This is a genomic window from Streptosporangium sp. NPDC020072, from assembly GCF_040631445.1.
Lineage (GTDB): Bacteria > Actinomycetota > Actinomycetes > Streptosporangiales > Streptosporangiaceae > Streptosporangium.
In genome coordinates, this window is record NZ_JBEYAB010000014.1 from 225688 (window position 1) to 282559 (window position 56872).

General features: G+C 70.8%; 52 protein-coding genes. 15 read left to right on the forward strand and 37 right to left on the reverse strand.

Going from position 1 to position 56872, the window contains the following annotated elements:
* Window positions 1–365: 365 nt before the first annotated feature.
* The 5 genes from ABZ470_RS31305 to ABZ470_RS31325 are packed head-to-tail and all read right to left on the reverse strand — an operon-like array spanning window position 366 to window position 5137.
* Entirely contained in the window at window positions 366–1367 is a 1002-nt protein-coding gene (locus ABZ470_RS31305) for a proline racemase family protein (RefSeq protein ID WP_362915918.1), read from the reverse strand.
* Entirely contained in the window at window positions 1364–2299 is a 936-nt protein-coding gene (locus ABZ470_RS31310) for a dihydrodipicolinate synthase family protein (protein ID WP_362915920.1), read from the reverse strand. Before ABZ470_RS31310 ends, ABZ470_RS31305 begins: the two co-directional genes overlap by 4 nt.
* An 8-nt stretch (window positions 2300–2307) precedes the next feature.
* On the reverse strand, window positions 2308–3675 hold the full coding sequence (locus tag ABZ470_RS31315) for an FAD/NAD(P)-binding oxidoreductase (RefSeq protein ID WP_362915922.1): 1368 nt from the start codon (window positions 3673–3675) through the stop codon (window positions 2308–2310).
* Window positions 3672–3980, reverse strand: a complete 309-nt coding sequence (locus ABZ470_RS31320; RefSeq protein WP_362915924.1) for a (2Fe-2S)-binding protein — start codon at window positions 3978–3980, stop codon at window positions 3672–3674. Before ABZ470_RS31320 ends, ABZ470_RS31315 begins: the two co-directional genes overlap by 4 nt.
* Complete coding sequence (locus ABZ470_RS31325) at window positions 3977–5137, reverse strand: FAD-binding oxidoreductase (RefSeq protein WP_362915926.1); 1161 nt, start codon at window positions 5135–5137, stop codon at window positions 3977–3979. Before ABZ470_RS31325 ends, ABZ470_RS31320 begins: the two co-directional genes overlap by 4 nt.
* A gap of 182 nt (window positions 5138–5319) precedes the next feature.
* Between ABZ470_RS31325 and ABZ470_RS31330 the strand changes: the two genes are divergently transcribed.
* Together ABZ470_RS31330 and ABZ470_RS31335 are read left to right on the forward strand one after the other, a co-directional pair.
* Window positions 5320–6288: a COX15/CtaA family protein gene (locus ABZ470_RS31330; protein WP_362915928.1), complete on the forward strand. Its 969-nt coding sequence runs from the start codon at window positions 5320–5322 to the stop codon at window positions 6286–6288.
* Between the two features lie 49 nt (window positions 6289–6337).
* Window positions 6338–7051: an ElyC/SanA/YdcF family protein gene (locus ABZ470_RS31335; RefSeq protein ID WP_362915930.1), complete on the forward strand. Its 714-nt coding sequence runs from the start codon at window positions 6338–6340 to the stop codon at window positions 7049–7051.
* On the opposite strand, the gene ABZ470_RS31340 is transcribed toward ABZ470_RS31335, so the two are convergent.
* Complete coding sequence (locus tag ABZ470_RS31340) at window positions 7033–8259, reverse strand: PrsW family intramembrane metalloprotease (RefSeq protein ID WP_362915932.1); 1227 nt, start codon at window positions 8257–8259, stop codon at window positions 7033–7035. The two genes, ABZ470_RS31335 and ABZ470_RS31340, sit on opposite strands and share 19 nt — an antisense overlap.
* 126 nt (window positions 8260–8385) lie before the next feature.
* A complete protein-coding gene (locus ABZ470_RS31345) occupies window positions 8386–9339 on the reverse strand; it encodes a heme o synthase (protein ID WP_352013184.1) in 954 nt (317 codons plus the stop codon).
* A 384-nt stretch (window positions 9340–9723) separates the two neighbouring features.
* Between ABZ470_RS31345 and tkt the strand changes: the two genes are divergently transcribed.
* The 6 genes from tkt (at window position 9724) to pgl (ending at window position 17960) form a co-directional block, all read left to right on the forward strand.
* Window positions 9724–11757, forward strand: a complete 2034-nt coding sequence (gene tkt, locus ABZ470_RS31350) for a transketolase (RefSeq protein ID WP_362915980.1) — start codon at window positions 9724–9726, stop codon at window positions 11755–11757.
* A gap of 2 nt (window positions 11758–11759) precedes the next feature.
* Window positions 11760–12863, forward strand: coding sequence for a transaldolase (tal, locus tag ABZ470_RS31355; protein ID WP_352013186.1), 1104 nt, complete (start codon window positions 11760–11762; stop codon window positions 12861–12863).
* 5 nt (window positions 12864–12868) lie between these two features.
* On the forward strand, window positions 12869–14497 hold the full coding sequence (locus ABZ470_RS31360; RefSeq protein WP_362777322.1) for a glucose-6-phosphate isomerase: 1629 nt from the start codon (window positions 12869–12871) through the stop codon (window positions 14495–14497).
* Window positions 14498–16165, forward strand: a complete 1668-nt coding sequence (gene zwf / locus ABZ470_RS31365) for a glucose-6-phosphate dehydrogenase (RefSeq protein ID WP_352013188.1) — start codon at window positions 14498–14500, stop codon at window positions 16163–16165. It begins immediately after the preceding gene.
* Window positions 16166–17077, forward strand: a complete 912-nt coding sequence (locus ABZ470_RS31370; protein ID WP_362915934.1) for a glucose-6-phosphate dehydrogenase assembly protein OpcA — start codon at window positions 16166–16168, stop codon at window positions 17075–17077. It begins immediately after the preceding gene.
* Window positions 17078–17186: 109 nt separating this feature from the next.
* Entirely contained in the window at window positions 17187–17960 is a 774-nt protein-coding gene (gene pgl, locus ABZ470_RS31375; protein WP_352013190.1) for a 6-phosphogluconolactonase, read from the forward strand.
* Between the two features lie 57 nt (window positions 17961–18017).
* On the opposite strand, the gene ABZ470_RS31380 is transcribed toward pgl, so the two are convergent.
* Complete coding sequence (locus ABZ470_RS31380) at window positions 18018–19052, reverse strand: GNAT family N-acetyltransferase (RefSeq protein WP_362915936.1); 1035 nt, start codon at window positions 19050–19052, stop codon at window positions 18018–18020.
* A gap of 166 nt (window positions 19053–19218) precedes the next feature.
* On the opposite strand from ABZ470_RS31380, the gene ABZ470_RS31385 reads away from it, so the two are divergent.
* Both ABZ470_RS31385 and ABZ470_RS31390 read left to right on the forward strand, forming a co-directional pair.
* Window positions 19219–20619, forward strand: coding sequence for an FAD-binding oxidoreductase (locus tag ABZ470_RS31385; RefSeq protein ID WP_362915938.1), 1401 nt, complete (start codon window positions 19219–19221; stop codon window positions 20617–20619).
* A gap of 67 nt (window positions 20620–20686) precedes the next feature.
* Entirely contained in the window at window positions 20687–22300 is a 1614-nt protein-coding gene (locus tag ABZ470_RS31390) for an amidohydrolase (RefSeq protein WP_362915940.1), read from the forward strand.
* 153 nt (window positions 22301–22453) lie between these two features.
* On the opposite strand, the gene ABZ470_RS31395 is transcribed toward ABZ470_RS31390, so the two are convergent.
* On the reverse strand, window positions 22454–23518 hold the full coding sequence (locus ABZ470_RS31395) for a M4 family metallopeptidase (RefSeq protein ID WP_362915942.1): 1065 nt from the start codon (window positions 23516–23518) through the stop codon (window positions 22454–22456).
* A gap of 327 nt (window positions 23519–23845) precedes the next feature.
* Between ABZ470_RS31395 and ABZ470_RS31400 the strand changes: the two genes are divergently transcribed.
* Window positions 23846–24205, forward strand: a complete 360-nt coding sequence (locus tag ABZ470_RS31400) for a transposase (RefSeq protein WP_352013195.1) — start codon at window positions 23846–23848, stop codon at window positions 24203–24205.
* Window positions 24206–24389: 184 nt separating this feature from the next.
* Here ABZ470_RS31400 and ABZ470_RS31405 read toward each other — a convergent pair whose 3' ends face one another.
* Together ABZ470_RS31405 and ABZ470_RS31410 are read right to left on the reverse strand one after the other, a co-directional pair.
* Window positions 24390–25550 carry a UDP-N-acetylglucosamine--N-acetylmuramyl-(pentapeptide) pyrophosphoryl-undecaprenol N-acetylglucosamine transferase gene (locus ABZ470_RS31405; protein ID WP_362915944.1) on the reverse strand — a complete coding sequence of 387 codons (1161 nt, stop codon included), beginning with the start codon at window positions 25548–25550 and terminating at the stop codon, window positions 24390–24392.
* A gap of 245 nt (window positions 25551–25795) precedes the next feature.
* The gene (locus ABZ470_RS31410) at window positions 25796–26275 is read right to left on the reverse strand and encodes a GNAT family N-acetyltransferase (protein WP_362915946.1); all 480 of its coding nucleotides are present in this window, start codon (window positions 26273–26275) and stop codon (window positions 25796–25798) included.
* A 224-nt stretch (window positions 26276–26499) separates the two neighbouring features.
* Between ABZ470_RS31410 and ABZ470_RS31415 the strand changes: the two genes are divergently transcribed.
* Window positions 26500–27180: a TetR/AcrR family transcriptional regulator gene (locus ABZ470_RS31415; RefSeq protein ID WP_352013198.1), complete on the forward strand. Its 681-nt coding sequence runs from the start codon at window positions 26500–26502 to the stop codon at window positions 27178–27180.
* 98 nt (window positions 27181–27278) lie between these two features.
* Here ABZ470_RS31415 and ABZ470_RS31420 read toward each other — a convergent pair whose 3' ends face one another.
* The 12 genes from ABZ470_RS31420 to uvrA all read right to left on the reverse strand — a co-directional run bounded on the left by ABZ470_RS31420 (window position 27279) and on the right by uvrA (window position 40402).
* On the reverse strand, window positions 27279–27626 hold the full coding sequence (locus ABZ470_RS31420; RefSeq protein ID WP_012892502.1) for an RNA polymerase-binding protein RbpA: 348 nt from the start codon (window positions 27624–27626) through the stop codon (window positions 27279–27281).
* Window positions 27627–27705: 79 nt separating this feature from the next.
* Window positions 27706–27936 (reverse strand): preprotein translocase subunit SecG, encoded by a 231-nt coding sequence (gene secG, locus ABZ470_RS31425; RefSeq protein ID WP_352013199.1) that lies wholly within the window; start codon window positions 27934–27936, stop codon window positions 27706–27708.
* 126 nt (window positions 27937–28062) lie between these two features.
* On the reverse strand, window positions 28063–28848 hold the full coding sequence (gene tpiA, locus ABZ470_RS31430; RefSeq protein WP_352013200.1) for a triose-phosphate isomerase: 786 nt from the start codon (window positions 28846–28848) through the stop codon (window positions 28063–28065).
* Window positions 28849–28957: 109 nt separating this feature from the next.
* Window positions 28958–30145, reverse strand: coding sequence for a phosphoglycerate kinase (locus ABZ470_RS31435; protein ID WP_362915948.1), 1188 nt, complete (start codon window positions 30143–30145; stop codon window positions 28958–28960).
* Window positions 30145–31149, reverse strand: coding sequence for a type I glyceraldehyde-3-phosphate dehydrogenase (gap, locus tag ABZ470_RS31440; RefSeq protein ID WP_352013202.1), 1005 nt, complete (start codon window positions 31147–31149; stop codon window positions 30145–30147). Before gap ends, ABZ470_RS31435 begins: the two co-directional genes overlap by 1 nt.
* 293 nt (window positions 31150–31442) lie before the next feature.
* Window positions 31443–32423, reverse strand: coding sequence for a DNA-binding protein WhiA (whiA, locus tag ABZ470_RS31445; protein WP_012892507.1), 981 nt, complete (start codon window positions 32421–32423; stop codon window positions 31443–31445).
* A gap of 90 nt (window positions 32424–32513) precedes the next feature.
* Window positions 32514–33449 carry a uridine diphosphate-N-acetylglucosamine-binding protein YvcK gene (gene yvcK, locus ABZ470_RS31450; protein WP_352013203.1) on the reverse strand — a complete coding sequence of 312 codons (936 nt, stop codon included), beginning with the start codon at window positions 33447–33449 and terminating at the stop codon, window positions 32514–32516.
* Window positions 33446–34318: an RNase adapter RapZ gene (gene rapZ, locus ABZ470_RS31455; protein ID WP_352013204.1), complete on the reverse strand. Its 873-nt coding sequence runs from the start codon at window positions 34316–34318 to the stop codon at window positions 33446–33448. Before rapZ ends, yvcK begins: the two co-directional genes overlap by 4 nt.
* Complete coding sequence (gene uvrC, locus ABZ470_RS31460) at window positions 34315–36255, reverse strand: excinuclease ABC subunit UvrC (protein WP_362915982.1); 1941 nt, start codon at window positions 36253–36255, stop codon at window positions 34315–34317. The genes rapZ and uvrC overlap by 4 nt, the downstream gene beginning before the upstream one ends.
* 130 nt (window positions 36256–36385) lie before the next feature.
* Window positions 36386–36835, reverse strand: a complete 450-nt coding sequence (locus ABZ470_RS31465; RefSeq protein WP_352013205.1) for a Rieske (2Fe-2S) protein — start codon at window positions 36833–36835, stop codon at window positions 36386–36388.
* Between the two features lie 148 nt (window positions 36836–36983).
* Window positions 36984–37409, reverse strand: a complete 426-nt coding sequence (locus ABZ470_RS31470) for a Rieske (2Fe-2S) protein (RefSeq protein ID WP_362915951.1) — start codon at window positions 37407–37409, stop codon at window positions 36984–36986.
* Between the two features lie 152 nt (window positions 37410–37561).
* Complete coding sequence (gene uvrA / locus ABZ470_RS31475; RefSeq protein WP_362915953.1) at window positions 37562–40402, reverse strand: excinuclease ABC subunit UvrA; 2841 nt, start codon at window positions 40400–40402, stop codon at window positions 37562–37564.
* A 223-nt stretch (window positions 40403–40625) separates the two neighbouring features.
* Between uvrA and ABZ470_RS31480 the strand changes: the two genes are divergently transcribed.
* Complete coding sequence (locus tag ABZ470_RS31480) at window positions 40626–41429, forward strand: maleylpyruvate isomerase family mycothiol-dependent enzyme (protein ID WP_362915955.1); 804 nt, start codon at window positions 40626–40628, stop codon at window positions 41427–41429.
* Entirely contained in the window at window positions 41426–42067 is a 642-nt protein-coding gene (locus tag ABZ470_RS31485; protein ID WP_362915957.1) for an MBL fold metallo-hydrolase, read from the forward strand. Before ABZ470_RS31480 ends, ABZ470_RS31485 begins: the two co-directional genes overlap by 4 nt.
* Window positions 42068–42139: 72 nt before the next feature.
* Here ABZ470_RS31485 and pssA read toward each other — a convergent pair whose 3' ends face one another.
* From pssA to ABZ470_RS31545, 12 genes are all read right to left on the reverse strand, one after another.
* Window positions 42140–42976 (reverse strand): CDP-diacylglycerol--serine O-phosphatidyltransferase, encoded by an 837-nt coding sequence (gene pssA / locus ABZ470_RS31490; protein ID WP_352013210.1) that lies wholly within the window; start codon window positions 42974–42976, stop codon window positions 42140–42142.
* The gene (locus ABZ470_RS31495) at window positions 42963–43637 is read right to left on the reverse strand and encodes a phosphatidylserine decarboxylase (protein ID WP_352013211.1); all 675 of its coding nucleotides are present in this window, start codon (window positions 43635–43637) and stop codon (window positions 42963–42965) included. Before ABZ470_RS31495 ends, pssA begins: the two co-directional genes overlap by 14 nt.
* Window positions 43638–43737: 100 nt before the next feature.
* Window positions 43738–44757: a TerC family protein gene (locus ABZ470_RS31500; protein ID WP_352013212.1), complete on the reverse strand. Its 1020-nt coding sequence runs from the start codon at window positions 44755–44757 to the stop codon at window positions 43738–43740.
* A gap of 222 nt (window positions 44758–44979) precedes the next feature.
* Complete coding sequence (locus ABZ470_RS31505) at window positions 44980–46086, reverse strand: glycosyltransferase family 4 protein (protein ID WP_362915959.1); 1107 nt, start codon at window positions 46084–46086, stop codon at window positions 44980–44982.
* A complete protein-coding gene (locus ABZ470_RS31510; protein ID WP_362915961.1) occupies window positions 46079–47782 on the reverse strand; it encodes a lipid II flippase MurJ in 1704 nt (567 codons plus the stop codon). The genes ABZ470_RS31505 and ABZ470_RS31510 overlap by 8 nt, the downstream gene beginning before the upstream one ends.
* Window positions 47782–48645, reverse strand: coding sequence for a hypothetical protein (locus ABZ470_RS31515; protein WP_352013215.1), 864 nt, complete (start codon window positions 48643–48645; stop codon window positions 47782–47784). The genes ABZ470_RS31510 and ABZ470_RS31515 overlap by 1 nt, the downstream gene beginning before the upstream one ends.
* A 5-nt stretch (window positions 48646–48650) precedes the next feature.
* On the reverse strand, window positions 48651–49616 hold the full coding sequence (locus ABZ470_RS31520) for a copper transporter (protein ID WP_362777285.1): 966 nt from the start codon (window positions 49614–49616) through the stop codon (window positions 48651–48653).
* Window positions 49613–50824, reverse strand: a complete 1212-nt coding sequence (gene steA / locus ABZ470_RS31525) for a putative cytokinetic ring protein SteA (protein WP_352013217.1) — start codon at window positions 50822–50824, stop codon at window positions 49613–49615. The genes ABZ470_RS31520 and steA overlap by 4 nt, the downstream gene beginning before the upstream one ends.
* Window positions 50825–50989: 165 nt before the next feature.
* Entirely contained in the window at window positions 50990–52702 is a 1713-nt protein-coding gene (recN, locus tag ABZ470_RS31530) for a DNA repair protein RecN (RefSeq protein WP_352013218.1), read from the reverse strand.
* 90 nt (window positions 52703–52792) lie between these two features.
* Entirely contained in the window at window positions 52793–53698 is a 906-nt protein-coding gene (locus tag ABZ470_RS31535) for an NAD kinase (protein ID WP_352013219.1), read from the reverse strand.
* 25 nt (window positions 53699–53723) lie between these two features.
* Window positions 53724–54542 (reverse strand): TlyA family RNA methyltransferase, encoded by an 819-nt coding sequence (locus tag ABZ470_RS31540; protein ID WP_352013220.1) that lies wholly within the window; start codon window positions 54540–54542, stop codon window positions 53724–53726.
* Entirely contained in the window at window positions 54539–54712 is a 174-nt protein-coding gene (locus tag ABZ470_RS31545; RefSeq protein ID WP_352013221.1) for a hypothetical protein, read from the reverse strand. The genes ABZ470_RS31540 and ABZ470_RS31545 overlap by 4 nt, the downstream gene beginning before the upstream one ends.
* Before the next feature lie 351 nt (window positions 54713–55063).
* Here ABZ470_RS31545 and ABZ470_RS31550 point away from each other — a divergent pair, with 351 nt between their 5' ends.
* Window positions 55064–55411, forward strand: a complete 348-nt coding sequence (locus ABZ470_RS31550; protein WP_352013222.1) for an SCP2 sterol-binding domain-containing protein — start codon at window positions 55064–55066, stop codon at window positions 55409–55411.
* A gap of 29 nt (window positions 55412–55440) precedes the next feature.
* On the opposite strand, the gene ABZ470_RS31555 is transcribed toward ABZ470_RS31550, so the two are convergent.
* Both ABZ470_RS31555 and ABZ470_RS31560 read right to left on the reverse strand, forming a co-directional pair.
* Window positions 55441–56460, reverse strand: a complete 1020-nt coding sequence (locus tag ABZ470_RS31555) for an HAD-IIA family hydrolase (protein WP_362915964.1) — start codon at window positions 56458–56460, stop codon at window positions 55441–55443.
* Window positions 56461–56485: 25 nt separating this feature from the next.
* Window positions 56486–56827: a tetratricopeptide repeat protein gene (locus ABZ470_RS31560; RefSeq protein ID WP_352013224.1), complete on the reverse strand. Its 342-nt coding sequence runs from the start codon at window positions 56825–56827 to the stop codon at window positions 56486–56488.
* Window positions 56828–56872: the final 45 nt, after the last annotated feature.

Below are 56872 nucleotides of genomic sequence, written 5' to 3' on the forward strand. Positions count from 1 at the left end.
TGCCTCTCGTCTCGCACTCGTCGACTCTTGCAGGCGGCGGACGCCGTCGAGGCCTCCCCGCTCCGTGCCCACTTTCTCGAACGCCCGGGTCCCGTGCCGTGAGGCACCGGCGACAGGTTCCCGGGTTCCCGGCCGGATGACCGGTGGTGATCATAGCGCTCCGCAGAGGGGATGGGCCGATCCTCCGCACTCGGGGGACAACTCCGCGGGCTCCGACGGCTTCCGACGCCCGGTGCGCGCCGCCGTACCCGGCGGACAGCTCGGGAGGGGGCGGCCGTGACCACGGTAGGCCGTCGCGGGTCAGCCTACTCCCGTGGAGGGGAATCCCGGGGGCGTACGGCGTGCTCGCCGGGACGTCCCCGGGTTCACAGCAGGAACCCCTCGGGGAAGGGGTCGCGGGGGTCGAGGAAGTACTGCGCGGTCCCGGTGATCCACGCCCTGCCGGTGATGGCCGGGATCACCGCGGGCAGCCCGGCGACGCTCGTCTCCCCGGCGATCCTGCCGACGAAGCGGGTGCCGATGAACGACTCGTTCACGAAGTCGGCGCCGGGGGCGAGCTCACCCCTGGCGTGCAGCTGGGCCATCCTGGCGCTGGTGCCCGTGCCGCACGGCGAGCGGTCGAACCAGCCGGGGTGGATGGCCATCGCGTGCCGCGAGTGGCGGGCGTCCGAGCCGGGGGCGGTGAACTGCACGTGGTGGCAGCCTCTGATCGCGGGGTCGAGGGGGTGCGCCGGCTCGTCCTGTTCGTTGATCGCCTCCATGATCGCCAGGCCCGCGTCGAGGATGCGCCGCCCGTGCGAACGTTCGAACGGCAGGCCGACGGACTCGATCGGCAGGATCGCGTAGTGGTTGCCGCCGTAGGCCAGGTCGTAGACGACCTCGCCCAGCCCGTCGACCCGGACCGTACGGTCGAGGCCGACCACGAAGGAGGGCACGTTGGTGATGGTCACCGAGGTCGCCGCGCCGTCCTCGACCCGCACCTCGGCGACGACCAGCCCGGCGGGGGTGTCCAGGCGCACGACCGTCACCGGTTCGGTGACCTCGACCATCCCGGTCTCGACCAGGACGGTCGCCACGCCGATGGTGCCGTGCCCGCACATGGGCAGGCAGCCGGAGACCTCGATGTAGAGGACCCCGAAGTCGGCGTCGGGACGGGCCGGCGGCTGCAGGATCGCCCCGCTCATCGCCGAGTGGCCGCGTGGCTCGTACATGAGCAGGGTCCTGACGTGGTCCATCTCCGCCATGAAGCGCAGGCGGCGCTCGGCCATGGTCGCGCCGGGAACGACGCCGACTCCCCCGGTGATCACGCGGGTCGGCATGCCCTCGGTGTGGGAGTCGACCGCGTGAAAGACCCGTCTCGTCCTCATCGGCCCTCCTTCTCGGTTCCCTCCCCCGTAACCGTAAGGGCCCCCGTGACCGTAAGGGCCCGCAGCGTCGCCTCGCGCACGGCGGTCTCCTGCTCCGGCGACAGCGGCAGCCTCGGCGGACGGCACGGCCCGCCCCGCAGCCCGGCCAGGTCCATGGACAGCTTGACGGCCTGGACGAACACGGTCGCCGAGTCCCAGCGGAGCAGCGGGTGCAGAGCGCGGTACAGCGGCAGCGCCGTGACCAGGTCTCCCGCGACGGCCGCCCGGTACAGGGCGGCGCAGGGGCCGGGAAGCGCGTTGGGGAATCCGGCGACCCAGCCCACCGCGCCCGCGACGGCCAGTTCGAGCATCACATCGTCGGCGCCCGCGAGCAGGTCGAGGCCGGGGGCGAGTTCGGCGATCCGGTAGGCCCTGCGGACGTCGCCGCTGAACTCCTTGACCGCGACGATCAGGCCCTCGCCGTACAGCCTGGCCAGCAGGTCCGGGGTGAGGTCCACCCTGGTGTCGTGGGGGTTGTTGTAGGCCACGACGGGCAGGCCCGCCGCGGCGACCTCGCGGTAGTGCTCGACCACGGCCCGTTCGTCGGCCCGGTAGGCGGTCGGCGGCAGCAGCATCACCGCGCCGCATCCGGCCTCGCGTGCCTGCTCGGCCCAGCGGCGCGCCTCGGTCGCCCCGTAGGCGGCCACTCCCGGCATGACCCGGTCTCCGCCGACGGCCGCGACCGCCGTCTCGACCACCCGGGCCCGTTCCTGCGGGGTCAGCGTCTGGTACTCGCCCAGTGAGCCGTTCGGCACCACACCGTCGCAACCTCCGTCGAGCAGCCCCCGGCAGTGAGCGGCGTAGCCGTCCAGATCGATGGAAAGGTCGTCCGTCAGGGGAAGCGCGGTGGCCACCGTCACGCCGTGCCAGGGCCTGTCCCGGTCCGTCGTCATCAGACTCCTCAGGGGGTCTCGGGGGGAGGGTTCGCCAGGTCGCCGAGCCGTACCGGCTGGGCGATCGGGCGCCGGGGCGGCTCGGGGCCGTCGCCGGCGAGGGCGGCGACGGCGTGTCCGCACATCCGGCCCTGGCACCAGCCCATGCCGGGCCGGGCCAGGAGTTTCACGGCGCGGGCGTCGCGGGCGCCCAGGGAACGCGCCTCGCGCACGGCGGAGAGGGGCACCTCCTCGCACCGGCAGATCAGGGTGTCCTCGCGCAGCCAGCCCTGCCAGCCGGGCCGTACGGGGTAGGCCCGGGCCAGCGCGCGGGCGAAGGCGGACAGGCGGGCCACGCGTCGGGAGAGGGCGGGCAGCGGCGGGACACGGCGGCCCAGGTCCGCGGCGGCCGCCCGGCCCGCCACCCGCCCCTCGGCCTCGGCGAGCAACGCCCCGCCCACCCCGGTCGTCTCCCCGGCCGCGTAGACGCCGGACACGCTCGTGCGCATGCCCGCGTCGACCGCCACGACGGGGGTGCCGTCGGCCTCCTGGCGGGTCAGGCAACCGAGCTGGACGGGCAGCTCGATCTGGGGGACGAAGCCGTATCCGCAGGCCAGGGTGTCGCACTCGACGGTTCTGGTGGCCAGGGGGCGCCAGCGTGCGTCCAGTCTCGCCACCGTGACGTGGGTCAGGGCGTCGCGGCCGTGCGCCTCGATCACCGCGTGACGGCCGAGGTAGGGAACGCGGTGCCCGGCCAGGCTCACGCCGTACCCGAGGGCCTCGGCGGCCCTGCCCGCGGCGAGCAGCGGGTGCCTGGCGAGGCCGAGGCGGCCGTTGGCCTCGTAGACGCCGCGCACGTCCGCTCCCGCCCTGGCCAGGCCGGCGGCCACCGGCAGCAGGAACGGCCCGGTCCCGGCGACCACGACCCTGTCCCCCGCGACGACGAGGTCGCCTTTGAGCAGGGCCTGCGCCCCGCCCGCCGTGAGCACGCCGGGCAGGTCCCAGCCGGGGAAGGGCAGCGGCCTGTCGTGGGCGCCGGTGGCCAACAGCAGCCTCCTGGCGGTGACCGTGCGGGGCCGTTCCTCACGGTCGCCTTCGAGGCAGCGCACGGCGAACCCGTCGCCGGTGTCCTCAACCGCCCAGACGCGGTGCCCGAGCAGTACGGCCGCGCGGGAGGTGAGCGTCTCCCACTGCCTGGCGAACCTGCCGAGCCCGTGGTGAAGCGTCTCCTGACGGGTGGCGTGGAACCCCTCGGGCAGATGGCGGAAGTACTGGCCGCCGGGACGCGGGGCGCCGTCGATCAGCACGACGTCCAGCCCGGCCAGGCAGGCGCTGAGCGCACCGGCGACCCCGGCCGGGCCCGCTCCGACGACGGCGAGGTCGTATCCGCCGCTCACCGGTCGCCCTCCCCGGTGGTGATCCGGTCGCCGGGCCGCGCCTCGGTCAGGCAGGCCCGCAGGGACGGGACGCCGTTGACCGTGACCAGGCAGTCGAAGCAGACGCCGATGCCGCAGAACAGCCCGCGTGGCCTGCCCTCCCGGCGGGTGAGCCGCCAGGAGCGCACGCCCGCGCCGTGCAGGGCCGCGCCGACGGTCTGCCCGGGGACGACGGGGACGGGAACGCCGTCCACGCTGATCTCGAACTCCGCCTCGGGACGGGCCCGCACCAGGTCGTACGGCCGTCCGCGGTCCTCGGGTCTCATCGGCGTGCCTCCTCGAAGCGTCCTGGCCGGAAGGGGCTCAGATCCAGGTCGGGGGTGACGCCGGCCAGGGTCTGGGCGAGCAGGTGACCGGTCGCGGGGGCCAGGCCGATGCCTGCGCCCTCGTGGCCGCAGGCGTGGTGCAGTCCCGGAGCCGCGGGGTCCTCCCCGATCACGGGCAGGTGGTCGGGGCTGTAGGGGCGGAAGCCGCAGTAGGCCCGGATCACCCTGCGCCCGGCCAGCACGGGGAACAACTCGACGGCCTGGCAAGCCAGGCGTTCCAGCACCGGGATCGAGGTCGTGCGGTCGAAGCCGACGCGTTCCCGGCTTGCGCCGACGAGCACGGGCCCCGAGGGGGTCGCCTCGACGACGGCCGAGGTCTCCAGGTCCTCCGAGTCGCTGGCCACGTCGGTGACGTAGGCGGCGGTGTAGACCTTGTGCCTGATCAGCGGCTCCGGGATCGGCTCCGTGACCAGCACGAACCCCCTCCTGGGCAGGATCGGCAGGCCGGTGCCCGCCATGGCGGCGATCTCACCGCTCCAGGTGCCCGCGGCGTTGACGACGGCTCCGGCGAGAATGTCGCCGTGGTCGGTCGCGACGCCGGTGACCCGGCTCCCGGCGCGCAGCAGGCCGGTGACGGTGACGCCGGTACGCAGCATCAGGGTGCCCCCGCCGAAGCGTTCGGCGCCGCGCCGGATCAGCCCGGCCGCCGCCAGCGCGGGCTGGACCTGGGCGTCCTGCGGGTAGAGCACGCCTCCGGCCATGCCGTCCGCCAGGTGGGGTTCGTGGTCTCCGAGCGCGTCCGGGGGGACGACGACGTGCTCGGCTCCCTGCCCCGCCTGCGCCGTGGCCAGGGCGGTGAGGGCGGTGAGCTCCCGGGAGGTCCTGGCGACCACCAGGCCGCCCTTCGGCTCGTACTCGAACCCCCCGCCACCGCCTTCGGCGGCCAGGCCGAGCCAGAGGTCGCGGGAGAGCAGGGCCAGGGCGAGCTCGGGTCCCGGCGCCTTGTCCGAGACGAGGACGTTTCCCTCTCCGGCCCCCGTGGTGCCCGCCGCGACCGATCCCCGGTCGACGACGAGGGTGTCCAGGCCCGCGCGCGCCGCGTAGTAGGCGCAGGCGGCCCCGACGGCTCCCGCGCCGATCACCACGACGTCCGGCATGATCCACCTCGTTCCCGGATCGGCCCACCAGTAACATGTCACATGCTTTTCGGGGGATCAATCGGCCGCCACCCTCCAGTTCAGCCGATCTCCGCCGCGCGGTCCACCCGCCCTGCCGTGTCCCGGCCCGAGCGCGTGGGGCAGCGGCGGGACCACCGCCCACGCCACCTAGCATGTGAGCCGTGAACCACCTCCTCGACCAGGCACGTCCACGTGCCCTTGGCTTCCTGCCCGGGGTGTTGTCCCCCACGCCCGCGATCCTGCGCCGTTGGGCACTGGCGACCGTCGTCGTCAACGTGGGCATCGTGGTGACCGGCGCCGTCGTACGGGTCACCGGCTCCGGCCTCGGCTGCCCCACCTGGCCCCGGTGCACCGCCGACAGCTTCATCCCGGTCGCCCACGCCGACATCTCCCCGATCAACATGGCCGTGGAGTTCGGCAACCGGCTGCTGAGCTTCGTGGTCCTGATCGTGGGGCTGGCCTGCCTGGTCTCGGCCGCGCGGCTGCGTCCCCGGCGCCGCGACCTGACGACGCTGGCCTGGATCCAGCCGGCCGGGGTGGCCGCGCAGGCGCTGTGGGGCGGCCTGGTCGTGCGCACCATGCTCAACCCGGTGACCGTGAGCGTGCACTTCCTGCTCTCCATCGGCATGCTCGCCGCCGCCGTCGTCTTCCTCGCCCGCGCCCAGGAGGGAGACGCGGCGCCCGAACCGCTGGTCCATCCGGCCATCCGCACGCTCGGTCTCGCGCTCGTGCCCGCGGTGGCCGTCCTGCTCGTCGCGGGTGTCGTGGTGACCGGCACCGGGCCGCACTCGGGGGACGAGGCCGCCTCCCGCTTCGCCTTCGACATCGAGACCGTGGCCAGGATCCACGCCGACGTGGTCTACGTCGTGGTCGGGCTCACCTTCGCCCTGCTGTTCGCGCTGTACGTCACCGGGGCGCCCGCCGCGGCCCGGCGCGCGGCGCTGACGCTGCTGGGCGTGGAGCTGGCCCAGGGCGTCATCGGGTACGTCCAGTACTTCCTGGCCCTGCCCGCCTTCCTGGTCGGCCTGCACGTCTTCGGCTCGACGCTGGTGTGGATCTACGCGCTGCGGGTGGGGTTCACGCTGCGTTCGCGGGGGCCGCTCGGGGCCGAGCGCCTCGCGTCCTCCTGATCCACCCAAAGATCGCAAATAGCCCGGAAATATCGGCAAAAATGGCCGTATGACCGGCTTATTGGCACTGTCACGCCCCACCATGCGACGCCTCTACCAGGGGCTCGTCCTGCTGAGCGTGCTGGCGCTCGCCCCGCCGACCTGGGCCCGGCTGTCCAGCTCCGGGCACACAGCGGTCGCCGACTCCTCCCCCACCTGGACCACGGGCGTCCCCCCGGCCCCCACGGCGCTGGTCCTCGGCGCCGCCGCCCCCGGTGGCCGTCCCTCCCCGATGCTGGCCAGGCGGCTGGACGTCTCCGCCGAGCTGTACCGGTCGGGCAGGGTGCGGACCCTGCTGCTGTCCGGCGACAACAGCAGGAAGGACTACGACGAGCCGACCGCCATGCGCGACTACCTGATCGCCCGCGGCGTCCCCCCACGCGCCCTCGTGCTCGACTACGCGGGCTTCGACACCTGGGACTCGTGTGTACGGGCTCGCCAGGTGTTCGGGGCGACGAAGGTCACCGTGGTGACGCAGCTCTTCCACCTGCCCAGGGCCGTGACGCTGTGCCGCGCCGCGGGCCTGGAGACGTTCGGCGTCGGCGACGACTCGGCCACCCGATGGGCCGCGACCACCTACGCCGGCGCCGTCCGCGAGTTCGGCGCCGCCGCGAAGGGCTTCCTGGACGCGGTCGTGCTGCGCTCCTCCCCCGTCTTCCCGGGGCCGCGCGAGACCACCCTGGACACCGCGCTCCACACGGCGGCTCAGTCGGGACGCGGGTAGGGGGCCTGCCGGGGGTGCGGTGAGTACGGCGTGGGCCCCCAGGGCTGCGCCTGCGCGCCGTACGGCCCGGCACCGCCGGGGGCGCTCGGCGGCGGGAACGCCGAGCGGGCGTCGGCCATGCACTGCAGCAGGGCCTGCTGCTCCTCGTTGAACGTGTGCTCGTCGATCACGTGTCGTCTGGCCCGCTCGTGCAGCAGGCCCAGCTCGGTGGCGGCGAGCTGGTAGTCGCGCATCGCCCGCAGCCCCGCGCCGCCACCGTTCTCCTTCGCCCACTGCCTGGCGTTGCGGCGCCCGGGCAGTGAGGAGAGCATGACCACGTCATACGGCCCGACCAGGCCCGTCGCCCCGTAGGCGGGCAGGTAGGTGGTGATCAGCCCGACGATCCGCTTGCGGTCCCTGAAGACGATCCAGATCAGCACCACCAGCACGACCAGCAGCAGCAGGTAGGCGGCGGCCAGGCCGCCCACGCCCACGTAGGAGGCCAGGCCGTTCCAGATGCCGTGCAGCAGCATGGCGCCGGCCCAGCCCGCCGCGACCACCCAGGTGCGTCCCGGCCCCCGGCGCTGGGCGGCGTAGGCGACCGCGACACCGATCATCGAGGTGAACAGCGGGTGGGCGAACGGCGACAGGATGCCCCGCAGCACGACCGTCACGGCCAGCCCCCTGGCCCCCATCTCGTGCAGGGCGGCCACGTAGTAGCTGACGTTCTCGCTCATCGCGAAGCCGAGGCCGACCATGCTGGCGTAGATGACGCCGTCGGTCGGCCCGTCGAGCTCGGCCCGCCTGAACCTGAGCAGGCCCAGCAGGACCAGGCCCTTCATCGTCTCCTCGACCACCGGGGCGCCGAAGGTGGCGGCGATGTTGCGCGCGCTGTCGTAGCCGAGCTGGACGGTGCTCTCGATGTAGATCAGGCCGAGGGAGTTGACCACACCGGCCACCAGGACCGCGACCCCGGCGCCCCAGGCGAAGGCGAAGATCAGGTTGCTGCGGGGCTCGGGCTCCATCCGGTCCAGCGCCAGCACCGCCGCCAGCAGCACGGGGACCGGCGCGAGCGCCAGGGCCAGGGCGATGAAGAAGTAGACCGGATCTCCGTTGAGCAGGTCGAAGGAGAAGGAGGCCAGCGCGCACAGACCGGCCACGACGAGCCCCGCGATCAGCGCGACGGACGGGCGGTCCCTCAAGACCCAGCGGGGATCACGGCTCGCCATGCGGCAACCGTAACCGATCAGCCACGACGTGTCCCCTCTCGCCTCATGGTGGTCCGTAACCGGCCACGAAGAGGTATTGCCGGACAGGGCGGCACGAAACGGTGGGACCCCTCGGAACGGGCGGGCTCAGACGAGCAGGGAGTCGACGGCGACCGCGAGGAAGAGCAACGCCAGATAGGCGTTCGACCAGTGGAAGAAGCGCATCGGCCGCAGGTCCACACCGGTCTTGCCCGCGTTGACCCGGCCGAGGAGGCGGTAGACCTCCCACAGGCAGGCCGCGCCGAGGACGGTGGCCACGACGGGGTACAGGAGCGTCGTCCCCGCGATCGGCCACAGCAGCAGCGAGCACAGCACCGTGGCCCAGGTGTAGGCCAGGCTCTCCAGCACCACCCGGCGCTCGGTGGCGACCACGGGAAGCATGGGGACCTTCGCCGCGGCGTAGTCCTCCTTGTAGCGCATGGCCAGGGTCCAGGTGTGCGGCGGCGTCCAGAAGAACACCACGCCGAAGAGCACGACGGGGGCCCAGGAGAGGCTCCCGGTGACGCCCGCCCAGCCGATCAGCACCGGCATGCAGCCCGCGATGCCGCCCCACACCACGTTCTGCGGGGTCCTGCGCTTGAGGATCATCGAGTAGACGAGCACGTAGAAGAGGTTGGCCGCCAGCGAGAGCAGCGCGGCGAGCCAATTCACCGTCAAACCCAGGCCAAGAGTCGACAGCACGCCGAGGACGACGCCGAAGATCAGCGCGTTCGTCGGCGGCACCTGGTCACGGGCCAGCGGGCGGCGCCGGGTGCGGCGCATCGCCGCGTCGATGTCGCGGTCGATGTAGCAGTTCAGCGCGTTGGCGCTGCCCGCGGAAAGGGTGCCGAAGACCAGCGTGCAGACGGCGATCCACAGCGGGGGCAGGCCCTTGGCCGCCAGGAACATCACCGGCAGCGTCGTGATCAGCAGCAGCTCGATGATCCGCGGCTTGGTGAGGGCGACATAGGCCTTCACGACGTCGCCGAACGAGCGCGGCGCGTCGGACGCGGCCGCCTCCGTCGCGGGCGGGGTCGTCGATTGCTTGTCGGTCAGCACCATTTACGGCGCTTCCAGCACGTGCGGGGTCAACGCGTAACCTCTGATTGAGAGCGAATCCGTGGATGCGGGCACCAGCCAGCCTGAGCAATCAACTGTAGTTGTTGGGGTGGCCGGTTCCGGCATGGGGTGGGGAAGCGGCACGATGTGATGCCTTGGGGGGCTGTGTCCACATCTGTTGAAGCTCCTGCGGACTCGCCCCGGCTCAGCCTACGCAACGGTAGCGATGCCGAACCGTTAGGGTCCGGTGTGGGCGGGAAAAGCCAAACCGGCGCCACCATCACACGAATAGATCCGGAGATCGAGCAGTTGAGCAGCGAACTCGTGCCAGCCCTTGAATGGAGCGACCTTGACCGCCGGGCGGTCGACGTCGTACGGGCCCTGGCGATGGACGCGGTAGAGAAGGCGGGATCCGGTCACCCGGGCACCGCGATGAGCCTGGCGCCCGCCGCCTACCTGCTTTTCCAGCGGTTGATGCGCCATGACCCCTCCGATCCCACGTGGGTGGGCCGGGACCGTTTCGTGCTCTCCGCCGGGCACTCAAGCCTGACCCTCTACATCCAGCTCTTCCTGTCCGGCTACGGACTGTCCCTCGACGACCTGAAGAGCCTCCGCCAGTGGGGCAGCCTCACCCCGGGGCACCCCGAGCACGGCCACACCGTCGGCGTCGAGACGACCACGGGCCCGCTGGGCCAGGGCATCGGCAACGCCGTCGGCATGGCCATGGCCGCCCGCCGTGAGCGCGGCCTGTTCGACCCGGCCGCCGCCGAGGGCACCAGCCCCTTCGACCACACCATCTGGTGCATCGCCTCCGAGGGCGACATCGAGGAGGGCATCAGCCACGAGGTCAGCGCCCTGGCCGGTCACCAGAAGCTCGGCAACCTGGTCGTCGTCTTCGACAGCAACCACATCTCCATCGAGGACGACACCCAGATCGCGCTGAGCGAGGACATCGTCAAGCGCTACGAGGCGTACGGCTGGCACGTCCAGACCGTCGACTGGACGGCGGGCGACACCTACTCGGAGAACGTCGCGGAGCTGTACCAGGCCCTTGAGGCCGCCCGCGCCGAGACCGGGAAGCCCTCCTTCATCAGGCTGCGCACCGTCATCGGCTGGCCCGCCCCCAACAAGCAGAACACCGGCAAGGTCCACGGCTCGGCCCTGGGCGCCGACGAGGTCGCCGCCACCAAGGAGATCCTGGGGCTCGACCCGGCCAAGAGCTTCGACGTTCCCGGCGAGGTGCTGGAGCACGCCCGCGAGGTGGTCGCGCGAGGCCGCGCCGCCCACGCCGAGTGGGAAAAGGGCTACATCGCCTGGCGGGAGGCCAACCCCGAGCGGGCCGCGGAGTTCGACCGCATCTCCGCCAGGCTGCTGCCCGCCGGCTGGACCGAGGCGCTGCCGGCCTTCGAGCCCGGCGCCTCCGTGGCGACCCGCAAGGCCTCCGGCGAGGTGCTGGGCAGCCTGGCACGGGTGCTGCCCGAGCTGTGGGGCGGCTCGGCCGACCTCGCCGAGTCGAACAACACCACGATGAAGGGCGAGCCGTCCTTCATCCCCGACGAGTACCAGACCAAGGAGTTCCCCGGGAACCGCTACGGCAGGACGCTGCACTTCGGCATCCGCGAGCACGGCATGGGGGCCATCCTCAACGGCATCGCGCTGCACGGCGGCACCCGGCCCTACGGTGGCACGTTCCTGGTCTTCAGCGACTACATGCGCCCCGCCGTACGGCTGGCTGCGCTGATGCAGCTGCCGGTCGTCTACGTGTGGACGCACGACTCCATCGGCCTCGGCGAGGACGGCCCGACCCACCAGCCGATCGAGCACCTGTGGTCGCTGCGCGCCATTCCCGGCCTCGACGTGGTGCGGCCCGCCGACGCCAACGAGACCGTCGCCGCCTGGCGGACCGTGATCGAGCACACCGACCGCCCGGCCGCGCTGGCGCTGACCCGGCAGAACCTGCCGGTCTACGAGGGCACCGCCGACGCGGAGAAGGTCGCCAAGGGCGCCTACGTGCTCCAGGACGCCTCCGACGGGCAGCCCGACGTCATCCTGATCGGCACCGGCTCGGAGGTCGAACTGGCCGTCGGGGCCCGTGAGCTCCTTGAGGCCCAGGGCATCTCCGCCCGGGTCGTCTCGATGCCGTGCGTCGAGTGGTTCAACGCCCAGGACGCCGCCTACCGGCAGACGGTGCTGCCGCCGGCGGTCCGCGCGAGGGTCGCCGTCGAGGCGGGAATCGGGCTGGGCTGGCGGGAGTTCGTGGGAGATGAGGGGGAAGTGGTCAGCCTGGAGCACTTCGGAGCCTCGGCTCCCTACAGGACCCTTTACGAGCAGTTCGGTCTCACCGCCGAGCGCGTGGCCGCCGCAGCCAAGGCAAGCCTCGCCAGGACCGGGGCCGACAAGGGCGAGACGACGGGAAATTGATCATGAGTGAGATTCTCAAGAGCCTATCCGACCAGGGCGTCTCCATCTGGCTTGACGACATCAGCCGGGAGCGCCTGCGCACCGGCAACCTGGAGGCGCTGATCCGCGACAAGCACGTGGTCGGCGTCACCTCCAACCCGACGATCTTCGCCTCGGCGCTGAGCAAGGGCGACGCCTACGACACCCAGCTGCACGACCTCGCCGTGCGGAGGGTGGAGGTCGAGGAGGCGGTGCGCGCCATCACCACCTACGACATCCGCTGGGCCGCCGACGTGCTCAGGCCCGTCTACGACGCCACCGGCGGCGTCGACGGCAGGGTCTCCATCGAGGTCGACCCCCGCCTGGCCAGGAAGACGGACGAGACCGTCGCCGAGGCGCGGGCGCTGTGGTGGATGGTGGACCGTCCCAACCTGTTCATCAAGATCCCCGCGACGGCCGAGGGCCTGCCCGCGATCACGCAGGCGATCTCGGAGGGCATCAGCGTCAACGTCACGCTGATCTTCTCCCTCGAACGCTACCGCGCGGTCCTGGACGCCTGGCTGACCGGCCTCGAACGGGCCAAGGCCAACGGCCTGAACCTGGCGGGCATCGAGTCGGTCGCCTCCTTCTTCGTCAGCCGGGTCGACACCGAGATCGACAAGCGCCTGGACAAGGTCGGCACCCCCGAGGCCGGGGCCCTCAAGGGCAAGGCCGCGGTCGCCAACGCCCGCCTGGCCCACGCCGCCTACGAGGACGTGGTCAACTCTCCGCGCTGGCAGGCGCTGAGCGCCGCGGGGGCCCGCCCGCAGCGCCCGCTGTGGGCCTCGACCGGCACCAAGGACCCCAGCTACCCCGACACCCTCTACGTCGACGAGCTGGTCACCCGGAACACGGTCAACACCATGCCGGAGAAGACCCTCAACGCCGTCGCCGACCACGGCCGCGTCACCGGCGACACCGTTCGCCCCCACTACGAGGACGCCTGGAACACCATGGCCGCCCTCAAGGAGGCCGGCATCGACTACGACGACGTCGTGCGGGTGCTGGAGGAGGAGGGCGTCGAGAAGTTCGAGGCCTCCTGGAACGAACTGCTGGCCACCGTCGCCGCCGAACTCCGGAAGGCGTGAAACACATGTCGGTTTCCGTGACGTTCGCCGAGGAGAAGCTCGCCGAGCAGGCCGCCGAGGCGGCCGCCCGGCTCGCCTCAGAGGGCGTTCCCGAGGCCCTCTCCAACGGAGACCCCGCCCTGTGGGGCCCGGACGCCGCGGCCGAGGCCGCGATCCGTCTCGGCTGGCTCGACCTTCCGCTGAGCAGCAGGCAGCTGCTGCCGCAGATCGGCGAGCTGGTCGAGCGGGCCCGCGAGCGGGGCCTCGACCACGTGGTCCTGGCCGGCATGGGCGGCTCCTCACTGGCCCCCGAGGTCATCACCACGACCGCCGACGTGCCGCTGACCGTGCTCGACACGACCGACCCCGGCCAGGTGCTGCGCGCGCTGCGCGACAGGCTCGACCGCACGGTCCTGGTCGTCGCCAGCAAGAGCGGTGGCACCGTCGAGACCGACAGCCACCGGCGCATCTACGAGAAGGCCTTCCGTGAGGCGGGCATCGACCCGGCCGAGCGGATCGTCGTGGTCACCGACCCCGGCTCACCGCTTGAGCGGATCGCCGTCGAGGCCGGTTACCCGGTCGTCCTGGCCGACCCGAACGTCGGTGGCCGCTACAGCGCCCTGACGGCCTTCGGCCTGGTGCCCAGCGCACTGGCCGGCGCCGACGTCGAGCGGCTGCTCGACGAGGCCGCCGAGGTGCGGCCGCTGCTCGCGCGGTCCGAGGGCAACCCCGGCCTGGAGCTGGGCGCCGCCCTCGGCGCCGCCGCGCTCGCCGGGCGCGACAAGCTCGTGCTTGAGGACGGCCTGTCCGAGATCAACGGCCTGCCCGACTGGATCGAGCAGCTGATCGCCGAGTCGACCGGCAAGTCCGGCAGGGGCATCCTGCCGGTCGTCGGCGCCGACCCCGGTGAGGCTCCGGACGAGCTGGTCGCCGGGATCGACTCCGACGGGGTGGTCACGGTCGGCGGCCCGCTGGGAGCCCAGTTCCTGGTGTGGGAGTACGCCACGGCCGTCGCGGGCCGCCTGCTGGGCATCGACCCCTTCAACCAGCCGAACGTGGCCGAGTCGAAGGAGAACACCGGCAGGCTGCTCGACCGGGAGGAGCTGCCCACGGGCACGCCGATCCTGGTCGACGGCCCGGTCGAGGTGTACGGCGAGCTGCCCGGCGGCGAGGTCCCCAAGGACCTGCCCGAGGTGCTCACCCGCCTGCTGGAGGCCGTCCCCGAGGACGGCTATCTGGCGATCATGGCCTACCTCGACAGGGAGGCGGCCTTCGACGCCCCGCACGCCGAGGACGCCTCCTTCGAGGAGATGACCGACGCCTGGAGCGCCGCCGACCCGGCGACGCTGCGCGGCCGCCTGGCGGTGCGCACCGAGCGGCCGGTCACCTTCGGGTGGGGCCCCCGTTTCCTGCACTCGACCGGCCAGTACCACAAGGGCGGCCCGCAGAACGGTGTGTTCCTGCAGATCACCGGGGCCGTCGAGGAGGACGTCGAGGTGCCCGGCAAGCCGTACACGCTGGGCAGGCTGCAGCTGGCGCAGGCTCTGGGAGACCAGGACGCGCTGGCCGGGCGGGGACGGCCCGCGGTACGACTCCACCTGACCGACCGCACCGCCGGTGTCGCACGCCTCCTTGAGGCTGCGCGGGAGGCCTGAATGAGTGACAAGCAGTCCGGAGCCCGCCCGGCAGAGGCGGAGCCGGAGGACGTGCGCGGCGAGGACGCGCACGCCGACCCCGTGGGGGGCGAGCGGTCCGCGGCCGAGACGTCCGCGGCGGCGACCGTCAGCACCACCGAGGCCCTGATCGAGTCCAATCCGCTGCGCGACCCCCGCGACAAGCGGCTGCCCCGGGTCGCGGGCCCGTGCGTGCTGGTCCTGTTCGGCGTGACGGGCGACCTGGCGCGCAAGAAGCTGCTGCCGGCGATCTACGACCTGGCGAACCGGGGGCTGCTGCCCCCCGGTTTCTCCCTGGTCGGTTTCGCCCGCCGCGACTGGCAGGACCAGGACTTCGCGCAGCTCACCCATGACGCCGTCAAGGAGCACGCGCGCACGCCCTTCCGCGAGGAGGTCTGGAAGCAGCTCTCCGAGGGCATCTTCTTCTGCCCCGGGGAGTTCACCGACGACGGGGCCTTCGACGCGCTGGCCATGATGCTCAAGGAGATCGACCAGACCAGGGGGACGGGCGGCAACTACGGGTTCTACCTGTCGGTTCCGCCGAAGTTCTTCCCGGTGGTGGTCCAGCAGCTCAAGCGCACGGGGCTGGCCAACGCCCCGGAGGGCTCCTGGCGCCGCGTGGTGATCGAGAAGCCCTTCGGGCACGACCTGCGGAGCGCCCAGGAGCTCAACGCGATCACCAGCGCCGTCTTCCCGGAGAGCTCGGTGTTCCGCATCGACCACTACCTGGGCAAGGAGACCGTCCAGAACATCCTGGCGCTGCGCTTCGCCAACAACCTGTTCGAGCCGATCTGGAACCGGGGTTACGTCGACCACGTCCAGATCACGATGGCCGAGGACATCGGCATCGGCGGCAGGGCCGGATACTACGACGGCATCGGCGCGGCCCGTGACGTCATCCAGAACCACCTGCTGCAGCTGCTCGCGCTGGTGGCGATGGAGGACCCGACGTCGTTCGGGGCCGACTCGCTGCGCAGGGAGAAGGAGAAGGTCCTCAAGGCGGTGCAGCTCCCGCCGGACCTGGAGCTGTCCACCGCCAGGGGTCGTTACGGGCCCGGCTGGCAGGGCGGGGAGCCGGTGGCGGGCTACACCCAGGAGGACGGCATCCCGCCGGACTCCATCACCGAGACCTACGCCGCGGTCAAGCTGGAGATCGCCAACCGCCGCTGGGCCGGGGTGCCGTTCTACCTGCGCACCGGCAAGCGCCTCAGCCGCAGGGTGACCGAGGTCGCGGTGATCTTCCAGCGTGCGCCGCACCTGCCGTTCAGCAAGGACGACACCGAGATCCTGGGGCAGAACGCCCTGGTCATCCGGGTCCAGCCGGACGAGGGCATCACGGTGCGCTTCGGTTCGAAGGTGCCGGGGACCGCGATGGAGGTCAGGGACGTCTCGATGGACTTCGCCTACGGCGAGTCGTTCATGGAGTCCTCCCCCGAGGCCTACGAGCGGCTGCTGCTGGACGTGCTGATCGGTGATCCGCCGCTCTTCCCGCACCAGCGGGAGGTCGAGCTGTCGTGGAAGATCCTCGACCCGATCGAGGACTTCTGGGCCACCCAGGGCCCGCCGGAGGAGTATCCCTCCGGCACCTGGGGCCCCACCTCGGCCGACGAGATGATGGCCCGCGACGGACGCGAGTGGAGGAGGTTGTAGATGACGAGCTTCATGCTCACCGGCACGACGGCGTCGAAGATCTCCTCCCAGCTCACCCAGCTGCGGCACCAGATGGGCACCCCCGCGGTCGGCATGGTGCTGACGCTGGTGGTGGTGTGCGACGAGGGCAACCAGTACGACGCGGTCAGGGCGGCGACCGAGGCGGCCAGGGAGCACCCCTCCCGGATACTGGTCGTCATCCCCCGTGACCAGAGGGAGCCCAACCGTCTCGACGCCGAGATCCGGGTCGGCGAGACGACCCCGGGCGAGGTGATCCTGCTGCGCCTGTACGGCGAGCTCACCGAGCACGCCGAATCGGTGGTCGGCCCGCTGCTGCTGACCGACACCCCGGTGGTCGTCTGGTGGCCGGGCTCCTGCCCCGCCATCCCGGCGAAGGACCCGATCGGCCTGCTCGCGCAGCGCCGCATCGTCGACGCCAGGTCGGCCGCCGACTCGGTCGAGGCGATCACGGGCCGGTCGAAGGGGTACGTGCCCGGCGACACCGACCTGGCCTGGACCCGGCTGACGACGTGGCGGAGCCTGCTGGCCGCCGTGTTCGACCAGCCGGTCGGCAAGGTCAAGAAGGGGGTCGTCGAGGCCGTGCCGGGGCACGCGAGCGCGCTGCTGCTGGCGGCGTGGCTGAGCGAGCGCCTCGGCGTCCCGGTCAAGGTCGTCGACTCGGAGGGGCCGGGCCTGACCGCGGTCAGGCTGACCACCACCAACGGCGACATCTCCATCACCCGTGGCGACGGGCGGCTGGCCACGTTGTCACGTCCCGGCAGGCCCGACCGGCAGGTCGCGCTGACCAGACGGCCGACCGCGGAACTGCTCGCCGAGGAGATGCGCCGTCTCGACCCGGACGAGATCTACGAGGCCGCGATCCGGCGGATCGCCCGCGGCCGCAAGTCCTGAAATCCGGGTGAGGCGTCCCGCGGTCCGCCGCGGGACGCCCTCACGGCGGGGCTCCCGTACCGAAGGCCCGGCTGTGGCACCCGCCGAGAGTTCTTGAGAGAGAAGTCCCGTGAGCGTTCCCACTGTGATCATTCATCGTGACGCCGACATGCTCGCCAAGGCGGTCGCCGCCCGGGTGATCACCGGCCTCGTCGACGTCCAGTCGAGCCGGGGCTCGGCCTCCCTGGTGCTGACCGGCGGCACCGTCGGCATCGCGACCCTGGCCGAGATCGCGGCCAGCCCCGCCCGTGACGCGATCGACTGGCGGCACCTGGACATCTGGTGGGGTGACGAGCGTTTCCTGCCGTCCGGCGACCCCGAGCGCAACGAGACCGGCGCCCGTGCCGCCCTGCTCGACCAGGTCGACCTCGACCCCGCCCGTGTCCACGTGATGCGCGGACCCGACTCCGGGATGACGGCCGAGGAGTCCGCCGACGCCTACGCCGAGAAGCTGCACCGCGCCGCGCTCCCCGAGGATCACGGGCCCGCGCCGTCGTTCGACATCCTTCTGCTGGGCATGGGCCCGGACGGCCATGTCGCCTCGCTGTTCCCCGGCATGCCCGCGCTCTACGAGACCCGTCCCGTGGTCGCGGTGCACGGTTCGCCGAAGCCGCCGCCCACCCGGATCTCACTGACGCTGCCGGTCATCCAGGCGGCGCGTGAGGTGTGGGTGGTCGCCGCCGGTGCGGAGAAGGCCTCCGCCGTACGGCTGGCGCTGTCCGACACGGGGCCGGTGCAGATTCCCGCGGCGGGCGCCCGCGGCAGGCAGCGGACGCTGTTCCTGCTGGACAGGGCCGCGGCCGCCAAGATCCCCGCCTCCCTCGGCCGGATCTCCTCCCCCTGACCCGTCCCCGTCGTATGACGGCGGGTCAGCGGACAGGTCGCGCACCCGGCTGGAGACTCACCCCGGGAACGCCCCGGCCAGTGTGCCGACCGCGAGCCTGGCCTCGACCACGCCGGGGTCGTCGGTCGGGGTGACCGCCGCTCCCAGCGAGGCCAGCAGGGCGAGCATTCGCGCGTTGTCCGTGAGCATCGCGGCCCTGACCTCGGCGAGTCCCAGATCGCGGGCGGCGGTGAGGATCATCCTGGCCAGCGCGGCGCCCAGTCCCATGCCCTGCCAGCGGTCCTCGACCAGCAGGGCCATCCTTGCGGTCCCCGGTCCGGGGGTGAGCGCGAGGGTGGCCACGGCGATGACCTGCCCGTCGTGCCCGGCCACCAGCGACCGGCCCCGGGAGCGGTCACAGAGCCGGTCGAAGGCCTGGGGCGGCAGCACGGGCTCCGGGGTGAGGTAGCGGAAGCGGCGGGACTCCGGCGAGCAGCGGTCGTGCAGGTCGCGGACCGCCTCGCGGTAGAGCTCGGTGAGCGGGCGGACCCGCGCCTGGGTGCCGTCGGACAGCGTGACGACCCGTTCGGCGCCGGGCCGCTGCCGCAGGGTCGGCTGGGCCAGCCGTACGAAGGAGGCGGCCCTGGCGGCCTCCGTCAGGGTGAAGGGCAGCCCGGCCCTGCGCAGCCGCACGGAGCGGCGCGGGGTCACCGGGACGGTCAGCAGCGTCGGGTCGGGAAGGTCGCCCCTCTCCGTGCCGTCGACCCAGCGGGCGTCCTCGGCGCGCAGCAGCTCGGCCAGCAGTTCGGGGAGGCGCCAGGGCTCCGCGCGCAGCCCGGCGGCGAGCAGCAGGGCGCGGGTCGGCTCGTCGGTCAGCTCGTGGGCGGTCGCGGTGACGACCTGGACCTGGCGGCCGCCCGCCTCCTCAAGCACCCGGCGCACCGTCTCGGGTCCCGAGGGGATGTCGGCGAGGAACTCGTCCACGGTGCCCTCGGTGTCGGACTGGACGCTCAGGCCCAGGATGTTGCCACCCTTGTCCGCCAGTGCGGCGGCCAGCGAGGACAGCCGCCCGGGACGCTCGTCAACCGTGGTACGAATCCTCAGAAACCCCATCGGATCACTCCCTCTGTCAGGCACAGCCTGCCGCGTCTCCGTTACGGGAGCGCTACACGGGAGTGAGACCCCAGTTACGTCATGAAATATCACCCATGATGCGTTTATACAACGGTTTCCGTTGGAAGGTTCGTACTAATTGACGGATATAGCAGTATGTATGGCCATGAGCACGCGTGTTCCGTTCTCCGATGACTTCGTCAACGGAGACGTCTCCTTCTGGTACCGCTCCCTCGGCCTTCCCGAGGCGGGCGCCCCCCTCGGCGGCGACCGCGACGCCGACGTGGCGATCGTCGGCGCGGGCTACACCGGTCTGTGGACGGCGTATTACCTGAAGAAGGCGCGACCGGAACTGCGGGTCGTCGTACTGGAGAAGGAGTTCGCCGGATACGGCGCCTCGGGACGCAACGGCGGCTGGCTCGTCGGCGAGCTGGCCGGAACGCCGGAACGCTACGCCAGGACACACGGCGTCGAGGCGGCCAGACGGCTGCAGCGGGTGATGTTCGAGGCGGTCGACGAGGTCGTGACCGTCGCCGGGGAGGAGGGCGTCGACGCCGACATCGTCAAGGGCGGCGTGACCACGGTGGCGACCAACGCCGCCCAGGACCGGCGGCTGCGTGAGCTGCTCGCGCACGAACGGCACTGGGGCTGGACGGAGGAGGACGTCAGGCTGCTCGACCCGGCCGAACGGGAGGCCCGCCTTCGCGTCGAGGGGGCGGTCAGCGCGATCTGGAGCCCGCACTGCGCCCGCATCCAGCCGGCCAAGCTCGCCCGTGGCCTGGCGCGGGCCGTACGGGACCTCGGGGTGGAGATCGTCGAACGCACCCCCGTCATCGAGATCACGCCGGGGCGGGCCCGCACGCCGTACGGCACCGTCCGCGCCGACTACGTCATCAGGGCGACCGAGGGGTTCACCGCGGAACTCCGGCAGTACCACCGGGCCTGGCTGCCGATGAACAGCTCCATGATCGTCACCGAACCGCTCGGCGAGCTGTGGGACGAGATCGGCTGGGAGGGCTGCGAGCTGCTCGGCGACATGGCGCACTACTACATGTACGCCCAGCGCACCGCGGACGGCAGGATCGCCTTCGGCGGGCGCGGCAAGCCCTACCTGTACGGCTCGCGCGTCGACGACAGGGGGCACACGCACAGCTGGACGATCGAGGCGCTGTGGGAGCTGCTGACCGGCATGTTCCCCGCCGTGCGCGCCTCCAGGGTGGCCCACGCCTGGTCCGGCGTGCTCGGCGTGCCCCGCGACTGGTGCGCGAGCGTGCACGTCGACCACGCCACCGGCATCGGCTGGGCGGGCGGCTACACCGGGCACGGGGTGACCACGACCAACCTGGCGGGCCGTACACTGCGGGACCTGATCCTGCGCCGGGACACCGAGCTGGCCTCGCTGCCCTGGGTCGGCCGCAGGGTGCGAGGCTGGGAGGTCGAGCCGCTGCGCTGGATCGGGGTACACGCCATGTACGACCTGTACCGCAGGGCGGACGCCAGGGAGCGGGCCGGGCTGGGCCGTACCTCCGTCCTGGCACGGGTCGCCGACTCCATCACCGGACGCTGAGCCACGACCGTCACCGCACACAGAGGAGAGCCATGACCCACCCGTCCCACGTGTACGCGGAGGAGCGGTGAACGACATCCTGTTCCGCGGCGGCCGGGCGTTCCTGGCCGCGGACGCCTTCGCCGAGGCCGTGCTGGTCCGTGACGGCAGGATCGCCGCCGTCGGCCCCGAGACCGACCTCCTACGGCGGGCCGCCCCCGGCCACGAGACCGTGGACCTGGACGGCGGCCTGCTGATCCCCGGCGTCACCGACGCGCACATCCACCCGGTGCAGGCGGGCCTCGAACGGGCCAGGTGCGACCTGTCCGAGGTCTACGGCCTGCCGGAGTACCTGGAGCGGATCATCTCCTACGCGGAGGCGAACACCACCCGCGAGTGGATCGACGGCGGCGGCTGGGACATGGCGGCCTTCCCGGGCGGCCTGCCGCACCGCTCACAGATCGACTTCCTCGACCGGCCCGCCTACCTGCTCCAGCGCGACCACCACGCGGCCTGGGTCAACACCCTCGCCCTGCGGCGGGCGGGCATCACCCGCGAGACGCCCGACCCGCCGGACGGACGCATCGAGCGCGACCCGGACGGCACGCCGAGCGGCGTGCTGCACGAGGGCGCGATGGACCTGGTCGGGCTGCTCGCACCGAGCCCGACGCCGGGCGACATGGCCGACGCGCTCGTCGAGGCCCAGAACCACCTGTTCTCCCTGGGCGTCACGGGCTGGCAGGACGCCATCGTCGGCTCCTACGCGGGCTGGGACGACCAGTTGCCCGTCTACCTGTCGGCCGCCGCCTCGGGGCGGCTGAGGGCCAGGGTCGTCGGCGCGCTGTGGTGGGACCGCACCCGTGGCGCCGAGCAGATCCCCGAGCTGATCGAACGCCGTGCCTCGGCCGAGGGCCTGGAGCGCTTCCGCGCCACCTCGGTGAAGATCATGCAGGACGGCATCACCGAGAACTTCACCGCCGCGGTGATCGAGCCCTACTGCCGCTGCGGCGGCACCGGCCTCTCCTACGTGGACCCGGCGCTGCTGAAGGGCCACGTCGCCGAACTGGACCGGCACGGCTTCCAGGTGCACTTCCACGCCATCGGCGAGCGCGCGGTCCGCGAGGCCCTCGACAGCTTCGAGGGGACGGACCCCGCCAACCGGCACCACATCGCGCACCTGCAGATCATCGAGCCCTCGGACGTGCCGCGCTTCGCCGCCCTCGGAGTGACCGCCAACCTGCAGCCGCTGTGGGCGACCCATCACGCGCAGATGGACGAGCTGACGATCCCCTTCCTCGGCGAGGAGCGGTCCGCCTGGCAGTACCCCTTCGCCGACCTGCTGCGTTCGGGCGCCCGGTTCTGCGCGGGCAGTGACTGGCCCGTCTCGACCGCCGACCCGTTCCAGGGCATGCACGTCGGGGTCAACCGCACCGAACCCGGCGGCTCGGTCCACGTGGACTACCCCACCGCCCGGACGCCGTTCCTGCCGGGCCAGTGCCTGGACCTGTCCACCGTGCTGACCGCCTACACCGCGGGCTCGGCCTGGATCAACGGAGACGACGAGGCCGGGGTCATCTCCCCCGGCAACCGCGCGGACCTGGTCGTCCTGGACCGCGACCCGTTCACCGAACCGGCGGCGGACATCTGGCGGACCAGGGTCGCGATGACCTTCGTCGGCGGCGAGGAAGTCTACCACCGCTGACCGGCGGCCCACACCTCGATCGTTTCGCTTGGGCGGCCGTGGTCCCGGCGGAGGCGCCGGGACGGGAGACCTCGGACCGCCCATCCGGCCGGGGCGCGCCCGGCGGGGCCCTCACCGCCGCCGGGAGCGATGCGGAGTCTCCGGGACGGGATCTCAGTCGCAGATCGGTTCCCCGGTCTTGGCGGCGACCCCGACCGCGCTCCAGGCGGCCCTGACGGCGTTCACCTCGGTGCAGCTTCCCGGGTAGAGGGTCGCGGCGGCCTGTACGGTGGCCGCGCGTGCCTTGGCGTAGTTCCAGGGGGCGGTCTTGAGCTGGATGCCGCGGTAGAAGATCTCCCCCGCCTTACGGATGCCGATGCCCCTCAGCACCGAGGGCCCGGAGCAGACGGGGCTGGAGGGCTTGCCCACCGGGTTGGTCCCCTCCGCGAGCAGGTAGAACCAGTGGTTCTGCGGGCCGGCGTCGGTGGTGAAGCGGGTGTAGCAGTTCTTGCCGTCCAGCCGGGAGGGGTTGTACATGTTGCGGACCGGCCCGTCGCCCTTCAGGTCGAACTCCTCACCGATCAGGTAGTCCGGCTCGTCGAGTGTGTCCGGGTGGCCGACGTAGTGTTCGAGCAGCGTGGCGAAGATGTCACCCGACGACTCGTTGAGTCCCTGGTGCTCCTGGCCGTCACCGCCGGAGGAGCCGCTCCAGCCCGAGCCGGACTCCAGGAAGGTCCGCAGACCGTACTCGTGCCCGACCGTGTCCAGTGAGGTGGCCCACTTCGTGCCCGCCTGGTTCCGGCCCAGGGCGACCCACCCGCTCAGGTAGGAGCCGACCACGTCCGGCTTGAGATACACCGGGAGGGTACGGCCCTGCCCATCGGTGCCGTCGCGCCCGAACCAGTCGCGCAGCATGTCCATGTACCGCTGCGCGGCGAACATGCCGTCGACGCAGGCGGTCTCCTGGTTGACCGGGCTCCTGTCGCCCCAGTCGTTGCCACTTTTGACGAGGGGCACACCGAACGCCCCGACGTTGCAGCTCAGTCCCGAGTAGGTGGGATCGCTCATGATGTAGTGGTCGGGGCCTCCCGCGGTCCGCAGGGACACCGGATCGCCGTTGTAGTAGCTGTGGCCCACGCCCTGCTGGACCGGGCTCTCCGGCTCGGACGCCGTCGCCGGTGTGGCCGACGTCAGCGCCGTCACGACCACGACGGCGCCCAGCACGATCTTGGAGGTCATCTGACGGCTCCTTCTTCTGGGGGGTTCCTCGTCAGAATCGACACGTGGAGAACGCCCGTCGCCCGGGTCGTTTTCTCCTGGAAAATACAAATTCGCAGGCGGCACAGCAATGTCCGGCGCTTTTCGGACGACCGGCCGCGCGGCCCGCGATTCGCGAGAGGCGTCCCGTAACGACCGCGCCGTCCCTTCCCCGGCCCCGTGGCGGCGAGGACCCCGCGGGCGCGCCCGCCTAACGGGCACCCGATACACCCCGGCGACACGCCGTCCCGTCAGGGCGAAGACGTGGCGGATAGATCAGTGGGCACAAATGGTGTACATCATGAGGTCGTGGACAACCGGTTGAAGCGTCACGACCTGACCGAGGACGAGTGGGTACGGCTGGCGCCGCTTTTACCCTCGCATCCCCGCAGGGGTCATCGCTGGGCCGATCACCGGGCGACCATCAACGGGGTGTTCTTCCGCAGCCGGGCCGACTGCTCGTGGCGTGCCGTCCCCGAGGTCTACGGCCGGTGGAAGACCGTCTACAACCGCCATCGGCGCTGGTCGACGGACGGCACCTGGGAGACGATCCTGCAGGCGCTGCTCTCGGGCGAGACCGTGCCCGAGCCGGACAGGGCGACGGGCTCAGGCCGCCCCGCGCGTCAGGACATCCGGCCGGGCATGATGTTCGAGGTCGCGCACTGGTGACCGAGGCGGACCGCGTCTCAGGTCCACCGGCCGAGCGCGGCCGTGAACGCCTCATGGCGGCCCTGTCCCGGCGCCCTCGGCGCGCCACGCCTCGATCCTGTGCCCGGGGCACGTACCGGTCCGGCCCGGCACCCCCGGGACACGGCCGCCCGTTCCCCGCTCTCGGGTGTTCAGCCGAGCGGGCTCAGCCGACGGCCGCCTCCTGGAGAACGACGCGGGCGAGGGCGTCGGCGGCGTCGAGACGGCCGAGGGACTTGGCGGCCTTGGCCATGGTGGCGCGGGCGTGGGGGTCGGCCAGCAACGATCCGAGTTCGGCGAGCAGGTGCTCCGGGGCGGGACCCGCGTCGAGGAGCGCCCTGGCCGCCCCCGCCTCGGCCAGGTAGCGGGCGTTCTGCCGCTGTTCGTCCCCCGCCGACGGGATCAGGGGTATCAGGACGGAGGGCTTGCCGATCGCGGTCAGTTCGGCGATCGTACCGGCGCCGCTGCGGGAGACGACGACGTCGGCGGCGGCGAACACGTGGGCCAGTTCCTCCCCCACGTAGGCCACCGGCTGGTAGCGCTCCGCCAGTTCGGGGGGCAGGGCCGCGGCGGTCCGGCTGAGCCCGTCGATCCAGCCCGCGCCGCACTGGTGGAGCACCTGCGCCCTGGTGAGCAGCGACGGCAGGACGGCCTCGATCATGGTGTTGATCTGCCTGCTGCCCTGTGCCCCTCCGGTCACGTAGACCAGCGGCAGTTCGGGCGACAGACGGAAGTGCCAGCGGCCCGACGGGGCGTTGCCGTTCAGCAGGTGAGGGCGGACGGGATTGCCGGTGACCACGGCACGTTCCCGCGCGGAGGCGGGCAGGTGCTCGACCGACGAGGGATGGGTGAGCGCGACGCGGGTGGCGAAGCGCGCCAGGATGCGGTTGGCCAGGCCGAGCGCGGTGATCTGTTCGTGCATCACCAGCGGCCGGCCGAGCAGTCTGGAGGCCAGTCCCAGCGGCACGCACACGTATCCCCCGGTCGACAGCACCACGTCGGGACGGTAGCGGGCGGCGATGCCGAAGGCCTGCAGGACACCGACGGGAATGCGGAACATGTCGGCGAGATTGGTGAGCAGTTCACGCGGATTGGGGGAACGCCGGAGCTTGCCCGCCTTGATCGCGCGGAACGGGATGCCGTGCTCGGCCGCGACACGGGCCTCAAGGCCGCTTGCCGTACCCACCCAGAGGACGTCGAGGCCGAGGCCGCGGGCGGCGGCCTGCTCGCGCACGGCCGCGACCGTGGTCAGCGCGGGGTAGGTGTGACCGCCGGTTCCGCCTCCGGTGACGAGCATCCGCAGGGGACGGGGGTTTCCGGCGTTCATGTTCGTGTCCTTCCAGCGTTGCGGTCATCCGGGCTCTGGGCCGCGCCGGAGCGTCCGGCGGCCTCGCGCACGCTACCCGGAGTCACGACGAAGATCCAATTCACCGGGTACGGCCACCGCCTCGACGGGTGACAACCGGCCTTCCTGCCCCCGGAGACACGGGAAACGATATTTGCTTCCACCCCCTTCCGAGGGCTTATCCCCGTTTTCCCCATGATGCCGTGACCGCACGGCTCGCGGGCGAATCAGCGGTGCGCGTCGTACGGTGTCCAGCGAAGAGTCATGTCGGGCAGTTTCTCCATGTTCCGCTGGCCGTCGTCGGTGTCGAAGACCGTGAACCCGTGGCGTTCGTAGAAGGCGCGGGCCTCGACGTTGCTCTGGAAGACGTACAGGGAGAGGCCGTCCGGGCTGTGCCGCCTGACCTCGTCGAGCAGGAGCGTGCCGACGCCCTGGCGGCGGATGTCCGGCCTCAGGTAGAGATGTTCGAGCATGTCCCCCTCAAGGGCGGCGTAGCCGACGACCTCTCCGTCCCGCACCGCGACCCAGGTCCGGCACGAGGCGAGCACGACCTCCTCGATCCATCGGGTGACCTGGGCGTGGTCGCGTCTCTGCGGCGGCAGGTACGGCATGGTCACCGCCCGGGAGGTCATGTGGATGTGCGCTATCGCCGCCGCGTCCGCCGTGTTCGCGGGCCTGATCTTCGTCGTCGCCTCTGTGCCGGTCACGGCAGGAACCTACAGTCCCGGCCGGGACAGGAGCCAACGGATAAACCAGCACAGTCCAGCAAGAACAGGAGATGCATCCGCTATATCCCCTATGTCCAGAAAGGAAGATATAAGGATCTTCGCCGCCGAGACGCGCGGGAGCCTCCACACAGATACGATCATGAATATGAAGAAGGACATGGGCGCGGCCGGGGAGACGGGCGCCGCATCCGGAACCGCCTTCGATGGCTGAGCCGACCAGGAAGGAGCCCTCAGTAACGGGGAAGGAGCTACCACTCGTCGGAGACGCTCCCAGAGAGCGGGCCGACGCGGCGGAGAATCGGAGAAAGATTCTCTCCGCCGCCCGGCGTATCACGGCCTCCGGCGGTGTGGAGAGCTTGTCAATGGACGAAGTGGCTCAGGTCGCAGGTGTCGGGGTCGGCACGGTCTACCGGCGATTCGGGGATCGGGCCGGTCTGGCGTACGCGCTGATCGACGAGCGAGAACGCACCCTGCAGGCCGCGTTCCTGCACGGGCCGCCACCGCTCGGGCCGGGGGCGCCAGCCTCCGAACGCATCATCGCCTTCATGGAGGCGTTGGTCGACCGCACCGAGGAACAGGCCGACCTGCTGCTCTTCGCAGAAGCCAGCGCACCGGAGGCGCGGTACACCGGCGGCTCCTACGCCGCCTACCACCTGCATCTGACGACGCTGCTGCTGAACCTTCGTCCCGACACGGACGTCCACTACCTGGCGGACGCCCTGCTTGCCCCGCTGGCCGCTCCTCTTTACCTGCACCAGCGCAGGACACTGGGCATGGACGTCGAACGAGTGAAAGCCGGTCTGGACGAACTGGTGCGCACACTCAGGCAACCGGACTTCGAGTTCGAAGATCGGCCCCAGCCGGAGCCATCACCCCCCATATAAGCGGAGAAATCTCCGCATGACAAGATCCGTAATCATTCCGTAGTCATGCCGAGAGGCCCTCGCGCGGATGTTCCACGAGGGCCTCTCGGCATGCCGTACTAGTAAATGGGTCGCGAGGAGGAGCGCAGCCGCTCCAGGGCTTCGGCCAGGATCTGAGCGCCGTCCTTGTCGCTGCGACGCTCCTTCACGTAGGCCAGGTGCGTCTTGTAAGGCTCGTTGCGCGGCGGAGCGGGCGGGTTCGCCTCGTCCTGACCGGCGGGAAGACCGCACCGGGGGCAGTCCCAGAACTCAGGGACGGCGGCGTCACTGGCGAAGCTTGGGCGCGTCTCATGCATGTTCGCGCACCAGAACGGAACCCTTACCCGGGGAGCCGCCTCGCCACGCTCCGCCTCCCCCATCGGGCCCGCGCCGACACGACTGCCACGGATCGCGTTGCCACTACCCACGGATGAACTCCTCGCTCGATGGCCCCTGCGCTCGGTTGGATGCGGGGGGCTGAACCACTGTCACGCTTGCGTAGCCGGATCAGGGCCTGAGAATGAGGCCCAACGCGATGATGCACACGAACCAGACCACACCGGTGATGACGGTGAGCCGGTCGAGGTTGCGCTCCACCACGGAGGAGCCACCAAACGACGACGAGAAGCCGCCGCCGAACATGTCCGAGAGGCCGCCGCCCTTGCCCTTGTGGAGCAGAACAAGCAGCACCATCAGCATGCTCGACAAAATGAGGGCGATGGAGATTCCGATTGTCACCGTGACCTGTCCCTGTGTGCGACCCGCGTCCGGGTGTGTCCCTGGATGACGCCTGTGGCGTGACGATTCAAACTTGCTCTAAGAGGGTACGACCTGTTGTCAAGTCGTACCCTCCGAATGGCCCAGTCAGCCGGACATTTCGCTAAAGCGGCAGATTTTGGCGAACTCTCCGGGGTCGAGGCTGGCGCCGCCGACCAGGGCACCGTCCACATCGGGCTGAGCCATGATGCCGGCGACGTTGTCAGACTTGACCGATCCTCCGTAAAGGATACGGACGGCGGCGGCCACCTCGCCGTCATACAGCTCGGCGAGTCGGGAACGCAGCGCCGAGCAGACCTCCTGCGCGTCGGCCGGGGTCGCCACCTCACCGGTCCCGATCGCCCAGACCGGCTCGTAGGCCAGCACGATCGACCTGACCTGCTCCGCGGGGACCTTCCTGAGCGCCCCGTCGAGCTGCGAGACGCTGTGGGAGACCTGGTCACCCGCCCTGCGGACCTCCAGCCCCTCCCCCACGCACAGGATCGGCGTGAGCGAGTTGCGGTAGGCCGCCTGCACCTTGGCGTTGACCACGTCGTCGTCCTCGCGGTGGTACTGCCGCCGCTCGGAGTGCCCGATCACGACGAAGGTGCACCCGAGCTTGGCGAGCATCGCCCCGGAGACCTCCCCGGTGTAGGCGCCCGCGTCGTGCAGGGAGAGGTCCTGCGCGCCGTACAGGAGGCGCAGCCTGTCGCCGTCGATCAGGGTCTGCACGCTGCGCAGGTCCGTGAACGGCGGCAGCACCGCCACGTCGACCTTGTCGAAGTCCTTGTCGTTGAGGGCGAAGGCCAGCTTCTGGGTGGTGGCGATGGCCTCAAGGTGGTTGAGGTTCATCTTCCAGTTGCCGGCCATGAGCGGCTTGCGCGTCGTGCTCATCAGTGGCTCACCGTCTCTCGTCCGCCTTCGTCTCGGTCATGTCCCGGACCCGCCGCCCCCGTGTTCCGGGGACGGCGGGCGGCACGGCGCTCGTCGCGTCGGTCCACCCCTACGCCTCCAGGGCGACGAGGCCGGGCAGGGTCTTGCCCTCAAGGTATTCGAGGCTGGCGCCGCCACCGGTCGAGATGTGCGAGAAACCGTCCTCCGGCAGGCCCAGCTGTCGTACGGCGGCGGCGGAGTCACCGCCCCCGACGACCGTGAAGGCCTCCGAACGGATCAACGCCTCAGCAACGGCCCGGGTTCCCCCGGAGAACGCCTCGAACTCGAAGACGCCCATCGGGCCGTTCCAGAACACCGTCCGGGCGTCGGCCAGCTTCATCGCGAACAGCTCACGGCTGCGCGGGCCGATGTCCAGCCCCTGCCGGTCGGCCGGGATCGCGGTGGCGTCCACGACCTCGTGATCGGCGTCCTCGGCGAAGTGCGTGGCGGCCAGCACGTCGACGGGCAGGACGATCTCCACGCCGCGCTTGATCGCCTCGTTGAGGAAGTCGCGCACCTGGTCGAGCTGGTCACGCTGCAGCAGCGACTGACCGACCTCGTATCCCTGGGCGGCCAGGAACGTGTAGGCCATGCCGCCGCCGATGAGCAGCCGGTCGACCTTGGTGAGCAGGTTGCCGATGACGCCGAGCTTGTCGGAGACCTTGGCCCCGCCCAGCACCACGGCGTACGGCCTGGCGGGTTCCTCGGTCAGCCTCTTGAGCACCTCGACCTCGGCCAGGACGAGCCTGCCCGCCGCGTGCGGCAGCAGCAGCGGCACGTCGTAGACGCTGGCGTGCTTGCGGTGGACGGCACCGAAGCCGTCGCCGACGTAGAGCTCGGCCAGGGCGGCCAGCTTCTCGGCGAAGGCGGCGCGCACCGCGTCGTCCTTGGACTCCTCGCCCGGCTCGAAGCGCAGGTTCTCCAGCAGCGCCACCTGGCCGTCCTCAAGACCCGCGACGACGGCCTGGGCCGACGGCCCGACCACGTCGGAGGCGAAGGCGACCTCGGCGCCGAGCAGTTCGCCCAGGCGCCTGGCGACGGGGGCCAGGGAGTACTTCGGATTGGGCTCGCCCTTGGGACGCCCCAGGTGGGCGCAGGCGATCACACGCGCGCCCTTGCCCGCCAGCTCCTGGATCGTCGGGACCGAGGCCCGGATGCGGCCGTCGTCGGTGATGACGTCCCCGTCCAGGGGGACGTTGAGGTCGACGCGCACCAGGACGCGCCGACCCTTCACGTCGAACTCGGAGAGGTCCTTCATCAGAGGTCGGCGCCGACCAGCTCGATGAGGTCCACGAGACGGTTGGAGTAACCCCACTCGTTGTCGTACCAGCCGACGACCTTGACCTGGTTGCCGATCACCTTGGTCAGGCCCGCGTCGAAGATGCAGGAGGACGGGTCGGTGACGATGTCGGCGGAGACGATCGGGTCCTCGGTGTAGGTCAGGTAGCCCTTGAGCGCGCCCTCGGCGGCGGCCTTGAGCGCGGCGTTGACCTCCTCGACGGTGGTCTCGCGGCTGACGTCGACGGTCAGGTCGGTGGCCGAGCCGGTGGGGATCGGCACGCGCAGCGCGAAGCCGTCGAGCTTGCCCTTCAGCTCGGGCAGCACCAGGCCGATGGCCTTGGCCGCGCCGGTCGAGGTCGGCACGATGTTCAGCGCGGCGGCGCGGGCGCGGCGCAGGTCGCTGTGCGGGCCGTCCTGCAGGTTCTGGTCCTGCGTGTAGGCGTGGATCGTGGTCATCAGACCCTTCTCGATACCGAAGGTGTCGTTGATGACCTTGGCCATGGGGGCCAGGCAGTTGGTGGTGCAGGAGGCGTTGGAGATGACGGTGTGGCTGGCCGGGTCGTACTTGTCGTGGTTGACGCCCATCACGACGGTGACGTCCTCGTTCTTGGCCGGGGCCGAGATGATGACCTTCTTCGCGCCGTTCTCGGCGTGCACCCTGGCCTTGTTGGCGTCGGTGAAGAAACCGGTGGACTCCACCACGACGTCCACGCCCAGGTCGCCCCAGGGCAGCTTGGCGGGGTCGCGCTCAGCGAAGGCCTTGATCGTCTTGCCGTCCACGATGATCTCGTCGGCGGTGCTCTTCACCTCGTACGGCAGACGGCCGAGGATGCTGTCGTACTTGAGCAGGTGGGCGAGCGTGGCGTTGTCGGTCAGGTCGTTGACCGCGACGATCTCGATGTCCTTGCCGCTGGCGGCGGCCGCACGCCAGAAGTTGCGGCCGATACGGCCGAATCCGTTGACGCCTACGCGGATGCTCACGGTTCCGGTCTCCTCGTACGTCATGCGCCGGCCGAGAAGACCGGCGACTTGGGCGGGCTGATACCTCAAGCACGAACACTATCGGACCCAAATTGGTTTAGACCACTTGCGGGGGCAGGTCTCTTCTCCTTTGCCTCATGCGTAGGTATCGCACTATTCAAGTGAAGTGCCCGGCTTGTCACGATAAATCCGTACAACGCTGCTGTGACCAGCAAAGACATCTCAAAACGATGGCCGGGCATGCGAACGGGCGGTCCCGGAACCGGGACCGCCCGCGAGACGAGGAGACCGGACTACGGCGCCAGCATGTCCACCGTGAGATTCGCCTCGGTGTTGGGGATGCCGATGTCCTGGGCGCGCTTGTCGGCCATGGCCAGCAGGCGGCGGATGCGGCCGGCGATGGCGTCCTTGGTCAGTGGCGGGTCGGCGAGCTGGCCAAGCTCCTCCAGGGAGGCCTGCTTGTGCTCGACCCGCAGACGGCCCGCGATCACCAGATGCTCCGGCGCCTCCTCCCCGAGGATCTCCAGCGCCCGCTGTACCCGGGCCCCCGCCGCGACCGCCGCACGGGCCGAGCGCCGCAGGTTGGCGTCGTCGAAGTTGGCCAGCCGGTTGGCCGTGGCCCGCACCTCGCGGCGCATCCGCCGCTCCTCCCAGGCCAGCACGCTGTCGTGGGCACCGAGCCGGGTCAGCAGCGCGCTGATCGCGTCACCGTCACGGACCACCACGCGGTCGACACCCCGCACCTCGCGCGCCTTGGCGTGGATCTTCAGCCGCCGTGCGGAGCCGACCAGCGCCAGCGCCGCCTCCGGGCCGGGACAGGTCACCTCCAGCGACATGGAACGGCCCGGCTCGGTGAGGGAGCCGTGTGCCAGGAAGGCACCCCGCCAGGCGGCCTCCGCGTCGCAGGTCGCCCCCGCGACCACCTGACGCGGCAGGCCCCGGACCGGACGGCCGTGGTTGTCGATCAGCCCCGTCTGACGGGCGAGGGCCTCGCCGTCGCGGTAGACCCTGACCACGTAGCGTGACCCCTTGCGCAACCCGGCGGGCGCCAGAACGAGCACCTCCGCCTTGTGCCCGAACACCTCTCCGATGTCCTTGATGAGCCTCCTCGCGGTGACGTTGGTGTCCAGCTCCGCCTCGATCACGATCCGCCCGCCCACCAGGTGCAGCCCGCTGGCGAACCGCAGCAGCGTCGACACCTCGGCCTTACGACAGCAAGGCTTCAGGACCGGCAAGCGGCTCAGCTCGTCTTTCACCACACCTGTCATCGCCATGCGCGTTCGTCCTCCCCCATACAGACCTCATGCGGCCGAGAAACCAGGCTCACAGAAGTTTCTCGCACTCCTGAGCGGCGCTGACCAGGATCAACGCTTCTCACGGAAAATCTCGTCCAGGACGGAGGCAAGACGTTGCGCATCGTGCCGCGGGGAGCCGTCCTCGTCGGCGACCGGGGCCATGACGAGCCGCCCGCCCAGCTCGGCGGCGGCCTTCTCCAGCTCCTCACCGTCCTCGGCGACACCGGTGTCGGCGAGGACCACGTCGATCGTCAGGGAGGGGGCGTGCTGACGCAGCACCTCCAGGTGTTTCTGCGGTGAGAAACCGTCGGTCTCACCCGGCTGCGGGGCCAGGTTGAGTGCGACCAGCCTGCGCGCCCGGGTGCGCAGCAGCGCGTCGGCCAGCTCGGGCACCTTGAGGTGAGGCAGCACGCTGGTGAACCACGACCCCGGCCCGAAGACCACCCAGTCGGCTTCGAGCACCGCCTGGACCGCCTCGGGGCAGGCCGGCGGGTCGGTGGGCAGCAGCGAGATCGCGCGAACCCTGCCCGGGGTGAGCGCGCAGGCCACCTGGCCGTACACGGTGCTCACCCGGCCGTCCAGCTCGACCTCGGCGGCGATGTCGAGCGGCACCGAGGCCATCGGCAGGACCCGCCCGTGCGCGCCGAGCAGCCGCCCGACCCAGTCGAGCCCGGCGACCGTGTCACCGAGACGCTCCCACAGGGCGACGATCAGCAGGTTCCCGACCGCGTGCCCGTGCAGGTCGCCCTCGCTGCGGAAGCGGTGCTGGACGACCTCACTCCAGGTGCGGCCCCAATCGTCGTCGCCGCACAACGCGGCCAGGGCCATCCTGAGGTCTCCGGGAGGCAGCACGCCGAGTTCACGGCGAAGCCGTCCGCTCGACCCGCCGTCGTCGGCCACGGTGACGACGGCCGTCAGTTCGGAGGTGACCCTGCGCAGCGCCGACAGCGACGCGTACAGCCCGTGCCCGCCGCCCAGCGCGACGACCTTGAGATCCTCGCTCACTCGCGGCCCACATCCCGGTGGCTCACCTGCACCTCCATTCCTCCCCGATCTCGCAATCGGCCGCCGAGCTGCTCGGCCATCGCGACACTGCGGTGTTTGCCGCCGGTACAGCCGACGGCGAGCGTGGCGTAGCTCTTGCCCTCACGGGTGTAACCGGCGGCGATGATGCCGACCACCTCCTCGTAGGCGTCGAGAAGCTCCTTGGCGCCCGCCTGGTTGAGGACGTAGTCGCGCACGGAGGCGTCCAGACCGTTCATCGGGCGCAGCTCGGGGACCCAGTGCGGGTTGGGCAGGAAGCGGCAGTCGACGACCAGGTCGGCGTCCACGGGCAGGCCGTACTTGTAGCCGAAGGAGACCACGTTGACCCGCAGCCCGGGGCGGTCCTCCCCGCCGAAGAAGGCGACGATCTTGCCGCGAAGCTCGTGGACGTTGAGGTTGGAGGTGTCGATGACCAGGTCGGCGTTGGCACGGACCTCACGCAGGATGCCGCGTTCCCTGGCGATGCCGTCGACCAGCCGGCCCTCCGCCTGCAGCGGGTGCGGGCGGCGGACGTTCTCGAACCTGCGGACCAGTTCCTCGTCGCTGGCCTCAAGGAACACCACCCGCACCGCGACGCCGCGCCCGTCGAGCTCCTCGATCGCGGCGTTGAGGTCGGTGGTGAAGGCCAGGCTGCGCACGTCGACCACGGCGGCCACCTTGTCCGCGGCCAGCTTGACCCGCCCGGCCTCCTCCGCCATGGCGAACAGCAGGCCGGGGGGCAGGTTGTCGATGACGAACCAGCCCAGGTCCTCAAGCGCCTTGGCCGCGGTGCTGCGTCCGGCGCCCGACATGCCGGTGACGATGACGAACGCGGTCTCTCTGTCGTTCATGGGTGCTCCCCCTTCAACGCCGACACAATCGTCTCGGCCGTGGCGGGGCCGATCCCGGGAACCTCGCGGATCTGCTCGGCGGTGGCCTCACTCAGCCGCTTCACGGATCCGAAGTGTTTGATCAGCGCCTGTCTGCGGGCTGGGCCGAGCCCGGGAACCTCGTCCAGGGCGCTTTCCCTCACGCTCTTCGACCGCTTCGACCGATGGTAGGTGATGGCGAAGCGGTGGGCCTCGTCGCGTACGCGCTGCAGGAGGTAAAGGGCCTCACTCGACCGGGGGAGGATCGCCGGCAGGTCCTCTCCTGGCAGCCAGACCTCCTCCAGCCGCTTGGCCAGGCCGCAGACCGCCACGTCGTCGACCCCCAGCTCGTCCAGCGCCCGCTGGGCGGCGGCCGCCTGGGCGGGGCCGCCGTCGACGACGACGAGATTGGGGGGATAGGCGAACTTGCGCGGCCTGCCGGTCTCCGGGTCGAGAGCCGCCCCGGTACCGGTCCCGCCGGCCTCCGCCGCCGCCCCCGTCTCGACGTCGAGCTCCCCGGTCTCGGAACGTTCCTCCAGGTAGCGTTTGAACCTGCGCGAGATCACCTCGTATATCGAGGCGACATCACCCTCGGTGGAGTTGACGGAGAACCTGCGGTACTCGCTCTTGCGGGCCAGACCGTCCTCGAAGACCACCATGGAGGCGACCACGTTGGTGCCCTGGGTGTGGGAGACGTCGTAGCACTCGATCCGCAGCGGCGCCTGGTCGAGCCCGAGCGCGTCGGCGACCTCCTGCAGCGCCCTGCTGCGGGTGTTCAGGTCACTGGCCCTCTTGAGCTTGTGCTGCTTGAGGGCCTCCTTGGCGTTACGCTCGACGGTCTCCATGAGCGTCTTCTTGTCGCCACGCTGCGGGACGCGGATCTCCACCCTGGTCCCGCGGTGCTCGCCGAGCAGTTCGGCGACCGCCTCGGCGTCGGGGGGCATGGCGGGCACCAGGACCTCGCGGGGCAGCGCCTCGGGGGCGGCCTCGCCGTACATCTGGAGCAGGAACTGCTCGACGAGCTCGCCGGGCTCCGCGTCCTCGACCTTGTCCACCACCCACCCGCGCTGGCCCCTGATCCGCCCCGAACGCACGTAGAAGACCTGGACCGCGGCCTCGAGGTTGTCCTCCACCAGGGCGATCACGTCGCAGTCGGTGTTGTCGGCCAGCACCACCGCCTGTTTCTCCATCGCCTGCCGCAGCGCCTGGATGTCGTCGCGCAGCCTGGCCGCGCGTTCGTACTCCTGCTCGGCTGCGGCCTGACGCATCTCACGCTCAAGGCGTTTGGTGAAGCGGCCCGTGTTGCCCGCCATGAAGTCGCAGAAGTCGTCGGCCAGCGCCCGGTGCTCCTCGGCGGTGACCCTGCCGACACAGGGAGCCGAGCACTTCCCGATGTAGCCCAGCAGGCAGGGGCGGTCGATCTGGGCGGCGCGCCGGAACACCCCGGCCGAGCAGCTCCTGATCGGGAAGACCCTCAGCAGGAGGTCCACCGTCTCCCTGATGGCCCAGGCGTGGGAGTAGGGGCCGAAGTAGCGGATGCCCTTGCGCTTGGCGCCGCGCAGCACCTGGACTCTGGGGAACTCCTCCCCCATGGTGATCGCGAGATAGGGATAGGACTTGTCGTCGCGGTATTTGACGTTGAACCGGGGGTCGTACTCCTTGATCCAGGAGTATTCGAGCTGGAGCGCCTCGACCTCGGTGCCGACGACCGTCCAGTCGACGCCGACGGCCGTCGTGAGCATGGTCTGGGTGCGCGGATGCAGCCCGGCGAAGTCCGCGAAGTAGGAGTTGAGTCGCTGGCGCAGGCTCTTGGCCTTGCCCACGTAGATGACCCTGCCACCGGCGTCCCTGAACCGGTAGACGCCGGGGGACTCGGGAATCGTGCCCGGCTCGGGCCGGAAACTCACCGGACCGCCCATAGATCTCGCCACGCCCGAAAGCCTATCGGCCCTCACCGACAGGACCCCTGCCCGGCGAGCCCCGCGCATCCGGTACGGCGCGGGCACGCGGCGCCGCCCCCTCCTGCTCCGGCGCCGCGTGGACCGCCGCTCAGCCCAGGACTATGGAGCCGCCCTCGACCTTGATCTCCTTCTTCTCCAGGGGCCTGCCCGCCGGGCCGTCGGTGACCGAGCCGTCGGCGATGGCGAACTTGCTGCCGTGGCAGGGGCACACGATGACACCGTCGGAAACGCTCCCCACGTCACACCCCTGGTGGGTGCACACGGAGGTGAAGGCCTTGAACTCCCCCGCCTTCGGCTGGGTGACCACGATCTTCTTGTCCTTGAAGACCGTGCCGCCCCCCACCGGGATGTCGGCGGTCTGCGCGAGGGCCTCCTTCTTGCCGGCCACCGGCGAACCCGAGGGCGTCGAGGCCGGGGCCTCCGCGGCCGGCTCGCCGCCGCCTGTACCGCCCCCCTCGCTGCCGCACGCGGTCAGCAGCGCCGCGACCCCGATGCCTCCCGCGCCCAGCATCACCGAGCGACGCGTCGTCTCCGTCATGGTCGTCCTTTCGTCTTCCTGTTCCTGCGGGTACGGCCGGCACACCAGCGCATCGCCGCTGGTTCAGCATGCCGTACCCGCCGTCAGGAGACTGTGAAGAATTACGCATGCGGAAGATTTAATCTTCTCTCATAACGGTCACCGGGGCTCAGACCATGACGATGCCATCACCGTCGACCCTCAGGGCGTACTCCACCAGCGGGGCCTCAGCCGGGCCCTTGAGGCACTTGCCGGAGTCGGCGGCGAACTCGCTGCCGTGACAGGGGCAGTGGATGACGCCGTCCGCGACCCGGCCGACCGAACAGCCCCGGTGGGGGCAGCTCGCGTTGAAGGCCTTGAACACCCCCGCCTTCGGCTGGGTGATCACGATCTTCCACTTGCTGACGACCTTGCCGCCCCCCACGGGGACGTCCGCGGTCTTGACGATGACCTGCCCCTTGATGCCCGGGGGCACGATGGCCGGCCCCGGCTCGGCGGCGGCGCACCCGGTGAGCGCCGCCCCGCACGCCGCCACGGCGGCGGCACCGATCACATGTCTGCGTGTGGGCGCGGCGAAGTCGTCGTTACCGCTCACTGGGACCTCCCCCGACGTCGCCCGGCCGGGAGGCGGGCATCCTCGTCAAGGATATTGGCGAGGAGTGCCGCCCTCCGGATCGACCCTTGGGTCCCGTTCTGTGGATCTTCATACCTTCTGCGACCGCCCGGGTGGCGCTCGCGGAACAGGCCCTAGGAGCCCAGGATCTTGCGCAGGAAACGCCCGGTGTGGCTGTCCTCGACCAGGGCGACGTCCTCGGGCGTACCGGTGGCCAGCACGGTGCCGCCCTTCGAACCGCCCTCCGGTCCCATGTCGATGATCCAGTCGGCGGTCTTGATCACATCGAGGTTGTGCTCGATGACGATGACGGTGTTGCCTCCGTCGACGAGCTTGCCCAGCACGCCGAGCAGCCGCCGGATGTCCTCGAAGTGCAGGCCGGTGGTCGGCTCGTCCAGCACGTAGATGGTCCGGCCCGTCGAACGGCGCTGCAGTTCGGAGGCGAGCTTGACGCGCTGGGCCTCGCCTCCCGACAGGGTGGTCGCGGGCTGGCCGAGACGGACGTAGCCCAGGCCGACGTCGTTGAGCGTCTTGAGGTAACGCTTGATCGCCGGGATCGCGTCGAAGAACTCCAGGGCCTCCTCGATCGGCATGTCGAGCACCTCGGAGATGGTCTTGCCCTTGTAGTGGACCTCCAGGGTCTCCCTGTTGTATCTCGCGCCGTGACAGACCTCACACGGCACGTAGACGTCCGGCAGGAAGTTCATCTCGATCTTGATGGTCCCGTCGCCGGAACAGGCCTCACAGCGGCCGCCCTTGACGTTGAAGCTGAAGCGGCCCTTGGCGTATCCGCGGACCTTGGCCTCCGTGGTCTGCGCGAACAGGTCGCGCACCTTGTCGAAGACCCCGGTGTAGGTCGCCGGGTTCGAGCGCGGGGTGCGGCCGATCGGTGACTGGTCCACGTGCACGACCTTGTCGACCAGGTCCATGCCGTTGATCCGTGCGTGACGCCCGGGGACGGTGCGGGCGCCGTTCAGCTCCTTGGCCAGGGCGTTGTAGAGGATGTCGTTGACGAGCGTGGACTTGCCCGAGCCGGAGACGCCGGTGACCGCGGTGAACACGCCCAGGGGGAACTCGACGTCGACGCCCTTGAGGTTGTGCTCACGGGCCCCCTTGACGGTGATCTGCCGCTTCCTGTCCCGCTTACGGCGGGCGGCGGGGACGGCGATGGTCCTGCGGCCTGACAGGTAGGCGCCGGTCAGCGAGTCCTCGGCGGACAGCAGGTCGGCCACGGTGCCGGAGACGACGACCTGGCCGCCGTGTTCGCCCGCGCCGGGGCCGATGTCGACCACCCAGTCGGCGGCGGCGATGGTGTCCTCGTCGTGCTCGACCACGATGAGCGTGTTGCCCATGTCACGCAGCCTGATCAGGGTCTCCAGCAGCCGCTGGTTGTCACGCTGGTGCAGGCCGATGGACGGCTCGTCGAGCACGTAGAGGACGCCGACCAGGCCGGAGCCGATCTGGGTGGCCAGGCGGATACGCTGCGCCTCGCCACCGGCGAGGGTGCCCGCGGCGCGGTCCATGGTCAGATAGTCCAGGCCCACGTCGAGCAGGAAGCCCATCCGGGCGTTGATCTCCTTGACCACCCGCTCGGCGATCTGCATGTCCCGGTCCGACAGCGTGAGCCCGGCCAGGAAGCGGGCGCAGTCGCCGATCGACATCGCCGAGACGTCGGCGATCGAGCGCCCCTCGACGGTGACGGCCAGCGAGACGGGCTTGAGCCTGGCCCCCCGGCATGCGGGACAGGGGATCTCCCGCATGTAGCCCTCGTACTTCTCCCGCATGCCGTCGCTCTCGGACTCGGCATGGCGGCGCTGCACCCAGGGGATGACCCCCTCGAAGGTGGTGTAGTAGGAGCGCTGACGGCCGTAGCGGTTGCTGTAGCGGACGTGGACCTGCTCGTCGTGGCCGTACAGCAGCGCCTTCTGGGCCTTCTTCGGCAGCCGCTCCCACGGGGTGCCCAGGGTGAACCCCGTGGCCAGGCCGAGCGCCTCGATGAGACGGACGAAGTAGTCGCTGGTGTGGCCACCCGCCCACGGGGAGATCGCGCCGTCCTCCAGCGTCTTCTCCGGGTCGGGCACGACGAGCTCGGGGTCGACCTCCATGCGCACCCCGAGACCCGTGCACTCGGGACAGGCGCCGAAGGGCGAGTTGAAGGAGAACGAGCGGGGTTCGAGCTCCTCGAACGACACGTCGTCGTAGGGGCAGTAGAGGTGCTCGGAGTAGAAGCGCTCGCGGTTCGGGTCCGTCTCGGGAAGGTCGACGAACTCCAGTGTGATCGTGCCGCCGGACAGCTGCAGGGCGGTCTCGACCGACCCGGTCAGGCGGCTGCGTGAGCTCTCCTTGACCGTGAGGCGGTCGACGATCACCTCGATGTCGTGCTTCTCCTGCTTCTTCAGCGTGGGCGGCTCGTCGAGGCGGACCACGGTGCCGTCGACGCGTGCCCTGGCGAAGCCCTTGGCCTGGAGCTGGCCGAACAGCTCGGCGTACTCCCCCTTGCGGCCGCGGATGACCGGCGCGAGCACCTGGAAACGGGTGCCCTCCTGCAGCTCCATCACCCGGTCGACGATCTGCTCGGGGCTCTGCCTGGCGATCGGGCGGGCGCACTGCGGACAGTGCGGCTTGCCGATGCGGGCCCACAGGAGCCTCAGGTAGTCGTAGACCTCGGTGATCGTGCCGACGGTCGAACGGGGGTTGCGGCTCGTCGACTTCTGGTCGATCGAGACCGCGGGCGAGAGCCCCTCGATGAAGTCGACGTCCGGCTTGTCCATCTGCCCGAGGAACTGCCTGGCGTATGCGGACAGTGACTCCACGTAGCGGCGCTGGCCCTCGGCGAAGATGGTGTCGAAGGCCAGGCTCGACTTGCCCGAGCCGGACAGCCCGGTGAAGACGATCAGAGAGTCCCGCGGCAGGTCCAGCGAGACGTCCTTGAGGTTGTGTTCACGTGCGCCACGCACGATGAGGCGGTCAGCCACTGCGATCCCGACGTCGATGTAGAGGGTTGAGAAGCGGTCGCGGGAAGACTAGCCACGGGGTCCGACAAAAATCCGCAAGCGGCGATGCGCCTGGTGGTCCTTCCCCGCCCTCACCAGGTTACGGCCTTCCCGGGGGCCCTTCGGGCCGCTTGTCGATGTCAACCGCCGGGACACGCCCTTTATGCCCTGGCCCAATCACCCGCCGCGGTGGTGGAGTGGAGGGATGGATGTCACAGACGTTCTCCAGGCCGAGCTCTCCGCCTCGAACGACCGCCTGCTGGCCGACGTCGCCGAGCTGTCGGACACCGACGTCACAGGCGGTTCACGGCTGCCCGGCTGGAGCAGGGGGCACGTCCTGACTCATCTCGCCCGCAACGCCGACAGCCTCGTCAACCTGCTGACGTGGGCCAGGACGGGCGTAAAGACCCCTCAGTATCCCGACCCGGGCAGGCGCGACCTGGACATCGAGGCGGGCGCGGGACGGCCCGCGCGGGAACAGTTCGCCGACCTCGAAGCCAGCACGGCGCGTTTCGCCGAGGCGGCCGCCGCCCTGTCCGGCGCGAACTGGTCGGCCCCGGTCGGCACGGCCCCCGTCCTCCACCCGGCCTGGTACGTGCTGGCGCGCAGGGCACGCGAGGTCGAGGTGCACCACGCCGACCTCGGCACAGGGTACGGACCCGCCGACTGGCCGGAGGCGTTCGCCCGCAGAGAACTGCACGACGCGATGCTGTGCTGGCCCCGGGAACTCTCGGTGGTGAGCGAGATCGTGGTCGAGGAGGTCAGGGACGGGGAGAACCACCACCAGGTCTGGCGGGACCTCGGCACGGGGCCGGTCCTCCAGGGCGACGTCTGGAGCCTGCTCGGGTGGCTTACCGGCCGGGCGTCGGGTGCGGGGCTTAAGGTGATGCCGGAGGGAACGGCGGGCAACCTGCCCGCGGAGGCGCGGGCAGCGCCCGCACCGCCCGGATGGCCCGCCCGCTCCGCTCCTACCGGCCTTCCCTCGAACCCGCCAGAGGAGTATCCATGACGTACACCGGCGACGTGCAGGTCGGCGGTCCAGCCGACGTGCGTGAGCTGCCCGACCTGACGATCTCGAAGCTGGCGGTCGGCCCCTACGACAACAACGCCTACCTGCTGCGGTGCAACGAGACCGGTGACGGCGTGCTCATCGACGCCGCCGCCGAGGCCGATCGGCTGCTGGCGCTCATCGGGGACCACCCGATCAGCAAGATCGTCACGACCCACCGGCACGGTGACCACTGGCAGGCCCTGGAGCAGGTCGCCTCCGCGACGGGTGCGACCGTCGTGGCGCATCCGCTCGACGCGCCCGCGCTACCGGTTCCCGTCGGCCTGAAGGTCGAGCACGGAGACGGGGTCACCGTCGGCGTGGTCACCCTGGAGGTGATCCACCTGCGCGGGCACACGCCTGGCTCGATCGCCCTGTACCGGCCGGGCCACGTGTTCACCGGTGACTCGCTCTTCCCCGGCGGCGTCGGCAACACCGAGAAGGACCCCGAGCGGTTCGACCGGCTCTTCACCGACGTCTCCGAGCGGATCTTCGACCGACTGCCCGACGAGACCTGGGTCTACCCGGGCCACGGCAAGGACACCACGCTGGGCGCCGAACGCCCGTCCCTGCCGCAGTGGCGCGCACGCGGCTGGTGAGCCTCCCCGGAACGCGTTCGCCCGGGGACCTCGGATGGTCCCCGGGCGAACGGAACGTCCCTCAGGCGGCCGTCACAGGGAGGACAGCTCGGACTCCCGGCGTTGCTCCCTGCGCTTCTCCCGCTTGAACATGAGCACGCGCAGCGGGATGGCCGAGACCATCGCTATCTGCATGATCGCGCCGACCTTGATGAGCGTGTCACCGCCCGCCAGGCCCGCGGCCCAGATGGTCAGGCAGGCCACGTTGATCATCATCCAGGCCAGGACCGCGGCCGCCAGGTTGCCCTTGGGCTTGGGGTACTCGATCCGGCTGACCATGAGGTAGGCGATCCCGAAGATCGGCAGCACCGTCCAGATCGACGGTGCGAACAACATCACGACCGAGACCACGGTCATGGCGCCCATCGGGATGGGCAGCCCCATGAAGTCACCGCTCTTGGTCTTCACGCAGGCGAATCTGGCCAGCCGGATGACCCCGGCCAGCAGCACGGACCCCGCGGCGGTCATCACCAGCGGGAAGGGCACCTGGGGAGTGAATCCGGCCCAGATGACCACCATGAACGCCGGGGCGAACCCGAAGCTGATCACATCGGCCAGGTTGTCCAGTTCGGCGCCCATCGCCGAGGCGCGGAACTTGCGCGCGACCAGACCGTCGAACAGGTCACAGGTCGCGCCGATCAGCAACAGCACCACGGCGGTGCCGAAGAACCGGGGGTCTGCGGCGAAGGGCTTGTGCTCCTGCAGCGCGCGGATCGCCGACCAGGCGAGCACGCAGACCGACAGGAAGCCGCACAGCGCGTTGCCGAGGGACAGCGAGTCGGCCGCGGAGAGCCGGAAGGCCTTGCCGACCGGCCCCCTCGGCTCCTCGTCCGTCTCGTCAAGAGGCCAGCTCGCGTCAGCCGTGGTCAAGGCCGGTCACCCCCGCGACAGTCCGTTGGCCGACCGAGACCGCGGGCTCGATCCCCTCGGGCAGGTAGACGTCCACCCGGGAACCGAGCCGGATGAGACCGATGCGCTCGGCTCTGGCCACCTTGGCTCCCACGGTCAGGTAGGGGATGATGCGCCGCGCGACGGCACCGGCGATCTGGACCAGCTCCACGTCGCCGACCTCGGTCGCGAAGTGCCAGACCACCCGCTCGTTCTTGTCGCTGTCCTTGTTGAACGCGGGAACGAACCCTCCGGTGACGTGCTCGATCGAGGTCACCGTACCGGCCAGCGGGGCACGGTTGACGTGCACGTCGAGCGGGCTCATGAAGATCGCCACACGAGTGCGGCCGTCCGGCCACGGGTCGATGCTCTGCACCACGCCGTCCGCGGGCGACAGGATCCGCGCCGTACCCGGCGTGCGCTCGGGGTCCCGGAAGAACCAGAGCATGCCACCGGTGAGTACGGCCAGCGGAGCCGCCGCCAGCGCCCAGCGCCGGTCACGACGGCTGAGCAGCGAGGTCGCTGCAGTGGCGGCCACGGTTGGGAGCAACCACGGGGAGACGCCACGCGCCAGCCGTACACGGCCCGGCTTATGGCTTGCTGAATCGTGGGACACAGGAAACCTTTTGATGTCTTGCGGCATTAGACCGGTATTGTCTGCCTGCTCTCCGGCAGGATGCTACCCGTCTCTCAGCCCTGGTACGGCGTAACGAGACAAGCAAAGCGCGTCACAAGCCAATCCGCTAGCCCTGGTCGGCGCTCGCGGCGGTGGTGATGTGCTCGCCCTCGCGTGCGTCGCGGCGGGCCTTGATCAGGCTGGCTCCGGTAGTGATCACCATGGTGACGCCGATGACCGACAATGACAGCCAGATAGGCACCTCGGGTGCCCAGGACACGCCGCTGGAGTGCAGCGCCTCGGCAATCAGCTTAACCCCGATGAAGCCGAGGATGAACGCGAGACCGTAGCTGAGGTAGGCCAGACGCTGCAGCAGGTCGCCCAGCAGGAAGTAGAGCTGACGCAGTCCCATCAGCGCGAACGCGTTGGCCGTGAAGACGATGAAGGCGTCGGTCGTGAGGCCGAAGATGGCGGGAATCGAGTCGAGCGCGAAGAGCAGGTCGGTGGTGCCGATGGCGATCATCACGATGAGCAGCGGGGTGACCATGCGCCTGCCGTCCACCTTGACGAGGACCCGGGAGCCGACGTAGTCGTCGGTGTGGGGCAGCGCCCTGCGGGCCCAGCGCAGCACCAGGTTCTCCTTGACCTCTTCCTCCTCGTCCTGGCCGTGCTGGCGGACCAGCTGCACCGCGGTGTAGATGAGGAACAGGCCGAACACGTAGAACAGCCAGCCGAAGCTGGACAGCGCGGCCGCGCCGACGGCGATGAAGCCGCCTCGCATGACCAGGGCCATCAGGATGCCGACCAGCAGCACCTTGTGCTGGTAGATCTTCGGCACCGCGAAGCGGCTCATGATGATGTAGAAGACGAAGAGGTTGTCGACGCTCAAGCTGTATTCGGTCAGGTAACCCGCGAAGAACTGGCCCGCCGAGGTCGGCCCGGCGAAGATCCACAACACCACACCGAAGATCACCGCGAGCGTCACATAGAAGCCGACCCAGAAGCCGGCCTGCCGCGGGGAGAACTCCCGGGGTTCACCCCGGTCAACGATCCACAGGTCAAAGGCAAGAATGACCAGCAAACCACCAATAACGGCGATCCAAGCCCATACGGGAATAGTCACAACAAAACCTCCGGCGGCGCGCATGACTGACAGCCGGAGGTCTCTCCCGCCCGTGCGTAACCAAGCACGAACCGACAGCCCCGGGGGCCCCGTGGAGTGAGGCAACACCGTGATGACGAGACTGTCACGAAGGGATACTCCCCCCCTAACCAAACCAGTATAGATGCCGGGCCTGGCAGTGCCCAATTCGGCGGTGGGTTCCACAAGGATGTTCCCACGGCGGACCGCCGCCTGCCATGGGATCCTTCAGGTAATCCCTCCCCGATCCCCACGTAGATCGCCGTAGACCTCCCGCACCGCCTCAAGGGCCTCAACCGCACCGGGCAGCTCACGGCCTCGCCGTACGGCCGCCTCTCTCAGGGCCGTGGCCAGGCCGCCGTCGGCGAGCAACCTCCCGACCGCCCCGCGCAGCGCGACGGCGTCGCCGTACGGCACCAGCAACCCGGCGTCCCCGACCATCGGCGGGATTCCGCCGACCGCGGTGGCGATCACCGGTGTGCCCGCCCGCAGGGCCTCCTGCACCACGAGCGGCTGGCCCTCCCAGCGGCTGGGCACCACCAGGGCTCCGGCGACGGTGAGCAGATCCCCGATGTCCTCCCGGTTCCCGAGGAGCCTCACGGGCAGGCCCTCCCGGGCGACGCGCTCCTCAAGCGGCCCGCGCAACGGCCCGTCCCCGGCGACCAGGAACACCGGTCCCTCGGTGTTCTCCCTCCCTGCGAAGGCCGAGGCGACGTCCAGGAGGGTTTCCAGCCCCTTCTGCTGGGCGAGCCTGGCGACCGTCAGCAGGACGGGCCGGCCGCCGACGCCCAGTCCCGCCCTGACGTCCTGGGCCGATCGCCCCGATGGGGTCAAGACGGGCGCCGGGACGACGGCGGCCGCGACGTTCCGGGCGCCCAGCCCGGTCATCCGCTCGCCCAGGTCCGGGGAGACCACCAGGATCCGGTCCGCCAGCCGGGCGACGATCCGTTCGAGCAGGGCGTAAACCGTGCCGACCGCCCCGCCCGCCGTCGCGGCGTTGTGCAGGGTCACCACCAGACCTGTCCCGGTCCCGGCCAGGGCGAGCGCGGCCAGCGCCCCGGCCCGCAGCCCGTGCGCGTGCACGACGTCCGCCCCCCGCAGCCCCCGCAGCACCCGTACGGCCCGCAGGTCGTGCAGCGGGCGCGGCCTGTCGGAGATCGGCACGGGCAGAAAGACCGCGCCGAACCGCTCGAAGGCGAAGACCTCCCGGGTACCCGGTGGCCCTGCAACGACCACCCGGTGTCCCTCGCGGGTCAGGCCCTCGGCCAGCATGGCCACGTGCCGCCCCACACCGCCCGTGCTGGTGCCCAGCACCAGCGCCGTCCGCTCACTCATCGGCACCGTTCCTCTCCCGTGACTCCTGCGGGTCCCGGGAGCCCTGAGAGTCTTGAATGTCCTGAGAGCCTTTGGAGGGCGCCCGTCTGAACCGCGCCAGCAGCATCCGGGCGTCCGGCCCGTCGATCACCGAGGCCACGATCGCGAACGCCACGCAACCCGCCGACGCGGCGCCCAGCCCGACCGGGACGCACATCCACTTGGAGACGTTCTGAAAGGGCGTGACGACCGCCAGTCCCGCCGCCCAGGCCGCCCCGCCACCGGCCACGGCGGCCAGCAGGCCCCGCCAGGCCCCGTGCAGCGCCGTCGTCCCCCTGGCCCGCAGCACGGCGAACACCAGCAGGATCCCGCCCACGGTCATGCCGACGGTGCTGCCGAGCGCCAGGTCGCCGACCACCTCGGTCCGCTCACCCGTGGCCCCGGCCAGCAGGATCTGCGCCACCAGCGCCGCCACCCACCCCGCGACGGAGGCGATCGCGGCCGACCTGCCCCGGCCGCAGGCGTACAGCACCCGGGCGAGGTGGAACATCAGCGCGTATCCCGCCAGGCCCGGCGCGAACAGCACGACCGCCCGTGCCATCTCCGCGGGATCACCGCCCGGGGTCCCCTGGAGGAACACCCGGGCCACGGGCACGGCGACCGCCGCCATCACCCCGGCGGCCAGCCCCGTGACCAGCAGCACGACCCGGGTGGTCGAGGCGGTGAGGTCGTCGAACCCGGCCAGGTCCCCCTCACCCGCCCGCGTGGCGAGCACAGGGAACGAGCTCGTCGCGATCGGCACCACGAGCACCGCGAAGGGAAGCTGGTAAAGCGCCCAGGCGTATGTGTAGACGCCCGTCGCCCCCGCCCCGCCCAGGTCGTTGGCCAGGCGGACGACCACGGTCAACGCGATCTGCTGCGCCACGAGGACCGCGACGCCCGCGGTCGCGAGCCGCCGGGCGCGGGCGGCGACGCCGGGCGGGAAGGACAACGACGGCCGCAACCGCAACCGCAGCCGGGCCACCGGACCGATCACCGTGACCACCATGGCCGCCGCGGCGACGGTCGCGCCGAGGGAGAGCGTCAGCTGCCCCGCCGTGGTGAGGGCGGAGAGGTCGTGCGCGGCGTCACCGCCGAGTGGCTGGAAGACCAGGTAGGAGCCGATGATCAGCAGACTGGACACCAGCGGCGCCAGGGCGGGCCCCATGAAGCGCCGGTGGGCCTGGAGCACACCGTAGAGGATGACCGCGAGTCCGAAGAAGATCATCCGAGGGGCGAAGACGACGAGCATGTCCGTGCCCACCCCGATGACCTGACTCACGTCGCAGTCGCCGACGTCGCCGACCAGCAGGGTGACGACCGGCCCCGCGAAAGCGGCGATGAGCAGCGTCAGCGGGACCAGTGCCAGCAGTACCCAGGTCAGCAGTGCCGAGGTGGTCCTGCCGACCTCGGCCCTGGCCTCGGGATCGGTGGCGGACCTGGAGGCCGCCGAAGCCAGGACCGGAACCACCGTCCCGGCCAGCGCGCCCCCCGCGACCAGTTCGAAGACGATGTTGGGAACGTAGTTGGCGGTGTTGTACGCGGTGCTCAGACAGAGGTTGCCGACGGTCTGGGACTGAACGAGATAGCGGCCGAACCCCGCCACCCGAGCCACGACGGTCACGATCCCGATCAGGAGCGCCGCCCCCGCGACCCCCTGGCCGATCTTCCTGATCATCAGTCGGCGGGCGCCTGCTCCACGGGACGACGGCCGAGCATGTCGATGCGGTTGAGCACCGGGTTGGCGGCGATGACCCTGGTGAAGCTGATCCGCTCCGAGGCCGCGGTGAGCGCGACCACGGTGCCGAGCACGGCGAGGCGGCCAGGTCTGCCGAGAGTCGTGGCCGCCGCCAGGCCCACCAGCGCGCCCAGGGCGTTCGCCCCCGCGTCTCCCAGCATGGCCCGCTCGCCCAGGTCCTCGGGCAGCAGCGCGAGCGCCGCACCCATGGGTAGTGCGATCAGAGCCGCCGGGACCGGGTCGCCACGGCGCAGCCCGGCCGCCAGCAGGGGAACCCCGGCCAGCAGGCCCACCTTGATCGCACGTCCCGGCCTCAGGTCGAACAGGTTGGCCAGGTTGGCCGAACCCGCGACGAGCGCCCCGTCGACCACGACGTCCACCGGGCCGCGGGCGGTCAGGGCCGCGGCGGCCAGGCCCGTCACGCCGATGCCGACCAGCTTCACGGCACCGCTGGTGATCTCCCCCTTCGCCAGGGCGTTCAGATGCCCTCTGAAGCCCTTCGAGGAGGTCGCGCCGTACAGATCGTCGTAGGCGCCCAGAGCACCGCTTCCCGTCACGGCGAGCAGCACGGCCGCGCGGGTCCTCACGGGCAGCCCGGGAAGCGCCGCGGCGGCCGCGGCGGCGCCTGCGGCGAAGGCGGGCCCTTCGAGCAGGGTGATCGGCTCGCCTCTGTGATTGGTCCTCTCCCAGGTCTCCGCGTCACCGACCGGTGGCCTGCGGCTGAAGGCCGCGTAGGCGAGCCTGGCGGCGGCCGCTCCGGCGAGGGCGCCGGCCAGGGCGCCGAGAAGAGCGCGACGAGCCATGGGGTTCATCCTCCGGAGGTGGGCGTGGGGACGGCGGGCGCGCTGGGCTCGATGGCCGAGACGCCGGGGCCCATGCCGTACTGGCCTGAAGAGCCTGACAGTTGTTCCCGCAGAGCGTAGACCACCACGACCCTGCCCGCGGGCATATCGACGTTGTCCACGGTGGAGACCTTCTCCGCGGCGACGGTGTCCTCCCGCAGCGCGGCCAGGGCGCCGCCTGCGGCGCTGCTGTTCAGCGGACCGGCCAGCACCGTCCCCCGGCCCGCCTCGTCGAGCGCCGTGGCCATCGAGACCACCGCGGCCGACTGCGCGACGGCGGTCTCCCCTGCGTACGGCTCGGCCGGGCCGATCACCAGGGCCAGGTCGGCGCGTTTGGCGGGCTGCTCCGCGACGTTGATCAGACCGCCGCGCTGGAATGCCTCAAGGACTCCGGTCGCGACCGGGTTCGCCTTGCCGACCTGCGCGGGGTCGCCGGTCACGATCGCGTTCGCGAGCACCGCGGCCGCCTTGTCGTACGGCGTGTCCTCGGCGGTGAAGGTCATCTCAACAGGCTTGGCGTCGGTGGCCAGCCTGTCGACGACGTCCGACTGGGTCGCGTCGAGGTATTTGTCGGTGAGGGTGACCCGGCCGCTCACGATCGCCCCGGACTCGGTGACCACCTGCTGCACCGCCTCGCGCATGCTCACCGAACTGCCGGGGGCCTCGACGATGACGACACGCTCACCGGCGAGCGTGTCGCGCACGAGCCTGGGGGTGTCGGCCGTGACGAACGCGTCGTTGGCGGCGTTCTGGCCTTGCACCGTCTTCAGCTCGGCGCGCAACTCGTTGTTGCTCAGCCTGAGCTGGTTGGCCAGGGTCTCCGCCGTGTCGATGGCGGGCTCCTTCAGCAGGGTCGTGCCCAGCACGATGCCGACGGAGAGCGCGAGGAAGATCGCGACGATGGAGACGAGGTGATAGCGGAAATCGATCACGAGAAGAGTCCGACCAACCAGAAGATGAAGCCGTTCCAGATGTCGCGGACGCTGTCGAGCCAGATCTTGCCCACCGGGGAGACGATGACGGCCAGCCCCATGGTGATCAGCGTGGTGGCGACGAGCAGGAGCAGGGACGGAGTGGAGATCCGGCTGCGGTAGAGCCGGCTGACGCCCTTTGCGTCGATGAGCTTGCCCCCGACCCGCAGCCGGGTGAGGAAGGTGCTGGCCATGCCGGAGCGGCCCTTGTCGAGGAACTCGACCAGCGTCGCGTGGGTGCCGACCGCGACGATCAGGTCGGCGCCCTTGTCGTCGGCGAGCAGCATGGCGATGTCCTCGCTGGTGCCGATGGCGGGGAAGACCACGGCGCTGCAGCCGAGCTGTTGCACCCGTTCGAGACCCGGTGCCCTGCCGTCCCGGTAGGCGTGCACGACCAGCTCGGCCCCGCAGGTCAGGGCCTTGGTGGAGACGGAGTCGAAGTCGCCGACGATGATGTCCGGCACGTAACCGGCCTCCAGGAGGGCGTCCGCGCCGCCGTCGACCCCGATCATGATCGGGCGGTACTCCCGGATGTAGGGGCGCAGGACGGCGATGTCCTCCTTGTAGTGGTAGCCGCGCACCACGATGAGAACGTGCCGCCCCTCCATGACGGTCGCGATGTCGGGGACGCCGACCCCGTCGATGAGCAGGTCGCGCTCGCGCCTGACGTACTCCATGGTGTTGGCCGCGAACGCCTCGATCTGGACGGTCAGCCCGGCCCTGGCCTCGACCATCGCGGCCTCGATCGACTCGGCCGACTGCACGTCGCCCTTGGCGACCACCTCGTCGTCGAGGTAGACGACGCCCTCGTGCACCCTGACCAGGTCGCCGTCCTTGACACGGTCGAAGATCTCGGCGGTGGCGTTGTCGACGAACGTCACGCCCGCCTCGACGAGGATCTGCGGACCCAGGTTGGGGTAACGGCCACTGATGCCCGCCGCGACGTCGATCACCGCCGCCGCACCGCACGCGACAAGCGCCTCCGCGCTCACCCGGTCAACGTCAACGTGATCGATAATCGCGATTTCCCCGGCCTTGAGGCGCTTGGTCAGCCTCTTGGTCCGCCGATCGATTCTCGCCACTGCCGTCACCCCGGGAAGGTCCGTGGCCTTCCTGCGGCGGAGGTAACCGTTGAGCCTGCGTTGAAGCTCGTCCGTCGGCACCTTCATCACGCCCATCCTGCCAGAGGGAAAGACCGGCCGAGCCATGCGGTTGACGGTGTGTCAGATTCGTCACTGAAGATCCCCACGCGGCCCCGCCCCCTGAGCTATCCGAAAGACCTCCCGTTATTCCTACCTCGCCGCCGTCGGTGGCCGGGCCTTCGCGCGACGGGTTCAGGCCTTGTCCGCGGCGGCGATCGACAGAAGCTCCTCCGCGTGTGCCCTGCCCAGTTCGGAGTCCTCAAGCCCGGCGAGCATCCGGGAGAGCTCTCGCGCCCGGCCGTCCTTGTCCAGGGCGACCACACCGCTGCGTACGACGCTGCCGTCGCTCGCCTTCTCCACCACGAGGTGCTGGTCGGCGAAGGCCGCGACCTGGGGCAGGTGAGTGACGACGATCACCTGTGCGGTGCGCGCCAGGCGTGCCAGCCTGCGGCCGATCTCCACCGCGGCCTTGCCTCCGACCCCCGCGTCGACCTCGTCGAAGACGAACGTCGGGACGGGGTCGGCACCGGCGAAGACGACCTCGATGGCGAGCATGACCCGGCTCAGCTCGCCGCCGGAGGCGCCCTTGTTCAGCGGCAGCGCCGGCGAGGCGGGGTGCGGGGCCATGCGCAGCTCCACCTCGTCGATCCCGTGCGGCCCGAACTCCGCCGCGGCGGTGATGACGACGGTCACCCTGGCGTGCGGCATGGCCAGAGCGGTGAGTTCCTCGGTGACGGCCTGTCCGAACCGTTCGGCGGCGGCCGTCCTGACGCGGGTCAGCTCGGCGGCCAGCTCGGTCAGCCTGCCGGTGAGCTCCTCGTGTTCGCGGGCGAGTTCACCGATCCGCTCGTCGTCACCCTCCAGCTCGGCGACCCGCGCCGCGGCCTGCTCGGCCCAGGTGAGCACGACGCCGGTGTCCTCGCCGTACTTGCGCAGCAGGTGGTTGAGCACGGCCTGCCGTTCCTGCACGGCCGCAAGCCGAGCCGGGTCCGCCTCGACGGACTCGGCGTAGGAGGCCAGCTCGGTGGCCACGTCCGAGATCAGGTAACCCGCCTCGGCGAGCCGGTCGGCGATCCCGGCGAGCACCGGGTCGAATTCGCGGACCGCCTCGACGGCGGCTCGTGCCCGTCCGACCAGGGTGACGGCGTCCTGCATCTCCCCCTCGCCGGACATCGGGTCGCCGAGCAGCGCGCCGTGCGCGGTCTCGGCCGCGCTCCTGAGGGAGTCGGCGTGGGCGAGTCTCTCCCCCTCCTCACGCAGTTCGGTCTCCTCCCCACGTCTGGGGTCGGCCTGCTCGACCTCCTGAAGCCCGAACCTGAGCAGGTCCGCCTCCTGGGCGCGTTCCCTGGCCCTGTCGGTGAGCTCGGCCAGCTGGTCGGCGACCTGCCTGTGCCGTTTGTAGGCCTGCTCGTAGGAGCGCAGCGGCTTGACCAGTTCCTCGCCCACGTAGCGGTCGAGGGCCGCGCGCTGGCGTCCCGGCTGCAGCAGCCGCTGCTGGTCCATCTGGCCGTGCACGGCGACCAGATCCTCGGCCAGGTAGGTGAGGGTGCCGACGGGCACGCTCCGCCCGCCGAGCCAGGCCCGGCTGCGGCCCTCCGCCGAGACGGTGCGGGAGATGATCAGCTCGCCGTCCTCGACCTGGCCGCCCACGTCCTGCACCTGCTGGGCGACCCGGCCCGCCGGATCGACCACGAGAGTGCCCTCGACCGTCGCCCTGTCCGAACCGGGCCGGACACGGGCCGGGTCCGCCCTGCCTCCGAACAGCAGCCCGAGACCGGTCACAACCATGGTCTTACCCGCACCCGTCTCGCCCGTGAGCACGGTGAACCCCGGCGAGAGCACCAGGACGGCCTCGTCGATCACACCGAGCCCTTGGATGCGGACCTCCTCGACCCTGGGTCGCACTGGTCCCTCCCGTCACATCGAATTCACCGAACATCAGTGCGGTGCGCGGGCACGATCCTACGCGTTCGGGACGACCACCGCCCGGACGATCTAGGCTCGCGTCCGGCCGCGCCACCCCTGGACGGGAAGGTCGAACTTGGCGACCAGCCTGTCGGTGAAAGGCGCCCCGGTGTCCTCGATCCCGTGCAGACGCGCCAGCCGTACGGGGAGGTCGGCTCTGCGGACCTCGACGCGCGCCCCGGCGGGCAGGTCGAACCGGCGGCGCCCGTCGCACCACAGCACCGCCCCCGCCGTCGCGGGCTGGACCTCCAGCGCCAGCGTCGAACGGGGCGAAACGACCAGCGGCCTGGCGAACAGCGCGTGGGCACTGATCGGCACCAGCAGCATCGCCTCGACCTCCGGCCACACCACCGGGCCGCCCGCGGAGAAGGCGTAGGCGGTCGAACCCGTCGGCGTGGCGCAGATGACCCCGTCGCACCCCCAGCGCGACAGCGGCCGTCCGTCGACCTCGGCGACCACTTCGAGCATCCGCTCGCGTTTCTCCACCGTGGCCTCGTTGAGCGCCCACGTGTCGGCCAGCAGCTGCCCGTTGAGGCGGGCGGTGACCTCGACGGTCATCCGCTCCTCGACGTCGTAGCGGCCCCGCACCACGGAGTCGACCGCGTCCGAGAGGTTCTCGACCTCCGCCTCGGCCAGGAAGCCGACGTGCCCGAGGTTGACGCCGAGCAGCGGCACCCCCGCCGGACGGGCCAGTTCGGCGGCCCGCAGCAGGCTGCCGTCACCGCCCAGAACGATCATCATCTCGGCGCCGTGTACCGCCGTCTCACCCGCGGGCGTCACCTCGACGCCCGCGCACGCGATCGACTCGGCCTCGGCTCGCAGGACACGGACGGTCAGCCCGGCCTTGACCAGCCTGCCGATCACCAGACGGGCGCTGTCGACGGCCGCGCCCCGCCCGGTGTGGGCGGTGACCAGCACGGTGCGCTTGGCAGTCATGTTCCACTCTCCCGGAGGGCGGGCACTACTGGGGACCTTCCGCGACCGCGCGCCCGATCTCGGCCGCGACGTCCGCTACCTGTGGCGGGCCTTCTCCCCGGCCCAGCCAGATGACGTACTCGACGTTTCCCGAAGGGCCGGGCAGCGGACTCGCGGTGACACCCCGCACGGTCAGGCCGAGCGCCCGCGCGCTGTCGGCGACGTCCTGTACGGCCTGGCCCCGCAGCACCGGGTCCCTGACGACCCCGCCGGCGCCGACCCGTTCCCTGCCGACCTCGAACTGGGGTTTGACCAGCATCGCGAAGTCCGCCCGCTCCGCGGCGCAGGCGACCAGGGCGGGCAGCACCAGACGCAGCGAGATGAACGACAGGTCCCCGACGATCAGCGTGGGCGGCTGCCCGACCATCTCGGGGGTCAGATCCCTGACATTGACCCGCTCCATGACCGTGACCCGCTCGTCGGTCCGCAACGACCAGGCCAGCTGGCCGTAACCGACGTCGACGGCCAGCACGTGCGCGGCGCCGTTGCGCAGCAGCACGTCGGTGAAACCCCCGGTCGAGGCTCCCGCGTCCAGGCAGTGGCGTCCCTCGACGGTCAGCCCCCGGGGGCCGAAGGCCTCAAGGGCGCCGAGCAGCTTGTGCGCCCCCCGCGAGACGTAGTCGGGGCCCTCCGCGGCCTCGGCGACCACGATCGCGGAGGCGGTCTCCACCTGGGTGGCCGGTTTGGCGGCCACCTGGCCGCCGACGGTGACCCTGCCCGCCTCGATGAGCTGGGACGCCTGTTCGCGGGACCTGGCCAGGCCGCGCCGTACCAGTTCGCTGTCGAGGCGTGTGCGGCGGCTCACCGGTGCTGGTCCGCGGTGCCGTCCGCCGCGGCGAGTGCCTGTTCGAGCCCGGCGAACACCTCCTCGAACACACTCGCGTGCGCGGAGACAGGCGTCGTACCCAGCCGGGCCAGCCCGCCCAGCGCCGTGTCGACCCGCTCCTCTCCGGTCTCCCCCGGCAGGTCCGTCATGCGCCCCCCATCGAAAGCCGTTCCCCGCCGGCTCGGCGGCCGGCGTGGTGGTCGCACGGGAACGGATCCACACCACCCCGTGTCGCCTTGACCGTATCGGAAGCCGTGCCGCGCGTCGCATCGGCCACTCACCGACCGAAGTGGGCGGTCCGCGAACTACTGTACGTGTCTCGCCCGTTGTCACCTTGATGGAACGGAAGGCCGCCCGCGCGTACCCTCACGTCATCCAGGAACACCGTGTCGGGAGCCTTCTCGCACGCACCGGATCACGTGCCACATCGATGTGGAACGCTACCGTCCGTAGAGACGACAAGGAGTTCGGGCCGCCCGGACAGAAGGGAGCGCCAAACGATGGCGACCGTCGACGAGTGCCGGGTGGCACTGCGCAAACTCGGCGAGCAGTTCGACGAACTCGACCAGGAGAGCCGCGCCAGGCACGTGGTCGACCGCAGCATCAGCTGTCACATCAGCGACCTGGGGGTCACCTTCTACGGCCGCATCCACCACGGAGGGCTCGGCCCCTTCGACGACCTTCCTCCGGGTGACGCCAGATCCGCGAACGTGAAGCTGACCATAGGCAGTGACGACCTGATCGCCCTGGTCAACGGTGAACTCGACATGGGGCGCGCGGTGTTCGGCGGCCGTGTCAAGATCGATGCCAGTTTCGGCGACCTGATGCGCCTGCGTAAGCTCCTGTGAGCCGTCACGGCCCCCGGTTTCGGGACGTCTCACCCGGGTGAGGACGTCCGGCCGGAGAGCGGGGAGCCGAGGACGGCCTTCACGGCGTCCTCGTCCGCCCGGCCGGCACCGGCCGCCTCCCACGCCGCGGCGCAGGCCGCCCTGAGGCCGTCGACGGGGTCCCCCTCCCCCTCCAGCCTGAGACGGCCCTCCTGCCAGCGGGCGTTCCACCTGCGGCAGGACCAGCCGTCTCCGGCCCGTCGCACCTGAGGGTAGGGCAGGTGCAGAGCCGACAGGTCCGCCGCGACGTACGAGGGCCTGTGCTCGGGTGGCGCCGTCAGCAGGTCCAGCGGAGTGGTCACGCCTGTCAGCACGAGCAGCCCGTCGACCCCGGCGTTGGTCGCTCCCTCGATGTCGGTGTCGAGCCGGTCGCCGACCACCAGGGGCCGCTTCGAACCGGTCCGCAGGATCGACTCGCGGTGCAGTGGCGGCTCCGGCTTTCCCGCGACGATCGGCTCGGCCCCGGTCGCCGTGGCGATCACCCTGATCATCGCGCCGTTGCCCGGGACCTCACCGCGTCCCGTGGGCATGGTCGAGTCCGCGTTCGCGGCCACGAACAGAGCCCCCTGCCGTACGGCCAGCGCCCCCTCGGCCAGCAAGCCGTAGGAGATGCCGTGGGCCATGCCCTGCACCACCGCCGCCGGGTCTTCCAGGGCGGTGCTGACCGGACGCAGCCCATGGGCGCGTACGGCGTCACGCAGACCCATCCCGCCGACGACCAGCACCGCGGCGCCCGGATCGACCCGTTCGGCCACCAGTCTCGCGGCGGCCTGAGCCGAGGTGACCACGTCATCGGGCGTGGCGGGAGCGCCGAGCGCGCTCAGGTGCTGGGCGATCGCGCGAGGAGTGCGTGAGGCGTTGTTGGTGACGTACGCGAGCCGTACGCCGCGTTCCACCGCCTCACGCAGCGCCTCGGGAGCCCCCGGCACGGCGTCGGGCCCGAGATACACCACCCCATCGAGATCGAGGAGAAGAGTGTCATAGGGGTCGATCAACGTTTGCGTGTCCACCCGCCCATTCCATCACCCGCGGGAATCACGCCCGGCGGGCGCGTAGCGTCGCCCGGACGCTCTTCAGGGCCGACACGTAGTGCCGCTGGTCGGGACGCATGGCGACGGCGATGGCAAGGGGCTCCTGTGCCCCCTCCATGTCACCGGTCCGCCACAGAGCGAGCCCGAGCCCGAAATAGGCGTAGTCCTCGGCCGGGTTCGCGTCGATGATCCATCGGAAGCTGTCGGCGGCGTCGGCGTACTGTCTGGAGTTGAACTGGGCACGGGCGAGTGCCTCGCGGATGCTTCGCGACTCCGGCTCCGCGTCGGCGGCACGTTCCAGCAGCGCGGCGGCCGCGGCCGGACTGCCCTCGCCCAGCAGCTTCATCCCTCGTTGAAACCATTCATAGACGTCCCCGACCGGAGCGCCCGT

What these genes read in the sequence shown, in the direction of transcription:
- ABZ470_RS31305 (WP_362915918.1), bottom strand. Translation starts at nt 1,367, where the DNA reads ATGAGGACGAGACGGGTCTTTCACGCGGTCGACTCCCACACCGAGGGC.
- ABZ470_RS31310 (WP_362915920.1), bottom strand. Translation starts at nt 2,299, where the DNA reads ATGACGACGGACCGGGACAGGCCCTGGCACGGCGTGACGGTGGCCACC.
- ABZ470_RS31320 (WP_362915924.1), bottom strand. Translation starts at nt 3,980, where the DNA reads ATGAGACCCGAGGACCGCGGACGGCCGTACGACCTGGTGCGGGCCCGT.
- ABZ470_RS31325 (WP_362915926.1), bottom strand. Translation starts at nt 5,137, where the DNA reads ATGCCGGACGTCGTGGTGATCGGCGCGGGAGCCGTCGGGGCCGCCTGC.
- ABZ470_RS31335 (WP_362915930.1), top strand. Translation starts at nt 6,338, where the DNA reads ATGACCGGCTTATTGGCACTGTCACGCCCCACCATGCGACGCCTCTAC.
- ABZ470_RS31340 (WP_362915932.1), bottom strand. Translation starts at nt 8,259, where the DNA reads ATGGCGAGCCGTGATCCCCGCTGGGTCTTGAGGGACCGCCCGTCCGTC.
- ABZ470_RS31345 (WP_352013184.1), bottom strand. Translation starts at nt 9,339, where the DNA reads ATGGTGCTGACCGACAAGCAATCGACGACCCCGCCCGCGACGGAGGCG.
- tkt (WP_362915980.1), top strand. Translation starts at nt 9,724, where the DNA reads ATGGACGCGGTAGAGAAGGCGGGATCCGGTCACCCGGGCACCGCGATG.
- tal (WP_352013186.1), top strand. Translation starts at nt 11,760, where the DNA reads ATGAGTGAGATTCTCAAGAGCCTATCCGACCAGGGCGTCTCCATCTGG.
- ABZ470_RS31360 (WP_362777322.1), top strand. Translation starts at nt 12,869, where the DNA reads ATGTCGGTTTCCGTGACGTTCGCCGAGGAGAAGCTCGCCGAGCAGGCC.
- zwf (WP_352013188.1), top strand. Translation starts at nt 14,498, where the DNA reads ATGAGTGACAAGCAGTCCGGAGCCCGCCCGGCAGAGGCGGAGCCGGAG.
- ABZ470_RS31370 (WP_362915934.1), top strand. Translation starts at nt 16,166, where the DNA reads ATGACGAGCTTCATGCTCACCGGCACGACGGCGTCGAAGATCTCCTCC.
- ABZ470_RS31380 (WP_362915936.1), bottom strand. Translation starts at nt 19,052, where the DNA reads ATGGGGTTTCTGAGGATTCGTACCACGGTTGACGAGCGTCCCGGGCGG.
- ABZ470_RS31385 (WP_362915938.1), top strand. Translation starts at nt 19,219, where the DNA reads ATGAGCACGCGTGTTCCGTTCTCCGATGACTTCGTCAACGGAGACGTC.
- ABZ470_RS31395 (WP_362915942.1), bottom strand. Translation starts at nt 23,518, where the DNA reads ATGACCTCCAAGATCGTGCTGGGCGCCGTCGTGGTCGTGACGGCGCTG.
- ABZ470_RS31405 (WP_362915944.1), bottom strand. Translation starts at nt 25,550, where the DNA reads ATGAACGCCGGAAACCCCCGTCCCCTGCGGATGCTCGTCACCGGAGGC.
- ABZ470_RS31415 (WP_352013198.1), top strand. Translation starts at nt 26,500, where the DNA reads ATGGCTGAGCCGACCAGGAAGGAGCCCTCAGTAACGGGGAAGGAGCTA.
- tpiA (WP_352013200.1), bottom strand. Translation starts at nt 28,848, where the DNA reads ATGAGCACGACGCGCAAGCCGCTCATGGCCGGCAACTGGAAGATGAAC.
- ABZ470_RS31435 (WP_362915948.1), bottom strand. Translation starts at nt 30,145, where the DNA reads ATGAAGGACCTCTCCGAGTTCGACGTGAAGGGTCGGCGCGTCCTGGTG.
- whiA (WP_012892507.1), bottom strand. Translation starts at nt 32,423, where the DNA reads ATGGCGATGACAGGTGTGGTGAAAGACGAGCTGAGCCGCTTGCCGGTC.
- rapZ (WP_352013204.1), bottom strand. Translation starts at nt 34,318, where the DNA reads ATGAACGACAGAGAGACCGCGTTCGTCATCGTCACCGGCATGTCGGGC.
- uvrC (WP_362915982.1), bottom strand. Translation starts at nt 36,255, where the DNA reads ATGGGCGGTCCGGTGAGTTTCCGGCCCGAGCCGGGCACGATTCCCGAG.
- ABZ470_RS31465 (WP_352013205.1), bottom strand. Translation starts at nt 36,835, where the DNA reads ATGACGGAGACGACGCGTCGCTCGGTGATGCTGGGCGCGGGAGGCATC.
- ABZ470_RS31480 (WP_362915955.1), top strand. Translation starts at nt 40,626, where the DNA reads ATGGATGTCACAGACGTTCTCCAGGCCGAGCTCTCCGCCTCGAACGAC.
- ABZ470_RS31485 (WP_362915957.1), top strand. Translation starts at nt 41,426, where the DNA reads ATGACGTACACCGGCGACGTGCAGGTCGGCGGTCCAGCCGACGTGCGT.
- ABZ470_RS31495 (WP_352013211.1), bottom strand. Translation starts at nt 43,637, where the DNA reads ATGCCGCAAGACATCAAAAGGTTTCCTGTGTCCCACGATTCAGCAAGC.
- ABZ470_RS31500 (WP_352013212.1), bottom strand. Translation starts at nt 44,757, where the DNA reads ATGCGCGCCGCCGGAGGTTTTGTTGTGACTATTCCCGTATGGGCTTGG.
- ABZ470_RS31505 (WP_362915959.1), bottom strand. Translation starts at nt 46,086, where the DNA reads ATGAGTGAGCGGACGGCGCTGGTGCTGGGCACCAGCACGGGCGGTGTG.
- ABZ470_RS31510 (WP_362915961.1), bottom strand. Translation starts at nt 47,782, where the DNA reads ATGATCAGGAAGATCGGCCAGGGGGTCGCGGGGGCGGCGCTCCTGATC.
- ABZ470_RS31515 (WP_352013215.1), bottom strand. Translation starts at nt 48,645, where the DNA reads ATGGCTCGTCGCGCTCTTCTCGGCGCCCTGGCCGGCGCCCTCGCCGGA.
- steA (WP_352013217.1), bottom strand. Translation starts at nt 50,824, where the DNA reads ATGAAGGTGCCGACGGACGAGCTTCAACGCAGGCTCAACGGTTACCTC.
- ABZ470_RS31535 (WP_352013219.1), bottom strand. Translation starts at nt 53,698, where the DNA reads ATGACTGCCAAGCGCACCGTGCTGGTCACCGCCCACACCGGGCGGGGC.
- ABZ470_RS31545 (WP_352013221.1), bottom strand. Translation starts at nt 54,712, where the DNA reads ATGACGGACCTGCCGGGGGAGACCGGAGAGGAGCGGGTCGACACGGCG.
- ABZ470_RS31550 (WP_352013222.1), top strand. Translation starts at nt 55,064, where the DNA reads ATGGCGACCGTCGACGAGTGCCGGGTGGCACTGCGCAAACTCGGCGAG.
- ABZ470_RS31560 (WP_352013224.1), bottom strand. Translation starts at nt 56,827, where the DNA reads ATGAAGCTGCTGGGCGAGGGCAGTCCGGCCGCGGCCGCCGCGCTGCTG.